At 63.6% G+C, this 57,671-nt stretch carries 51 protein-coding genes (2 of these 51 running past the window's edge); 26 read left to right on the forward strand and 25 right to left on the reverse strand.

The features are described 5' to 3' along the window. The 4 genes from ACZ89F_RS28520 to ACZ89F_RS28535 all read left to right on the forward strand — a co-directional run. On the forward strand, positions 1-37 hold the end of the coding sequence (locus tag ACZ89F_RS28520) for a pyridoxal phosphate-dependent aminotransferase (RefSeq protein ID WP_476095326.1). Its footprint begins 1,163 nt before the window's first position; the window shows 37 of its 1,200 coding nt (coding positions 1,164-1,200); its start codon lies off the left edge, out of view; it ends in the stop codon at positions 35-37. Between the two features lie 73 nt (positions 38-110). Next, a complete protein-coding gene (locus ACZ89F_RS28525; protein ID WP_109666189.1) occupies positions 111-908 on the forward strand; it encodes an ABC transporter substrate-binding protein in 798 nt (265 codons plus the stop codon). A 152-nt stretch (positions 909-1,060) separates the two neighbouring features. Next, positions 1,061-1,735: an amino acid ABC transporter permease gene (locus ACZ89F_RS28530; protein ID WP_023811481.1), complete on the forward strand. Its 675-nt coding sequence runs from the start codon at positions 1,061-1,063 to the stop codon at positions 1,733-1,735. Between the two features lie 45 nt (positions 1,736-1,780). Further along, positions 1,781-3,055, forward strand: a complete 1,275-nt coding sequence (locus ACZ89F_RS28535) for a cysteine desulfurase-like protein (RefSeq protein WP_476095327.1) — start codon at positions 1,781-1,783, stop codon at positions 3,053-3,055. A gap of 32 nt (positions 3,056-3,087) precedes the next feature. Here ACZ89F_RS28535 and ACZ89F_RS28540 read toward each other — a convergent pair whose 3' ends face one another. From ACZ89F_RS28540 to ACZ89F_RS28560, 5 genes are all read right to left on the reverse strand, one after another. Beyond that, positions 3,088-3,918 (reverse strand): dipeptide ABC transporter ATP-binding protein, encoded by an 831-nt coding sequence (locus ACZ89F_RS28540; protein WP_476095328.1) that lies wholly within the window; start codon positions 3,916-3,918, stop codon positions 3,088-3,090. Further along, positions 3,915-4,772 (reverse strand): ABC transporter ATP-binding protein, encoded by an 858-nt coding sequence (locus ACZ89F_RS28545; protein ID WP_476097416.1) that lies wholly within the window; start codon positions 4,770-4,772, stop codon positions 3,915-3,917. The genes ACZ89F_RS28540 and ACZ89F_RS28545 overlap by 4 nt, the downstream gene beginning before the upstream one ends. A 2-nt stretch (positions 4,773-4,774) precedes the next feature. After that, positions 4,775-5,629 carry an ABC transporter permease subunit gene (locus tag ACZ89F_RS28550; protein WP_244482870.1) on the reverse strand — a complete coding sequence of 285 codons (855 nt, stop codon included), beginning with the start codon at positions 5,627-5,629 and terminating at the stop codon, positions 4,775-4,777. 70 nt (positions 5,630-5,699) lie between these two features. Further along, on the reverse strand, positions 5,700-6,707 hold the full coding sequence (locus ACZ89F_RS28555; protein ID WP_476095330.1) for an ABC transporter permease subunit: 1,008 nt from the start codon (positions 6,705-6,707) through the stop codon (positions 5,700-5,702). A gap of 50 nt (positions 6,708-6,757) precedes the next feature. After that, positions 6,758-8,350 (reverse strand): ABC transporter substrate-binding protein, encoded by a 1,593-nt coding sequence (locus ACZ89F_RS28560; RefSeq protein WP_476095332.1) that lies wholly within the window; start codon positions 8,348-8,350, stop codon positions 6,758-6,760. Between the two features lie 457 nt (positions 8,351-8,807). Between ACZ89F_RS28560 and ACZ89F_RS28565 the strand changes: the two genes are divergently transcribed. Both ACZ89F_RS28565 and ACZ89F_RS28570 read left to right on the forward strand, forming a co-directional pair. After that, positions 8,808-10,796, forward strand: a complete 1,989-nt coding sequence (locus ACZ89F_RS28565; RefSeq protein ID WP_476095334.1) for a long-chain-fatty-acid--CoA ligase — start codon at positions 8,808-8,810, stop codon at positions 10,794-10,796. Next, positions 10,793-11,521 (forward strand): class I SAM-dependent methyltransferase, encoded by a 729-nt coding sequence (locus ACZ89F_RS28570; RefSeq protein WP_476095336.1) that lies wholly within the window; start codon positions 10,793-10,795, stop codon positions 11,519-11,521. The genes ACZ89F_RS28565 and ACZ89F_RS28570 overlap by 4 nt, the downstream gene beginning before the upstream one ends. A 26-nt stretch (positions 11,522-11,547) precedes the next feature. On the opposite strand, the gene ACZ89F_RS28575 is transcribed toward ACZ89F_RS28570, so the two are convergent. Further along, on the reverse strand, positions 11,548-12,270 hold the full coding sequence (locus ACZ89F_RS28575) for an HAD family hydrolase (RefSeq protein WP_476095337.1): 723 nt from the start codon (positions 12,268-12,270) through the stop codon (positions 11,548-11,550). Between the two features lie 5 nt (positions 12,271-12,275). Continuing rightward, a complete protein-coding gene (gene pgi / locus ACZ89F_RS28580) occupies positions 12,276-13,925 on the reverse strand; it encodes a glucose-6-phosphate isomerase (RefSeq protein ID WP_476095339.1) in 1,650 nt (549 codons plus the stop codon). A 294-nt stretch (positions 13,926-14,219) separates the two neighbouring features. Here pgi and pdxR point away from each other — a divergent pair, with 294 nt between their 5' ends. Both pdxR and ACZ89F_RS28590 read left to right on the forward strand, forming a co-directional pair. Then, a complete protein-coding gene (gene pdxR / locus ACZ89F_RS28585) occupies positions 14,220-15,713 on the forward strand; it encodes a MocR-like pyridoxine biosynthesis transcription factor PdxR (protein ID WP_476095341.1) in 1,494 nt (497 codons plus the stop codon). A 192-nt stretch (positions 15,714-15,905) separates the two neighbouring features. Beyond that, positions 15,906-17,492 carry a trimethylamine methyltransferase family protein gene (locus ACZ89F_RS28590; protein WP_476095343.1) on the forward strand — a complete coding sequence of 529 codons (1,587 nt, stop codon included), beginning with the start codon at positions 15,906-15,908 and terminating at the stop codon, positions 17,490-17,492. A 19-nt stretch (positions 17,493-17,511) separates the two neighbouring features. On the opposite strand, the gene ACZ89F_RS28595 is transcribed toward ACZ89F_RS28590, so the two are convergent. The 4 genes from ACZ89F_RS28595 to ACZ89F_RS28610 all read right to left on the reverse strand — a co-directional run bounded on the left by ACZ89F_RS28595 (position 17,512) and on the right by ACZ89F_RS28610 (position 22,277). After that, positions 17,512-17,910, reverse strand: coding sequence for a hypothetical protein (locus ACZ89F_RS28595; RefSeq protein ID WP_476095345.1), 399 nt, complete (start codon positions 17,908-17,910; stop codon positions 17,512-17,514). Positions 17,911-18,078: 168 nt separating this feature from the next. Beyond that, on the reverse strand, positions 18,079-19,470 hold the full coding sequence (chrA, locus tag ACZ89F_RS28600) for a chromate efflux transporter (protein ID WP_476095347.1): 1,392 nt from the start codon (positions 19,468-19,470) through the stop codon (positions 18,079-18,081). Next, positions 19,467-20,285: a chromate resistance protein ChrB domain-containing protein gene (locus ACZ89F_RS28605; RefSeq protein ID WP_476095349.1), complete on the reverse strand. Its 819-nt coding sequence runs from the start codon at positions 20,283-20,285 to the stop codon at positions 19,467-19,469. Before ACZ89F_RS28605 ends, chrA begins: the two co-directional genes overlap by 4 nt. Positions 20,286-20,471: 186 nt before the next feature. Then, positions 20,472-22,277, reverse strand: coding sequence for an IlvD/Edd family dehydratase (locus ACZ89F_RS28610; protein ID WP_476095350.1), 1,806 nt, complete (start codon positions 22,275-22,277; stop codon positions 20,472-20,474). A 146-nt stretch (positions 22,278-22,423) separates the two neighbouring features. Between ACZ89F_RS28610 and ACZ89F_RS28615 the strand changes: the two genes are divergently transcribed. Continuing rightward, on the forward strand, positions 22,424-22,873 hold the full coding sequence (locus tag ACZ89F_RS28615) for an SRPBCC family protein (protein WP_476095352.1): 450 nt from the start codon (positions 22,424-22,426) through the stop codon (positions 22,871-22,873). Positions 22,874-22,888: 15 nt separating this feature from the next. Here the strand turns inward: ACZ89F_RS28615 and ACZ89F_RS28620 are convergent, their stop codons facing one another. After that, positions 22,889-24,070, reverse strand: a complete 1,182-nt coding sequence (locus ACZ89F_RS28620) for an Mrp/NBP35 family ATP-binding protein (protein ID WP_476095354.1) — start codon at positions 24,068-24,070, stop codon at positions 22,889-22,891. Between the two features lie 251 nt (positions 24,071-24,321). Between ACZ89F_RS28620 and ACZ89F_RS28625 the strand changes: the two genes are divergently transcribed. Next, positions 24,322-24,699 (forward strand): VOC family protein, encoded by a 378-nt coding sequence (locus ACZ89F_RS28625; protein ID WP_476095356.1) that lies wholly within the window; start codon positions 24,322-24,324, stop codon positions 24,697-24,699. An 11-nt stretch (positions 24,700-24,710) separates the two neighbouring features. Here ACZ89F_RS28625 and ACZ89F_RS28630 read toward each other — a convergent pair whose 3' ends face one another. Together ACZ89F_RS28630 and ACZ89F_RS28635 are read right to left on the reverse strand one after the other, a co-directional pair. Then, positions 24,711-25,715: an inorganic phosphate transporter gene (locus ACZ89F_RS28630; protein ID WP_476095357.1), complete on the reverse strand. Its 1,005-nt coding sequence runs from the start codon at positions 25,713-25,715 to the stop codon at positions 24,711-24,713. Between the two features lie 3 nt (positions 25,716-25,718). After that, complete coding sequence (locus tag ACZ89F_RS28635) at positions 25,719-26,360, reverse strand: DUF47 family protein (RefSeq protein WP_476095359.1); 642 nt, start codon at positions 26,358-26,360, stop codon at positions 25,719-25,721. A gap of 151 nt (positions 26,361-26,511) precedes the next feature. Between ACZ89F_RS28635 and ACZ89F_RS28640 the strand changes: the two genes are divergently transcribed. The 10 genes from ACZ89F_RS28640 (at position 26,512) to ACZ89F_RS28685 (ending at position 36,969) form a co-directional block, all read left to right on the forward strand. Further along, positions 26,512-27,411 carry a LysR family transcriptional regulator gene (locus tag ACZ89F_RS28640; protein WP_476095361.1) on the forward strand — a complete coding sequence of 300 codons (900 nt, stop codon included), beginning with the start codon at positions 26,512-26,514 and terminating at the stop codon, positions 27,409-27,411. A gap of 134 nt (positions 27,412-27,545) precedes the next feature. Further along, positions 27,546-28,025, forward strand: coding sequence for a formate dehydrogenase subunit gamma (locus ACZ89F_RS28645; protein ID WP_476095363.1), 480 nt, complete (start codon positions 27,546-27,548; stop codon positions 28,023-28,025). Next, entirely contained in the window at positions 28,022-29,578 is a 1,557-nt protein-coding gene (locus tag ACZ89F_RS28650) for a formate dehydrogenase beta subunit (RefSeq protein ID WP_476095365.1), read from the forward strand. The genes ACZ89F_RS28645 and ACZ89F_RS28650 overlap by 4 nt, the downstream gene beginning before the upstream one ends. Positions 29,579-29,588: 10 nt before the next feature. Next, positions 29,589-32,501, forward strand: a complete 2,913-nt coding sequence (gene fdhF, locus ACZ89F_RS28655; protein ID WP_476095367.1) for a formate dehydrogenase subunit alpha — start codon at positions 29,589-29,591, stop codon at positions 32,499-32,501. A 280-nt stretch (positions 32,502-32,781) separates the two neighbouring features. Next, positions 32,782-33,612 carry a formate dehydrogenase accessory sulfurtransferase FdhD gene (gene fdhD / locus ACZ89F_RS28660; RefSeq protein WP_476095369.1) on the forward strand — a complete coding sequence of 277 codons (831 nt, stop codon included), beginning with the start codon at positions 32,782-32,784 and terminating at the stop codon, positions 33,610-33,612. Further along, positions 33,602-33,913, forward strand: a complete 312-nt coding sequence (locus tag ACZ89F_RS28665; RefSeq protein ID WP_476095370.1) for a formate dehydrogenase subunit delta — start codon at positions 33,602-33,604, stop codon at positions 33,911-33,913. Before fdhD ends, ACZ89F_RS28665 begins: the two co-directional genes overlap by 11 nt. Positions 33,914-34,025: 112 nt before the next feature. After that, positions 34,026-35,579, forward strand: coding sequence for an alpha/beta fold hydrolase (locus tag ACZ89F_RS28670; RefSeq protein ID WP_476095372.1), 1,554 nt, complete (start codon positions 34,026-34,028; stop codon positions 35,577-35,579). Between the two features lie 108 nt (positions 35,580-35,687). Then, positions 35,688-36,167: a carboxymuconolactone decarboxylase family protein gene (locus ACZ89F_RS28675; protein WP_476095374.1), complete on the forward strand. Its 480-nt coding sequence runs from the start codon at positions 35,688-35,690 to the stop codon at positions 36,165-36,167. An 83-nt stretch (positions 36,168-36,250) separates the two neighbouring features. Continuing rightward, complete coding sequence (locus ACZ89F_RS28680; RefSeq protein WP_476095376.1) at positions 36,251-36,613, forward strand: nuclear transport factor 2 family protein; 363 nt, start codon at positions 36,251-36,253, stop codon at positions 36,611-36,613. A gap of 41 nt (positions 36,614-36,654) precedes the next feature. Continuing rightward, complete coding sequence (locus tag ACZ89F_RS28685; RefSeq protein WP_476095378.1) at positions 36,655-36,969, forward strand: hypothetical protein; 315 nt, start codon at positions 36,655-36,657, stop codon at positions 36,967-36,969. Positions 36,970-37,106: 137 nt separating this feature from the next. Here the strand turns inward: ACZ89F_RS28685 and ACZ89F_RS28690 are convergent, their stop codons facing one another. From ACZ89F_RS28690 to ACZ89F_RS28715, 6 genes are all read right to left on the reverse strand, one after another. After that, positions 37,107-38,534, reverse strand: coding sequence for a gamma-aminobutyraldehyde dehydrogenase (locus ACZ89F_RS28690; protein WP_476095380.1), 1,428 nt, complete (start codon positions 38,532-38,534; stop codon positions 37,107-37,109). A gap of 105 nt (positions 38,535-38,639) precedes the next feature. Further along, entirely contained in the window at positions 38,640-39,455 is an 816-nt protein-coding gene (locus tag ACZ89F_RS28695; RefSeq protein WP_476095382.1) for an ABC transporter permease, read from the reverse strand. After that, positions 39,445-40,395: an ABC transporter permease gene (locus tag ACZ89F_RS28700; protein WP_476097417.1), complete on the reverse strand. Its 951-nt coding sequence runs from the start codon at positions 40,393-40,395 to the stop codon at positions 39,445-39,447. Before ACZ89F_RS28700 ends, ACZ89F_RS28695 begins: the two co-directional genes overlap by 11 nt. Before the next feature lie 14 nt (positions 40,396-40,409). Further along, entirely contained in the window at positions 40,410-41,420 is a 1,011-nt protein-coding gene (locus ACZ89F_RS28705) for an ABC transporter ATP-binding protein (protein WP_476095384.1), read from the reverse strand. Positions 41,421-41,588: 168 nt separating this feature from the next. Next, positions 41,589-42,743 (reverse strand): ABC transporter substrate-binding protein, encoded by a 1,155-nt coding sequence (locus ACZ89F_RS28710; protein ID WP_476095386.1) that lies wholly within the window; start codon positions 42,741-42,743, stop codon positions 41,589-41,591. 219 nt (positions 42,744-42,962) lie between these two features. After that, a complete protein-coding gene (locus tag ACZ89F_RS28715; protein ID WP_476097418.1) occupies positions 42,963-43,874 on the reverse strand; it encodes a LysR family transcriptional regulator in 912 nt (303 codons plus the stop codon). Between the two features lie 88 nt (positions 43,875-43,962). Between ACZ89F_RS28715 and ACZ89F_RS28720 the strand changes: the two genes are divergently transcribed. Then, a complete protein-coding gene (locus ACZ89F_RS28720) occupies positions 43,963-44,412 on the forward strand; it encodes an RrF2 family transcriptional regulator (protein ID WP_476095387.1) in 450 nt (149 codons plus the stop codon). Next, a complete protein-coding gene (locus ACZ89F_RS28725) occupies positions 44,402-45,301 on the forward strand; it encodes an NAD(P)/FAD-dependent oxidoreductase (RefSeq protein WP_476095389.1) in 900 nt (299 codons plus the stop codon). The genes ACZ89F_RS28720 and ACZ89F_RS28725 overlap by 11 nt, the downstream gene beginning before the upstream one ends. Here the strand turns inward: ACZ89F_RS28725 and ACZ89F_RS28730 are convergent. Beyond that, complete coding sequence (locus tag ACZ89F_RS28730) at positions 45,298-46,074, reverse strand: DeoR/GlpR family DNA-binding transcription regulator (RefSeq protein WP_476095391.1); 777 nt, start codon at positions 46,072-46,074, stop codon at positions 45,298-45,300. The genes ACZ89F_RS28725 and ACZ89F_RS28730 overlap by 4 nt on opposite strands. Positions 46,075-46,487: 413 nt before the next feature. Here ACZ89F_RS28730 and ACZ89F_RS28735 point away from each other — a divergent pair, with 413 nt between their 5' ends. Together ACZ89F_RS28735 and ACZ89F_RS28740 are read left to right on the forward strand one after the other, a co-directional pair. After that, positions 46,488-47,375 (forward strand): phosphotransferase, encoded by an 888-nt coding sequence (locus tag ACZ89F_RS28735; RefSeq protein ID WP_476095393.1) that lies wholly within the window; start codon positions 46,488-46,490, stop codon positions 47,373-47,375. Continuing rightward, positions 47,372-49,813 (forward strand): GcvT family protein, encoded by a 2,442-nt coding sequence (locus tag ACZ89F_RS28740; protein ID WP_476095395.1) that lies wholly within the window; start codon positions 47,372-47,374, stop codon positions 49,811-49,813. The genes ACZ89F_RS28735 and ACZ89F_RS28740 overlap by 4 nt, the downstream gene beginning before the upstream one ends. Here ACZ89F_RS28740 and ACZ89F_RS28745 read toward each other — a convergent pair. After that, on the reverse strand, positions 49,810-50,442 hold the full coding sequence (locus ACZ89F_RS28745; protein WP_476095397.1) for a class I SAM-dependent DNA methyltransferase: 633 nt from the start codon (positions 50,440-50,442) through the stop codon (positions 49,810-49,812). The genes ACZ89F_RS28740 and ACZ89F_RS28745 overlap by 4 nt on opposite strands. Before the next feature lie 103 nt (positions 50,443-50,545). Here ACZ89F_RS28745 and ACZ89F_RS28750 point away from each other — a divergent pair, with 103 nt between their 5' ends. Further along, entirely contained in the window at positions 50,546-51,448 is a 903-nt protein-coding gene (locus tag ACZ89F_RS28750) for a phosphotransferase (RefSeq protein ID WP_476095398.1), read from the forward strand. A 7-nt stretch (positions 51,449-51,455) separates the two neighbouring features. Here the strand turns inward: ACZ89F_RS28750 and ACZ89F_RS28755 are convergent, their stop codons facing one another. Together ACZ89F_RS28755 and ACZ89F_RS28760 are read right to left on the reverse strand one after the other, a co-directional pair. Next, positions 51,456-52,379, reverse strand: a complete 924-nt coding sequence (locus ACZ89F_RS28755) for a DMT family transporter (RefSeq protein ID WP_476095400.1) — start codon at positions 52,377-52,379, stop codon at positions 51,456-51,458. Positions 52,380-52,486: 107 nt separating this feature from the next. Continuing rightward, complete coding sequence (locus ACZ89F_RS28760) at positions 52,487-53,767, reverse strand: amidohydrolase family protein (protein ID WP_476095402.1); 1,281 nt, start codon at positions 53,765-53,767, stop codon at positions 52,487-52,489. Positions 53,768-53,936: 169 nt separating this feature from the next. Between ACZ89F_RS28760 and ACZ89F_RS28765 the strand changes: the two genes are divergently transcribed. Then, complete coding sequence (locus ACZ89F_RS28765; RefSeq protein WP_476095404.1) at positions 53,937-55,691, forward strand: ABC transporter ATP-binding protein; 1,755 nt, start codon at positions 53,937-53,939, stop codon at positions 55,689-55,691. A 158-nt stretch (positions 55,692-55,849) separates the two neighbouring features. Here ACZ89F_RS28765 and ilvD read toward each other — a convergent pair whose 3' ends face one another. Further along, positions 55,850-57,671: the 3' portion of a dihydroxy-acid dehydratase gene (ilvD, locus tag ACZ89F_RS28770; protein WP_476095406.1), read on the reverse strand. Its footprint extends 23 nt past the window's final position; 1,822 of the gene's 1,845 nt are visible here — the last part of the coding sequence; the start codon falls outside the window, past its right edge; its stop codon occupies positions 55,850-55,852.

Here is a 57,671-nt window from a genome sequence, read left to right on the forward strand (position 1 = left end):
GACCGCGCTCGACCGCATGGTCGCTGCCATGAATTGACGCCCTGCCTGAAACGGGACGGCAAAAAACCGTGCGGGAGCAACCCGCCCGATCAACAACAGAGGGAACACAAATGAGCTTCACTCGCCGCAAACTGCTTCTTCTTGCCGCCGCCATCGGCATCGCCGCCGGCCCCGCCACCGCCTATGCCGCCGATGTGCTCAATGTCGGCGCCTACCCGACCAATCCGCCCTTCGAATACAAGAACGAGAGCGGCACTTTCGAAGGCTTTGAAGTCGACATCGTCAACGAAGCCGCAAAGCGCATCGGCATGACCACCGACATCGCCGATCTCGGCTTCCAGGCGCTGTTCGCCGCCACCACGTCGAAGCGCATCGACGTCGCCATCTCGTCGATCACCATCACGGCGGAGCGGCTGAAGTCGCAGTCGTTCACCCAGCCCTACTACGATTCCGACATGGGCATCGCCACCAAGACCGACAGCCCGATCAAGGCCGAGGCCGACCTCAAGGGCAAGATCGTCGGCGTGCTGTCCGGCTCGACCGGCGAAACCTGGGTCAAGGCGCATCAGGAAGCCGACGGCTTCAGCGACGTGAAGGGTTATGACACGCAGCAGAACCTGCTGCTCGACCTCAGCGCCGGCCGTGTCGATGCCGCCGTCAGCGACATTCCGGGCATGGAATATTCCTTCACCAAGATGAAGGATCTGGTCGTCAAGGAGCGCATCAAGACCGGCGAACAGTACGGCCTGATGATGACCAAGGACCACCCGCTGCTCGGCAAGCTGAACGACGCGCTGAGCGCGATGAAGAAGGACGGCACGCTGGCTGCGATCCACAAGAAGTGGTTCGGCAGCGACGCGCCTGCCGACTCTTCGACCATGAAGGAAATGCCGCTGCCGAAGGCCTGAGCTGAAAGCTGCGCTGACATCGTGCCGGCTTTCCAGGCCGGCACGATTCATTTCATGCTCCAGCGCCGGCTTCCGCGCAGACCGTCTCGCCGTTGGCGAGGTCGATTGGTTTTAACCTGAGCATCCTTGCTCTCGGGTTCGGGAACGCTCCCATGTCGCTGCTGGATACCTTCTTCAATCCCGATGTCATCATGTCCAGCCTGCCGGCGCTGCTGCGCGGCTTCCTGAACACGCTGCTGCTCGGCATTTTGAGCATCGGCATCGGCATCCCAATCGGCCTGGGGATCAGCCTAGTGCGGCTCTATGCGCCGAAGCCGCTGCGGTGGCTGGCGGTTGGCTACACCGACATCTTCCGCGCCCTGCCGGTGCTGGTCGTGCTGATCCTGATCTACTATGCGCTGCCGTTCCTCGGCATACGCCTGTCGTCCTGGGCGTCGGCGGTGACTGCCTTCGCCTTCATCATGTCAGCCTATTCGGCCGAAGTGTTCCGCTCCGGTATCGAAAGCATTCCGCGTGGCCAGTTCGAGGCGTCGCAAGCACTTGGCCTGCCGTTCCTGCTGACCTTGCGCAAGGTGGTGCTGCCGCAGGCGATCCGCGTGGTCATCCCGCCGATGACCAGCAACTGCGTCTCGATGTTCAAGGACACCTCGCTCGCCTCCACCGTGGCGCTGCCGGAACTCTTGAAGGAAGCGACCAACGCGCAGTCGCTCTATGCCAACCCCTCGCCGCTGATCGGCGCGGCGCTTGTCTATCTCATCTTCCTCTGGCCGATGGTCCGCCTCGTCAGCCTGCTTGAAGAGCGCTTCAAGACCGAAAAGAAGCGCTGACCTCGCCACCTGATCCCCGCCCAAGTCCTTCGCAGGAGCCTGCCCGTGAACAAGCATCAAACCAACAATGCGAACGCAAGCGCGTTCCCCGTCGACACCATCCGCGCCATGTTTCCCGCCTTGCAGCGGGCTGGCGACTTCATCTTCCTGGACAATGCCGCCGGCGCGCAGATCCCGCAGAGCGTGCTCGACGCGGTGACCAACCATCTGGTTTCGCACAATGTGCAGCGTGGCGGCCGCTATGGCCGCAGCGTCACTGTCGACCAGTCGGTTGGCGATGCTCGGACAAGCGTGGCGCTGCTGATCAACGCCTACAGCCCGGCGGAAATCTGCTTCGGCATGAACGCCACATCGTTCATCCGCCTGGTCAGCCTCGGCATCGGACAGATGCTGCAAGAGCGCGACGAGATCGTCATCACCGACATGGACCATGATGCCAACATCGCGACATGGCTGGCGCTGGAGTCCGCCGGCGCCAAGTTCAAATGGTGGCGGATGCGCGAGGACGGCAATCTGCATGTCGACGATCTGCGCCCGCTGGTTTCCGATCGCACCCGCCTCGTCGCCTGCACGGTGACGGCGCATTCGATCGGCTCGATCGTCGATGTCGCTTCAGTGGCCAGGATTGCGCACGCCACCGGTGCCGAAGTCTTCCTCGACTGCGTGCATTACGGACCGCATGGGCTGATCGACGTGCAGGCCTGGGACTGCGACTACCTCGTCTGCTCCGGCTACAAGAACTTCTCGCCGCATATGGGCTTCCTGTGGGGTCGTTTCGAAACGCTGAAGCGGCTGCCGACCTTCCGCGAGGATTTCATCCCCGACGAACCGCCCTACAAGGTCGAGGCCGGCACCTTCATCTACGAGAACGTCTCGGGCATGGATGCCGCCGTGCAGTATCTGGAGCTGATCGGCCGCAATCTTGCACCCTCCAACAACCGCTCGCGGCGCGACAACATCGTCGCCGGCATGAGCGCCATCCGCGACTATGAGCTGCTGCTGGCGCGCGAGATGCTCGCTGTGCTCAAGGACTGCGGTGCGACCATCTATGGTGTTGCCGACGAGAACCGGATCACGGAACGCGTGCCGACCTTCTGCTTCAACATCGGCACACTGTCGCCGCAGCGGATCGTCGAGGAAATGGCCGAGATGCAGATCGGCATCCGCGACGGCCACATGTACGCGCCGCGGCTGATGAAGCGCCTCAACCTGTCGATGGACAGCGGCGCCATCCGCGCCTCGCTGGTCCACTACAACACGGTCGAGGAAGTTCGTCGCTTCGGCGAGGCGTTGCGCGCCATCATCGCCAAGCTGTCTTGAATCGACGCTTCGCACAGGATGACGAAGAGACGTTAGGCCGCCTTCTTCTTCGCAAGCCTTGCCTTGATCGAGGCGACGTCGGCACGCGGCGTCGCGGCGAACAGCGTCCTGGTGTAGCTGTGCTTGGGGTCGGCGAAGACCTCGTCGCGCGAGCCGTATTCGACCGCTTCGCCGAAATACATCACCATCACATCGTCGGCGATGTAACGCACCACGGACAGATCGTGGCTGATGAAGACATAGGTCAGCTGGAACTCGTCCTGCAGGTCGGAAAGCAGGTTGAGCACCTGCGCCTGCACCGACAGGTCGAGCGCCGAGACCGGCTCGTCCAGCACCAGCAGGCTCGGGTTGAGCATCAGCGCGCGGGCAATGGCAATGCGCTGGCGCTGGCCGCCCGAGAACATATGCGGATAGCGGTTGTAGTGCTCATGGCCGAGGCCGACCTTCTTCAGCATCTTCATCGCCAGGTCGCGCCGCTCGGCCGCCGACTTGTCGGTGTTGATCAAAAGCGGCTCGCCCAGCACGTCGCCGATCTTCTGGCGCGGATTGAGCGATCCATAGGGATTCTGGAAGACGATCTGCACCTTGCGGCGCATCTCTTTCGTCAAGGGATTCCTGGCGATGTCGACCTTGTTGCCGTCAATGAACAGGTCGCCCGCCGTCGCCGGATCGATCAGCGTGATGATGCGGGCAAGCGTTGACTTGCCGCAGCCGCTTTCGCCGACGATGGCCAGCGTCTTGCCCTTGTCCACCTTGAAGGAGACGCCCTTGACCGCATGCACCGTGCGCGGTCCGGTGAACAGGCCGCCGCCGATGTGGTAGTCGCGCACGATGTTCTTGCCTTCGAGAACCGTGGTGCTCATGGGGCGGCTCCCGCGGCCGAAGGGGCCGGCTCGAACATCATATCGGACACGGTCGGCAGCCGGTCGCCGACGGCGTTTTCCGGCAGCGCCGACAGAAGCGCGCGCGTGTAGTTGCTCTTCGGCGATTCAAACAGCGACAGCACGTCGGCCTCTTCCATCTTGCGGCCCTTGTACTGGACGATGACGCGGTCGGCGGTCTCGGCCACCACGCCCATATTGTGGGTGATCATGATCAGGCCCATGCCGTATTTGGCCTGCAGTGAGACCAGCAGATCGAGGATCTGCTTCTGGATGGTGACGTCGAGCGCGGTCGTCGGCTCGTCGGCGATCAGCAGTTTCGGATTGCAGGCGATGGCGATGGCGATCATGACGCGCTGGCACTGGCCGCCGGACATCTGGTGCGGGAAGGAACTCAGCCGTTCTTCCGGATCGGCGATGCCTACCAGCTTCATCAGTTCGATAGCCCGCGCGCGGCGCTGGGCGCGATCCATGCCCATATGGAAGCGCAGCACCTCCTCGATCTGGAAGCCGACGTTGAAGCACGGATTGAGGCTGGCGACCGGCTCCTGGAAGATCATCGAGATGTCCTTGCCGACGATCTTGCGGCGTTCGGACGGGCTGAGCTCCAGGAGATCGATGCCGTCAAAGGCCATGCGGTCTGCCTTGACCGTCGCCGTGTTGGGCAACAGGCCCATCACCGCCAGCATCGACACCGACTTGCCGGAGCCGGACTCGCCGACGATCGCCAGCACTTCGCGCGGCTCGATCGAGAGGTCGATGCCTTGCACGGCCATGAACGGTCCGGCCGCGGTGTCGAAGGAAACGGTGAGGTTCTTGATCTCGAGCAGAGGCATGCTCACGACCTCTTCAGCTTGGGGTCGAGCGCGTCGCGCAGGCCGTCGCCGATCAGGTTGATGGCGAAGACGGTGATCAGGATAGCGAGGCCCGGGAAGGTCACCACCCACCAGGCGCGCAGGATGAACTCGCGCGCCTCGGCCAGCATGGTGCCCCATTCGGGCGTCGGCGGCTGCGCGCCCATGCCGAGGAAGCCAAGGGCCGCCGCCTCGAGAATGGCGTTGGAGAAGGACAGCGTCGCCTGCACGATCAACGGCGCGATGCAGTTGGGCAGGATGGTGACCAGCATCAGCCTGAGATGGCTGGCGCCGGCGACCTTGGCCGAGACGACATATTCGCGGGTCTTCTCGGCCATGACGGCGGCGCGGGTGAGCCGGGCGAAATGCGGCTGCAGCACGAAGGCGATGGCGATCATGGCGTTGACGAGGCCGGGGCCGAGAACCGCGACCAGCACCAGAGCCAGCAGCAGCGACGGGAAGGCCAGGATGATGTCCATGATGCGCATGATCAGCGTGTCGACCCAGCCGCGGCAGTAGCCGGCAAGCAGGCCGAGGATGACGCCGGAGATCAGCGCGGTGGTGACAACGACGAAGCCGATGGCGAGCGAGAAACGCGAGCCGTAGATCAGCCGCGACAGCATATCGCGGCCGACGGCGTCGGTGCCGAGCAGGAACTGCGCGTTGCCGCCCTCCTGCCAGGCCGGTGGCGTCAGGAAGAAGTCGCGGAACTGATCGTCGGGCGAATGCGGCGCCAGCAGCGGCGCGAAGATGGCGATCAGGATCAGCAGCGCAAAGACGAAGAGCCCGATCACCGCGCCCTTGTTGACGGAGAAGTAGTGCCAGAACTCGCCGAACATCTGTAGCCTTGCGTCCTGCTGCTTGACGACGGTGGCGGCTTCGACGGTGGCTGGGCCTTCATTGCTCATGTCAGTTGGCCCGGATGCGTGGGTTGATGACGGCGTAGAGCACGTCGACGATCAGGTTCACCGACATGACGATCAGCGCGATCAAAAGCAACCCGCCCTGCACGGTGAAATAGTCGCGCTTGGAAATGGCGTCGATCATCCATTTGCCGATACCGGGCCAGGAGAAAATGCTCTCGGTCAGGATGGCGCCGGTCAGCAGCGTGCCGACCTGCAGGCCGATGGTGGTGACGACCGGGATCAGCGCGTTGCGGAAAGCATGCAGGCCGACGACGCGGAACGGGGTCAGGCCCTTGGCGCGCGCGGTGCGCACATAATCCTCGCCAAGCACTTCGAGCATGGCAGACCGCGTCTGCCTGGCGATAACGGCGAGCGGGATGGTGCCAAGCACGATGGTTGGAAGAACAAGGTGCGACAGCGCCGAGCGGAAGGCGCCCTTCTGGCCCGAGATCAGGGAATCGATGGTCATGAAGCCGGTCACCGGCTTGAAGAAATAGAGAAGGTCGATGCGGCCGGAAACCGGCGTCCAGTGCAGCGTGCCGGAAAACACGATGATCAGCAGCAGACCCCACCAGAAGATCGGCATGGAATATCCTGCCAGCGCCGTGCCCATGGTCAGCTGATCGAACCAGGAGCCGCGGCGGATGGCGGCGAATATGCCGGCGGCGACACCCAGCAGGACGGCAAAGATCATGGCGCAGATGGCGAGCTCGACCGTTGCCGGGAAGCGCACCAGGAAATCCTTGAGCACCGGCGTCTTGGTGGAAAACGAGGTGCCGAAATCACCGCTGAGGATGTTGGTCAGATAGGTCAAATATTGTTGCCATATCGGCAGGTCGAAACCGAACTGGTGCATCAGCGCCGTGTGACGTTCGGGCGACAGGCCGCGTTCGCCCGCAAGCACCAGCACGGGATCACCGGGCAGGATGCGCACGAAGCCAAAGGCGAGGATGGTTATCCCGATGAAGGTCGGGATGATGAGGGCGAGCTTGCCGAGGATATAACGCAGCATGGCGGGCGAGTGGGGGCGTCACCACATGGCGACGCCCCCGTTTCGCAACCTTATTCGGCGATATCGACGCCGTCGAAGCGATGGATACCGAGCGGATCCATCGCAAAGCCGGTGACGGTCTTCTGCATCGGCATGAACACCTTGGAGTGAGCGAGCGTCGCCCAGGGTGCCTGTTCCTTGAAGATGACCTGTGCCTGTTCATAGAGCTTGGTGCGCTCGGCCTGATCCGAAACGGTCTTGGCCTTGTTGATGAGCGCGTCGAAGTCCTTGTTGCACCATTCCGCGCGGTTGTTCGAACCGACGGAAGCGCAGCTCAGGAGCACGCCGAGGAAGTTGTCCGGATCGCCATTGTCGCCGGTCCAGCCGACGATGACGGCGCCGTCGTGATCGACCGCGGAAGCGCGCTTGAGGTATTCACCCCAATCGTAGCTGACGATGTTGACGGTGACGCCGACCTTGGCGAAGTCCGACTGGATCAGTTCGGCGGTGCGGCGCGCATTCGGCATATACGGGCGCGACACCGGCATGGCCCAGACGTTCATCTTGAGGTCCTTGACGCCGGCTTCTTCAAGCAGCTTCTTGGATGCATCCGGATCGTACGGATCGTCCTTCACTTCCTTGTTGTACGACCACATTGTCGGCGGGATCGGGTTGATCGCCACCTGGCCGGCACCCTGGAAGACGGCGTCGATGATGGCCTTCTTGTTGATGGCCATGTTGAGCGCCTTGCGGACGCGCACATCGTCGAACGGCTTCTGCTGGGTGTTGTACATCAGCGCGCCGACATTGAGGCCTTCCTGCTCGTCGACCTTCAGGCTGGCTTCAGCCTGCAGGCCGGCGATGTCGGCCGGTGCCGGGTATGACATGATGTTGCATTCGCCAGCCTTGAGCTTTTGCGCGCGCACCGCCGGATCGGTGGTGATGGCGAAGACCAGATCGTCGATCTTCTGCTTGCCGCCCCAATAGTCCGGGTTGGCCTTGTAGCGGATGGCCGCGTCGGTCTGGTAGTCGACGAAGATGAACGGGCCGGTGCCGATCGGCTTCTGGTTGAACAGTTCAGGTGTCTTGTCCGCCTGCAGCTTGTCGGCATATTCCTTGGAGACGACCGAGGCGAAGTCCATGCCCAGCGTCGGAATGAAAGTGATTGCCGGCTCCTTGAGGGTGAACTTCACCGTCAGGTCATCGACCTTCTCGACCTTGGTGATGTTGTCGCCGAACTGGTCATTGTAATACTGGTAGGCAATGCCCGGGATGTACTGGAACCACGGGCCGGCCTTGTCGACCTGGCGCTCGAACGAGAACACCACGTCGTCGGCGTTGAAGTCGCGCGTCGGGGTGAAATAGTCGGTGGCGGCGAACTTGACGCCCTTGCGCAGCTTGAAGACATATTCCTTGCCATCGTCGGAGATCGTCCAGCTTTCGGCCAGGCCCGGCGAGGTCGTTGTCTTGCCGTGATCGAATTCGACAAGGCGGTTGAAGACGGTGCGCGACGACGCGTCGAACGTCTGGCCGGCGGTATACGGCGCCGGGTCGAAACCCTCCGGCGAAGCTTCCGCGCAGTAGACCAGAGTTTTCGCGTTGGCCACGCCGCCCAGGACGCTTGCAGCCAGCAACGCGGCTGCAAAAGTCAGTTTCTTCTTCATTGAGCACTCCCTGATGTTCTTCCAAGCCCCTCTATCAGGCTCGCGAAGCGCGCATATAAGCACCGTTTTTCCGGCTTTGGAACACCCCGTTTGCTTACCCCGCGGGAAGCAGGAAAAAAATCCGCGATTTTGCTAAATGGCAGAAAAAATTAGCAGTTTTTTCCATTCACAAGATTATTAACGACCGCATTTTTTTATTGATCGCCGATCTGACGATATCGATGCAGCGCGCGCTTTCCGGGCGGCCGAGGGTGCGGCGGGGCACCGGTTGGAAGTGTCGGGCGCAGGAGAGATTTTCGACGGCAAATCTTTCGCCGCCTTGCCGCAAGGGCAAGACTTGCACGGTCACCAATGGAAGCAATACATAGATGATATAGCGGCAGCAGCGGAGGACGTCTCTGTCAATTCAGGGGCGAGCGCAACGCGGATGAACAAGAATTGTCGAGGGAGGTAACGGGTGGCAAAAGCATCAAAGACGACGGCGCCGGTGAAAGCGGGGGCCAAGGCGGCTCCAAAGGCAGTCGGTGCGGCCAAGCCGAAAGCGCCAGTTGCCAAAACCGCCGCGGCCAAGCCGAAGGCGGCCAGCGTGCCAGCAAAGGCAAGCGCAAAGCCGGCGGCCAAAGCCCCGGCCAAGCCCGTGACCGGAAAGACGGCCACCGCAAAGGCAGCCGCTGTCAAGCCGGCAGCGAAGACTGCAACGGCGAAGGCACCACCGGAAGCGAAGCCCGCCTCAGCCAAGGGGTTGCCGAAAGCGCTTACGGCTCTCGCCGCCGGGCTGCCGGAAAAGCCGTGGCTCAAGAGCTATCCGAAAAACGTGCCGGCCGAAATTGGTCCCTTGCCCTACAGCTCGATCGGCGATTTCCTGGTTGGCGCCTGCAAGCAATTTTCCGCGCAGCCGGCCTTTACCTGCATGGACAAGTCCATCAGCTACACCGATGTCGAGCGGCTGTCGGCGGCCTTCGGCGCCTACCTGCAATCGAAGGGCCTTCAGAAAGGCGCGCGCGTCGCGCTGATGATGCCGAACGTGCTGCAATATCCGGTGGCAATGATGGCCGTCTTGCGCGCCGGCTTTGTCGTGGTGAACATCAATCCGCTTTACACGCCGCGCGAGCTCGAACATCAGCTGAAGGACTCCGGTGCGCAAGCCATCGTCATCCTGGAGAACTTTGCCAACACCTTGCAGGCGGTGATCGCTAGGACGGCGGTCAAGCATGTGGTGGTTGCCGCGATGGGCGACATGCTCGGCGGCCTGAAAGGCACCATCGTCAATTTCGTCGTGCGCCGCGTGAAGAAGATGGTGCCGGCCTGGTCGCTGCCCGGCCATATCAAGTTCAACGCCGCCGTGAAGGCCGGCGCCGGCGAGACCTTCACGCCGGCCAAGGTGGCAGCCGACGATGTCGCCTTCCTGCAATATACGGGCGGCACCACGGGCGTCTCGAAGGGTGCCACGCTGCTGCACCGCAACGTGCTCGCCAATGTCGTGCAGAACGCGCAGTGGATGGAGGACGCCTATACGCTCAAGCCGAAACCGGCACACCCCAACTTCATCTGCGCGCTGCCGCTCTATCATATCTTCGCGCTGACGGTGAACGCGCTGATGGGCATGCAGCAGGGTGCCCGCAATGTGCTCATTCCCAACCCGCGCGACATTCCCGGCTTCGTCAAGGAACTGCAGAAATATCCGGTGCACATCTTTCCGGGCCTCAACACGCTGTTCAACGCGCTGCTCAACAATGAGGATTTCCGCAAGCTCGACTTCAAGCCGCTGGTGCTGACGCTGGGTGGCGGCATGGCGGTGCAGAAGGGCGTCGCCGAACGCTGGAAGGCGCTGACCGGCTGTCCGGTCACCGAAGGCTACGGCCTCTCGGAAACCTCGCCGGTGGCCACCGCCAACAAGTTCACCGCCGGCGACTTCACCGGCACGATCGGCCTGCCGCTGCCCTCGACCGAGATTGCCATCCGCGACGATGACGGCAACAACCTGCCGCTCGGCGAGGTCGGCGAAATCTGCATCCGGGGACCGCAAGTGATGGCGGGCTACTGGAACCGGCCGGATGAGACCGCCAAGGTGATGACCGAGGACGGCTACTTCAAATCCGGCGACATGGGCTTCATGGACGAGCGCGGCTACACAAAGATCGTCGACCGCAAGAAGGACATGATCCTGGTCTCGGGCTTCAACGTCTATCCGAACGAGCTCGAGGAAGTCGTGGCGATGCATCCGGGCGTGCTCGAAGTGGCGGCGATCGGCGTGCCGGACGAGCATTCGGGTGAGGTGCCGAAACTGTTCGTGGTCAAGAAGGATCCAGCGCTGACGGCCGAGGCGCTCACCGCCTTTTGCCGCGAGAACCTGACCGGCTACAAGCGGCCCAAATACATCGAATTCCGCACCGAGCTGCCGAAGACACCGGTCGGCAAGATCCTGCGGCGAGCGCTGCGCGAATGACGGCAGCCGACGGCCCGCAGGCCGTGGACGCACTTTGCCGTCCTGACCCGACAGTGTTCATCAGGGCGAACATGCGCATCGCCCCGGTGCCGTCGCTTCCCGAGATCCGGCTTCATACGCCGCATCCGGCCAGTGGCCTGAGGCGGCTTACCGATCCGCACCAAAGTTCCAACGCCGATGACGACATGGTCGAGGCGGACAACGATGGACCTCAGCCGCAGCCACCTTACTGGGCCTATGTCTGGGCCGGCGGCGCGGTGCTGGCGCGCCACATACTGGATCACCCGCAGACGGTGGCCGGTCGCCGCGTGCTGGACCTCGGCGCCGGTTCCGGCCTTGTCGGCATTGCCGCCGCCATGGCTGGGGCGCGCGACGTCATCGCGGCCGAGATCGACCGCAACGGCGTTGCCGCTCTCGCTCTCAACGCGGCGGCCAACGGCGTCGCCATCACCGTGATCGCAGACGATATCACCAGGGGTTCTCCACCCGCGGTCGACCTCGTGCTTGCCGGCGATGTGTTCTACGGACAGGACGTCGCCGACCGCGTCATGCCTTTTCTCGAACGCTGCCTGAATGCCGGCATCGAGGTCCTGGTCGGCGATCCTGGCCGCGCCTATCTGCCACGATCGCGGCTGCGCCTGCTCGCCGAATACAAGGTGCCGGATTTCGGCCAGGCGAAAGACAGCGCGCTGCAGCCGAGCGGTGTCTTTCGCTTCGAGGGCTGAAAAGGCGGCCGCGTCCACCGACGGGATCAGATCGTCTCCTTGACCCGCGCCGAGAGAAAGTCCGGCAGATCGGCAACGGAATCCAGCACAACGTCGGCAATGCCGGACAGCGATTCGCGGGTGCCGGTGCCGGAGAGCACGCCAACCGCCAGCCCGCAGCCACCGGCACGCGCCATTTCGAGGTCGTGCCTGTTGTCGCCCACCATGGCGACCTCTGCCGGCCTGAGGCCGGTGAGATCACAAAAGGCCAGGATCGTGTCGGGCGCCGGCTTCGGATTGGCCACCGCGTCGTAGCCATAGGCCGCGTCGAACAATTGGGCGACGCCGAGCGTGATCAGCGTCTTTTCCGCGCCGCTGGTGGAATCGTTGGTGGCGACGCCAAGCCGGTAGGCCTTCCTGTGCAACGCTGTCAGCGTGTCGACGATTCCCGGCAGCGCCACGGCCATAGCCGAGCCCTGCATCGAGGTGATCTCGTTGAAGCGGGCAACCTGAAGCATCTGATCCTCGTCGGACAGGCGCGGAAACCACAATTCGACGACATCGAGATTGGTGCCGGACGCAAAGATGGAATCCGGCTTGAAACGCTTGTTGGCGAAATCGAATCCGGCGGCCGCCAGCAGCCTGTCGGCTTTCCAGCGATCGCCTTCCGACGCATCCATGGCCATGAAATCGGCAACGCCAAGCCAGGTGGCGTTGAAGTCGACAAGTGTCCCGTCCTTGTCGAACAATATTCCCTTGATGTCTGCCAAGCTTTTCACTCCGAGCCACGCAAATGGTGGATGAATCCCACAAGGCCAGCGGTCGATGCATCCCGGTTGGCGGCGCTTTCCTTGCCCTCCACGACAGGCAAAAGGCCGGTGGCCAATTCCTTGCCGAGCTCGACGCCCCACTGGTCGAAGGAGTTGATGTTGAACAGCGTGCCCTCGACGAAGACGCGGTGCTCGTAGAGCGCGATCAGCCGGCCGAAGGTGCGCGGGTCGAGTTTGCGGTAGAGGATGGTCACCGAGGGCCGGTTGCCGGAGAAGACGCGATGCGGGGCTATCTTGTCGACCTCGGCCGGCTTCATGCCCTTGGCCAGCATCTGCGCGCGCGCCTCCTCCAGCGCGCGGCCCTTCATCAGCGCTTCCGACTGCGCCAGGCAGTTGGCGAGCAGCAGATCGTGCTGGTGCTTGAGATCGGGCTCGTGGCCAACGGCCGCGGCGAGGAACTCGACCGGAATGAAATCGGTGCCCTGGTGCAGCAGCTGGAAGAAGGCATGCTGGCCATTGGTGCCGGGCTCGCCCCAGACCAGCGGCCCGGTCGGCGTCGCCGCCGCCGTGCCTTCGAGGGTGACGCTCTTGCCGTTCGATTCCATGTCGAGCTGCTGCAGATAGGCCGGCAGCCTCGACAGGCGCTGGTCATAAGGGATGACGGCGCGCGCCGGGTAGCCGCAGATCACGCGATGCCACCAGCCGACCAGCCCCAACAGCGCCGGCAGGTTCTCCTGGACGGGCGCGGTGCGGAAATGCTCGTCCATCTCGTGCGCGCCATCGAGGAAAGCGCGAAAATTCCTTGGGCCGACAGCGATCATCACCGGCAGGCCGATCGCGCCCCAGAGCGAATAGCGGCCTCCGACCCAGTCCCAGAAGCCGAAGACGCGATCCGGCGCGATGCCGAACTTGGCCACAAGGTCGAGCGCGGTCGAAACGGCGGCGAAATGCTGGCCGACCGCTTCCTTGCCGAGCGCCTTCTGCACCCATTTGCGGGCGGTTTCGGCGTTGGTCATCGTCTCGACGGTGGTGAAGGTCTTGGAGGCGATGATGAAAAGCGTGGTTTCGGCGGACAGCCCCTTCAGCGTGTCGTGGATATGAGCGCCGTCGATGTTGGAGACGTAATGTGCGCGCGGCCCGTCATGATAGGGTGCGAGCGCCAGCGTCGCCATGGCCGGGCCGAGATCGGAGCCGCCGATGCCGATGTTGACGATGTCGGTGATCTTCTTGCCGGTGGCGCCGGCCGCCTTACCCGAACGCACGGCATCGGCAAAGGCGCCCATGGCGTCGAGCACGGCGATGACATCCGCCTTGACGTCCTGGCCGTCGACGGTGACGCCCTTGCCGGTCAGGTTGCGCAGCGCCGTGTGCAGCACGGCGCGGTCCTCGGTGACGTTGATCTTCTTGCCGGCGAACATGGAGGCGCGGCGGCCTTCGAGATCGGCCGCCTTGGCGAGCTTTTCCAGCAAGTCCATGGTGAGCGCGTCGACCGCGCATTTCGACCAGTCAAGCAGCAGGTCGCCGTCGGTGGCGGAGAAGGTCTCGAAGCGCTTGGGGTCGGCGGCGAAAGCCTGGCGCATGCTGGCGGGCGCCTCGGCGCGATGATCGCGCAACGCGGCGAGCTGCTTTTGAAAGGACGATTGATCCACTGCCAAACTCCGAGACCTCGAGCCATCATTACGGACCGGATGTTTCCGGCGCGTGTCGTCGCGACAATCTATTGAGCCGAATTCCACTCGTTTCAATGCGCAGCGATGACGCACGGAGTCATCGCCGGGATGACGCGCCGCGTCACCCCGCATACCGCAGCGCAGCATCAAAATGGCGTGAAGGATCACTGGCATAAATCCCAACGATCAGAAAAATTGATTGGCGCAACCCCTTGTGCCACGGTTACGTTCGGCTGGTCCAGCCAAGCGAAAAAAGCTGGCCATCGAGGAACATCTTCCATGCCACAGCGAAACGACACGGCGATCTGGTCCGGCCTGTTCCGGATTTCGGCGGAATCTGGCCAGACCCTGCAGGCGCAGATTCGCCAAGCCATCGTGGCCGCCATTCTCGACCGCCAGATCGCCGCTTCGATGCCGCTTCCTTCGTGCCGGATCCTGGCCGAAAAACTCGGCGTGGCGCGCGGAACCGTGGTGCTGGCATTCCAGCAGCTCGTCGACCAGGGTTTCCTGGTGGCACGCGAGCGGCGTGGCCATTTCGTCAATCCCGATGTGCTGGCGACGCCGGCCAAGCCGCACCAGAAGGCGCCCGACCAGGCCAACGAGATCGACTGGAAGGCACGCCGCAAGATCGCCGCCAGCGACATGCCGCCGCCGGCCAAGCACGAGAACTGGATCAAGTCGTCCTACCCCTTCGTCTACGGCCAGTTCGATCCGGCGCTGTTCCCGACCGCCGAGTGGCGCGAGTGCAACCGCATGGCGCTTGCCGTGCTCGAGATCCGCAACTGGGCGTCCGACATGGTCGACCGCGACGATCCGCTGCTGATCGAGCAGATCCAGGCGCGGCTCTTGCCCCGGCGCGGCATCTTCGCCAATCCCGACGAGATCATCGTCACACTCGGCGCCCAGAATGCGCTCTATATGCTGGCGACGCTGCTGATGGCCAAGGGCTCGAAAGTAGCTATGGAGGACCCCGGCTACCCTGACGCACGCTCGATCTTCCGCCTTGCGGGGGCCGAGATACAGCCGGTGCCGGTCGACCAGTCCGGCATCGTAACCTCTTCTATTGCCAATGATTCCGGTTTCGTCTTCGTCACGCCCAGCCACCATTGCCCGACCATGGTGCCGCTGTCGGCGGAACGGCGGCAGGATCTTCTGGCGCGGGCCAACCGCTACAACCAGATCATCATCGAGGACGGCTATGACAGCCAGCTTCTCGACGAAGCGCCGCAGCAGGCGTTGAAGAGCCTCGATCGTTCCGGCCGCGTCGTCTATGTCGGCTCGATGTCGAAGACGCTGGCTCCGGGCCTGCGGCTTGGCTACATCGTCGCTTCGGCTGGCCTGATCTCCGAACTCAGGGCGCTGCGCCGCTTCATGCTGCGTCATCCGCCGGCCAACAACCAGCGCGCCGTAGCACTCTTCCTGTCGCTTGGCCACCACGAGGCACTGGTGCGGCGGTTGTCGTCAGCCTTCGACGAGCGGCGCAAGCGGCTGGTCCATGCGATTTCCGCTTTCCTGCCGGAATGGCGTTCGACCGATTCGGCCGGCGGCACGTCGCTGTGGCTCGAGGGACCGCGCGGCACCGATGCGCGCGGGCTGGCCGAGGCCGCAGCCTCGCGCAGTGTCATCATCGAACCGGGCGACCGTTTCTTCGATCGCACTGAAAAACCTTCGCGTTTCATGCGGCTGGGCATCTCGTCGATCGCGCTGCAGCACATCGAGCCAGGCATCCGCGAACTGGCCACCGCCGCCGGACGCAGGCCCGCGGCCGCCTGATCCGTCGCCTTCCCCCTTGGACGGAGCCGCGCAGGCGTGGCTCCGTCCTTTAGCCCTCTGGCATATGCAACCGGACCGGCTGGCTCATAGGCTGTGCCAATGCCGGCGGCATAGTCGGGGGCATAAGGGGAAGAAGCAGCCGATGGTGGACCAACCGCCGCGCCCTGCTTCTCAGAAAGGTGGAGTGTCTCCATGTCAGTTCTTGAAAAGCAGGAAGCGGCGGCGGATCAGCGTTCGCGCCGCTCCGGCGGGCGCGAAGCGCGCCGCGCCATGCGGGCAGCGCCGTTGGCCGACGACATCAAGCCGGTGCGTGCCGGCCTCGAAGGCGGCAGCTACGGACCGCTGACCCGGAACGACCAGGAACGCATCCACGAAGCGGTGCTGACGCTCCTGGAAACGGTTGGTTTCGCCAATGCCATTCCCTCCTGCATAGAAGCCCTGACCGAGGCCGGCGCCAGCTATGGCGACGATGGCCGCATCCGCTTCCCCCGCGCGCTCGTGCTCGACACGATCAAGAAAGCGGCACGGCATTTCACCCTGCACGGCCAGGACCCCAAGCACGACATGCTGATCAAGGGCAAGCGCGTGCATTACGGCACGGCGGGCGCCGCCGTGCATCTGGTCGATGTCGAAAAGCGCGAATACCGCGAATCGCTGCTGCAGGACATCTATGACGCCGCCCGCCTCGTGGATGGGCTCGACAACATCCATTTCTTCCAGCGACCGATGGTGCCGCGCGATATTCCCGATCCGCTCGAAATGGACTTCAACACGCTCTATGCGTGCGTGATGGGCACGTCCAAACATGTCGGCACCTCATTCACGGTACGCGAGAACGTGCAGCCGGCGCTCGAAATGCTCTATGCCATTGCCGGCGGCGAGGAGAATTTCCGCGCCCGGCCGTTCGTGTCGAATTCCAACTGCTTCGTCGTGCCGCCGATGAAGTTCGCCGAGGACGCCTGCGGCGTGCTCGAGGCCTGCGTCGAGGGCGGCATCCCGATTCTTCTGCTTTCGGCCGGCCAGGCGGGTGCGACGGCACCAGCGGCGATTGCCGGTGCCGTGGTGCAAGCAGTGGCCGAAGTGCTGGCCGGTCTGGTCTATGTCAACGCCATCAAGCCGGGCCATCCGGCGATCTTCGGCACCTGGCCGTTCGTTTCGGATCTGCGCACCGGCGCCATGTCCGGCGGTTCGGCCGAGCAGGCAGTGCTGACCGCGGCCTGCGCGCAGATGGCGCAATTCTACGACCTGCCGGGCGGTTCGGCCGCGGGCATGACGGATTCGAAACTGCCCGACATCCAGTCCGGCTATGAAAAGGGCATCACCGATGTGATGGCCGGCCTTGCCGGGCTCAACCTGGTCTACGAATCGGCCGGCATGCATGCCTCGCTGCTCGGCTTCTGCCTGGAAAGCCTGATCATCGACAATGACATGATCGGCCACTGCCTGCGCTGCGTGCGCGGCATCGAGGTGACGGACGAGGCGCTGTCGATCGACACCATCGCCGATGTCTGCCTGAAGGGACCTGGCCACTATCTCGGCAATGAGCAGACGCTGCGGCTGATGCAGACCGAGTATTTCTATCCCGCCGTCGGCGATCGCTTTTCGCCCAAGGAATGGAACGAAAAGGGCCGGCCCGACATCTTGCAGCGGGCCATCATCGAGAAGAAACGCGTGCTTGCCGAGCGCTTTCCGCGCCATGTGCCGAAGCTGATCGACGACAGATTGCGCGCCCGCTTTGGCGATATGATCAAGCTGCCGCGCGGCAGCATGGGTGGATAAGGAACGCTCGCCGGAGCAGCTATTCGGCGCCCAGCCCGTAGCGCTCGACGACCTCGGCACTGATCAGCTTGGCGTGCAGTGTCATCAGCACGATTTGCGCATCGAGGCTGTCTCCGGCGTCCACCGCCGCCTCGATCCGGCGTTCCGCCTCGAGCCTCGCTTCCGTTCCGTTGGCCTGCTCGAACGTTTCCGGTCCGGCAATGCAATAGCTGCACAGCCGCGCCACTTCAGGATAGGCTTGCGGCGGCGGCTCATCGGGCCAGTGATCCTTCATCAGATTGACGATGGTGAGTTTCACGCCCTCCGGCACCAGGGCGGGATGAAGGTCCGCACCACGCAATGCGGCGTCGAGCTGCCTGAGATCGCCCGAGCGGCCGAATAGTCCGAGGAAGCCGAGGGAAGAGCGTCGTCCCGCCATGATGTTCCGATCCGTTTCCAACCACTTAGGTGGTTCGCAAGCGGAATACAAAGGAAGGCGGACATCTAAAGCGCGTCGCGTTTGAGCGGATTCAGGCGACGCGCTTTAGGGCTTTGTTTTTATGCATGTCGTTCTCCCAAAACCGAGGTCACTTTTGGGCGACATGCACTAGCCACCCGCCGCCAACAGCAAGACCCCGGCAAGGGCGGATGCGGCAAGCGTCGGCAGCATGCCGATTTTCAGCCTCAGGATGGCGATCATGGCGGCGCCGGAAAGCAGCGCCGCGCGCCAGTCGATCGACGAAAGGACCGGCACATTCATGCCGAGACCCGTCGCATGCACCTCACGGAAAATGACATGCAAGGCAAACCACAAAGCGAGATTCATGATAACGCCGACAATTGCGGCGGTGATCGCACCCAGTGCGGCCGACAAGGCCTTGTTGCCGCGCAGGGCCTCGATGTAGGGCGCGCCGAGGAATATCCAGAAGAAGCAGGGCGTGAAGGTCACCCACAGAGTGAGCAACGCCCCCAGCGATCCGGCTAGCAACGGATCCAGCGATCCGGCGTGGCGGAATGCGGCGATGAAGCCGACAAACTGCAGCACCAGGATGAGCGGACCTGGTGTCGTTTCGGCAAGCCCAAGACCATCGACCATTTCGCCAGGCGCCAGCCAGCCGAAGGACTGGACGGCCGCCTGTGCGACATAGGCGAGGACCGCATAGGCGCCACCGAAAGTGACGACCGCCATGAGACTGAAGAACCGGCCTATCTCGGTCCAGACGCTTGCGGAGCCGGTGAACCACCAGATCGCAAGAACAGGCCCGAGCCAGAGTGGCAGCCAGATCGCCACGGTGCGCGGTGCATGCCATTTCGTCGGTTTGACATGAGCGAGCTCGCCACGTTCGAACATGAGGTCGACCGCTCCCTTGAAGTCTGCAACATCGTCCTTGCCATGTGCCGAGCCGGAGAACAGGCCGGGAGCAACGCGGTTCCCCAGCCATCCGGTCAGGCCGGCGAGCAGGACGATGAGCGGGAACGGCACATTCAACGCATAGATGGCGATGAAAGCCGCGACCGCGATCGATACCATGACTGGGTTTTTCAGGGCGCGCCGTCCGATCCGGATCACCGCCTCGATGACAATGGCAAGCACCGCCGCCTTCACCCCGAAAAACAGCGCCGAGACGAGGGGCATGTCGCCATAGAGGACGTAGAGACTGCTCAAGGCGAGCATGACGAGCGCGCCCGGTATGACGAACAGGATGCCCGCGACAAGGCCGCCGATCGTCCTGTGCAGCAGCCAGCCGATGTAGATGGCGAGTTGCTGGGCTTCCGGACCAGGCAGCAGCATGCAGTAGTTCAGCGCGTGCAGGAAACGCTGCTCGCCGATCCAGCGCCGCTCCTCGACCAGTTCCTTGTGCATCAAGGCGATCTGCCCGGCCGGCCCGCCGAAGCTGAGCAGTCCGATTTTCGCCCAGACCTTCGTGGCCTCGGCGAAGGTCGGTGCAGCCGGCGCCTCGACGGTCGCCGCCTTGTTGTCCGGGACAAGAATGGTCATGACGGCTTACCTGCACCGGGCCAGTTGTGCGTTTCTTCGGTGGCGTCGCGGCACCAGCGGAAGAACGCATCGTAGAGCAGCATGCCTGCTTCCAGTTGTTCCAGATCGTCGCGGAACATACGCGAGAGACCAAGCGAGGCAGCCAGAAAGCCGGCCGCCTGCGGCACGAGATCGAGGCTTGCGGTGTCGGCCGCGCGCACGATTGCGGCAAGGCGATCGAGCGCCTCGGATTCCAGCCCGAACTCCTCGATCATCGTGTCGAAGGTGCAGCGTTCGCCACGATGGCTCCAGAACACATTGTCGATGTCGAACGGCACGGCCTGAAAGCGGTCGGCAACAGCCAATACTTCAGCGGGTTCGACAAACAGGAACACCGCGTCGGGGTCGAGGAAACGCCGGATCAGCCAGGGGCAAGCGATGCGGTCGACTTTCGGGCGCGATCGCGTCACCCAGACGGTGGCGCCCTTTTCATTGCGTGGCGGCATCTTGGCGGTGTGGATCAAAAGCCCCCCGGCATCGCGCCAGGCCTCAAACCCGCCTTCAAGGGATTCGGCGGCAATCCCCTCATGGCGCAGCCATGCGGCGACGCCTTGCGAGAGCTTTTGCCCCCTCTGGCAGACGATGGCCACCGGCTTGCCGGCGAATGCGGCGGCCCAGGTCGAAACGGTTTTGAAATCGCGCCGGCAGGAGGCCGGCAACAAGCGTGGATCGGCGTCGAAATCGTCATCGATGCGGACATCGATGATGACAGGCGCACCCGGCAGGCCGATCAGACGGGACAGCTGCGATACAGTGATAGCGGTTGTTGACGGCATGGCGTCCACCTCCTGGAAGAGAAGCTTGGACGCGAACGTTGGGCTGACGCCTCACGGGGTCGTCGCGATGCACCCCTTGTCATGATGGTGGATACATCGCGCGGGCTTGTCAAGGATGGTGACGGGCTCGACTTATTGGTCGGGACTGGCGACCTGATTGATCAAGCCGCCAGTTGTCGATGCGTGTCAGTGATTGTCCCTGGGGACACCGCTGGTGTGCGCGACATCCTGGTATTTCACCGCCGGCTTCAGCACCATTCCCTCCGAGAACTGCGCGACCATGCCGCGCTGGATCTCCTGCCAGGGCGTCTGGTGCTTGGGATAGTGATAGCCGCCATTGTTCTGCAGTTCGGCACGACGCCGGGTGATCTCGTCGTCGGTGACGAGGATATCGGCCGTGCCCTTGCGCAGGTCGATGCGGACACGGTCGCCGGTCTTGAGCAGCGCCAGGCCGCCGCCGATGGCGGCTTCCGGCGAGGCGTTGAGGATCGACGGCGAACCCGACGTGCCCGACTGGCGGCCGTCACCGATGCAGGCAAGCGCGTGGATGCCCTTCTTGATGAGGTAGGCCGGCGGCTGCATGTTGACGACCTCGGCACCGCCGGGATAGCCGACCGGACCAGCGCCGCGCATGAACAGGATGGTGTGTTCGTCGATGCCTTGCGCCGGATCGTCGATGCGGGCGTGGTAATCCTCCGGCCCGTCGAAAACCATGGCGTTGCCTTCAAAAGCCTCGGGATCCTTGGGGTTGGACAGATAGCGCTCGCGGAATTCGGGCGAGATGCCGCTGGTCTTCATGATCGCCGAATCGAACAGATTGCCTTTGAGGTTGATGAAACCGGCATTGGCCTTCAGCGGCTCGGCAACAGAGCGGATGACGTCGGGGTTTTCGTTGGCGACGCCCTCGCAGTTGTCGCCGATCGACTTGCCGTTGACGGTGCGTGCGCCGGGATGCGGCAACAGCCCGCCCTTCATCAGTTCGGCCACGACCGCCGGCACGCCGCCGGCATGATGGTAGTCCTCGCCGAGATATTCGCCCGTCGGCTGCAAATTGACCAGCAGCGGCACATTGAGGCCGACCGTCTGCCAGTCGTCATTGTCGAGCCTGACTCCAAGGTGGCGGGCGATGGCGTTGAGATGGATCGGCGCGTTGGTCGAGCCGCCAATGGCCGAATTGACGACGATGGCGTTCTCGAAAGCCTCTCTCGTCATGATGTCGGACGGCTTCAGATCCTCATGCACCATCTCGACAATGCGTTTTCCGGTCTCATAGGAAATCTGGCCGCGCTCGCGGTAGGGCGCGGGAATGGCTGCCGAGCCCGGCAATTGCATGCCGAGCGCCTCGGCCAGCGAGTTCATGGTGGTGGCGGTGCCCATGGTGTTGCAATAGCCGGTGGACGGAGCCGACGAGGCGACGATGTCCATGAACTCGTCATAGCCGATCTCGCCGGCCGACAGGCGCTGGCGCGATTCCCAGACGATGGTGCCGGAGCCGGTGCGCTTGCCCTTGTGCCAGCCATTGAGCATCGGGCCGACCGACAGGGCGATGGCCGGGATGTTGACCGTGGCCGCAGCCATCAGCAGGGCCGGCGTAGTCTTGTCGCAACCGATGGTGAGCACCACGCCGTCGAGCGGATAGCCGTAGAGCACCTCGACCAGGCTGAGATAGGCAAGGTTGCGGTCGAGTGCTGCGGTCGGGCGCTTGCCGGTCTCCTGGATCGGATGGCAGGGGAACTCGAACGGAATGCCGCCCATAGAGACGATGCCTTCGCGCACGCGTTTGGCCAGTTCGATATGGTGGCGGTTGCAAGGCGACAGATCGGAGCCGGTCTGGGCGATGCCGATCAGCGGCTTGCCGGACATCAGTTCGGCGCGCGTCAGGCCGTAATTCAGGTAGCGCTCGAGATAGAGCGCGGTCATGCCCGGATTGTCGGGATTGTCGAACCACTCCTGCGAGCGAAACATTTTCTTCCTGGTGGGGGCGCCTGCCATCGTGGTCTCCGTATTTGTAAGACAAATCGATATGGCAACGCGCGTAAGCAGGCAAGAGGGCGTGCGGTCGCAACCGGACTTTGGTGTGATAGACACGCACCCAGCTGTGCGTTAGGGCTTCAGGCAGTCTTGTCCGGGAGGTTTTCATGGCTTTGGTGATCGAAGGCGAGGAACGCATTGCCGCGCCCCTGCAGAAAGTGTGGGAAGCGCTGAACGATCCCGAAGTCTTGAAGGCGACCATTCCCGGTTGCCAGAGCCTGGAGATGAAGTCGCCGACCGAAATGGCGGCGACCGTGGTGGTGAAGATCGGGCCGATCAAGGCGACGTTCAACGGCGAAGTGACGCTGAAGAACCTGAAGCCGCCGCACTCCTACACCATCCAGGGCGAAGGCAAGGGCGGCATTGCCGGTTTCGCCAAGGGCGGCGCCGACGTGACGCTGACGGCGGATGGACCGGATACCACGGTGTTGAAATACGCGGCCAAGGCCGATGTCGGCGGCAAGATCGCCCAGCTCGGCAGCCGGCTGATCGAATCGACGTCGAAGAAACTGGCCGGACAGTTTTTTTCCAGCTTCAGCGAGAAGGTGGGCGGTTAAGCCTTCAGGCGGACATCACTCGAAGACGATACTCGGCACGGCGGCTGCCGCGGCACCGCGTTCTTCATTAACCCGGTCCCAGACCTTCGAAGCGATGGCGCGGTAGATTTTTGCTTCGGGGCCGTCGGGCTTCGAGACGACGACCGGCGTGCCGGCATCCGAGCTTTCGCGAATGCCCATTTCGAGCGGCACTTCGCCGAGGAAGGTGACGCCAAGACGCTCAGCCTCGCGGCGGGCGCCGCCATGACCGAAGATATCGTAGCGCTTACCGGTGTCGGGGGCGATGAAATAGCTCATGTTCTCGACGATGCCGAGCAGCGGCACGTCGACCTTCTTGAACATGTTGAGGCCTTTTCGCGCGTCGATCAGGGCCAGGTCCTGTGGCGTCGAGACGATGACGGCGCCGGCCAGCGGCACCTGCTGGGCCATGGTCAGCTGCGCGTCGCCGGTGCCGGGCGGCATGTCGACGACGAGCACGTCGAGCCGACCCCACTCGACCTCGCGCAGCATCTGCGTCAGCGCCGACATCACCATCGGGCCGCGCCAGATCATCGGCGTTTCCTCGTCGACGAGGAAGCCCATCGACATCACCTTCAGGCCGTAATTCTCCATCGGCTTCAGGATCTTGCCATCGACGGTCTGCGGCCGGCCGTGGATGTTGAGCAGCCTGGGCATGGACGGGCCGTAGATGTCGGCATCAAGCACGCCGACGCGCAAGCCGTTGGCGGCCAGGCCAAGCGCGATGTTGACGGCGGTGGTCGACTTGCCGACGCCACCCTTGCCGGAGGCGACCGCGATGATCGCCTCGATGCCGGGCACGCCACGCTTTCCCGAGCTTTGCGAAGCCGGAGCATGTGGAGCGGCGCGCGGCGCGGCGGCTGCGGGAGGAGCCGGTGGCGCCGGCCTGGGTGCGGGGCGCGTCGGAACCGGCGCTTCCATGCCGCCGCCCTTCTTTTCGGCCGTCAGCGCGACGACGGCGCCGGCGACACCGGGGATCGCCTTGACGACACGCTCGGCGGCGGCACGCAGCGGTTCCATTTCCTGGGCACGGGCGGCGGGAACGGTAATCGAGAAGAACACTTTCCCGTCGGCGATGAAAATCTCCGAAACCATGCCGAGATCGACGATGTTGCCGGTGAAATCCGGCCCGTTGACCGTCTTCAGACGCTCGGTGACGATTTCCTTGGTGACGGACATGGCAGTTTTTCCTTACGCAGCTTGCGCCTGAGATAATGCAGTTTCCGAACAGAACCAAGCCGTGGAGCAATGGCTGCCTTGGCGTGCCCCGAAAAACGACGGGGCCTGTCGGATTCCATCAGCATCAAACGTCTTCCAGATGATCGAGTGCCGGTGCGGCCACCAATCAGGCCAGCCGGCAGTCGTCAAACAGTCGAGGAGACCTATTTCAACGACCAGCACCGGACCGACAATCGGAGAAGGAGGCGATTATGCTCGCAAACAGCAACGCAACGGCCAACCTGGCGGTAAAGGACCTGGCAAAGGCCAAGGCTTTCTATGAGGGAACACTTGGCCTGAAACAGGTGCACGATGAGGGCGGCGAACTGATCGTGTACAAAAGCGGCGATACCACCCTCAACGTCTATCATTCCCAATTTGCCGGAACCAACAAAGCAACGGCGGTGACATGGATGGTTGGCGACGAGATCGGCAACATCGTCAAGGCGCTGAAGTCGAAGGGCGTCGCCTTCGAGCACTATGAGATGCCTGGCCTGACGCTGGAGGGCGACGTCCATGTCGGTTACGGCATGAAGGTCGCATGGTTCAAGGATCCTGACGGCAACATCCTGAACCTTGTGGACAGGTAGATCTCTTCACCTCACCTCGCCAGGCCAACCGCGAGGTAGGTGAGCGCCGAAATCAGAGCGGTGGCCGGCAAGGTGACGATCCAGGCAATGACGATGTTGCCGGCAATGCCCCAACGCACCGCCGAGACGCGGCGGGCGGCGCCGACGCCGATGATGGCGCCGGTGATGGTGTGCGTGGTCGACACGGGAACGCCGAGCCAGGTCGCGGCAAACAGGGTGATCGCCCCACCGGTCTCGGCACAAAAACCCTGCATCGGGTTCAGCCGGGTGATCTTCGAGCCCATGGTGTGGACGATGCGCCAGCCGCCGAACAGGGTGCCGAGCGCCAGCGCCGATTGGCAGGTGAGGACGACCCAGAGCGGCACATAGAAAGTCCCGCCGAGCATGCCTTGCGAATAAAGCAGCACGGCAATGATGCCCATGGTCTTCTGGGCGTCGTTGCCGCCGTGCCCGAGCGAATAGAGCGAGGCGGAAAAGAACTGCATGACGCGGAAGGTGCTGTCGACGGCGAACGGCGTCTGGCGCACGAAGAGCCAGGAAACGGCAAGGATCAGGACAAGTGCCAGGATAAACCCGGTCGCCGGCGATACGACGATTGCGGCGACCGTCTTGCCGAGTCCCGTCCAGACGATGGCACCGAACCCAGCCTTTGCAACGCCGGCGCCGACCAGCCCGCCGATCAGCGCATGCGAGCTGCTCGATGGGATGCCGGCGATCCAGGTGACGATGTTCCAGACGATGGCGCCGACGAGCGCCGAGAAAATCACCGCCGGGGTGACGATGCTGACGTCGACGATGCCTTTGCCCACGGTCTCGGCAACGTGGAGGCCAAAGAACATGAAGGCGATGAAATTGAAGAAAGCCGCCCACAGAACCGCATATTGCGGCCTCAGCACGCGGGTGGAGACGATGGTGGCGATGGAGTTGGCCGCGTCGTGCAGGCCGTTGAGAAAATCGAAGAACAGCGCGACGGCGACGAGACCGACCAGCACGGGAAAGGCAATGGTGGCTTCCATCACCTAAACATTCTCAATGACGATGCCGCTGATCTCGTTGGCGACGTCCTCGAAGCGGTCGACCACCTTTTCCAGCTGGCCGTAGATCTCGCTGCCGATCATGTAGGCCATCGGATCACTGCGGCCGTGCTTCCTGAAGAGATCCTTCAGCCCTTGCTCGTGCAGATCGTCGGCCCGGCTTTCGACGCGCATCACCTCTTCGGCGATGGCGTTGAGGCGCACCGTGTGCGTGCCGACCTTGGCGAGCAGCGGGATCGCCTCGGCGACCAGCTTGGCAGCGGCGACGATGACGCCGCCCATTTCCTGCATCAGCGGGTCGAATTCCTTCTTTTCGAACAGCTTCACCGTCTTGACCGTCTTGTGCATCATGTCGATGGCATCATCCATCGACTGGATCAGGTCCTTGATGTCGCCGCGATCGAAAGGCGTGATGAAGGAGCGCCGCACCGCCAGCAGGACTTCCGCGGTGATATGGTCGGCCTCGTCTTCGAGATCGATGATTTTCTGGCACCAGCGGTCGATGTCCCTGCCTTGGAGAAGCTGCTCCAGCGCCTCGGCGCCGCCGACCACGGTGCGGGAATGTCGTTCGAACAGCTCGAAGAAGCGATCTTCGCGCGGCAGAAGCTTGCGGAACCAGCCCAGCATGGTCGACCTCCCAGTTTCATCCACATAGCGCCGCATTCAGCCGCGGGGAACAGGTAGCCGGCTTAAAGATGTGGATGCAGGCCAATTGCGCATGACGCTTGCGGTGAAACGCAATTTCCCCGACCTTGCGCCGAACGACCGGAAAGATCGCATGATCGACAAGCTGGAATTCTTCATCGCATTGGCCAGGGAAGAGCATTTCGGCCGGGCAGCGGAGCTATGCGGCGTCACCCAACCGACGCTTTCGGCAGGGATCAAGCAGCTGGAGGGCCAGCTTGGCGTCATGCTGGTTCTGCGCGGCTCACGCTTCCAGGGGCTGACGCCGGAGGGAAAACAGGTGCTGATATGGGCGCGGCGCATCGTCGGCGACACCCGCTCCATGCGCGAAGAGATGCGGGCAGCGCGCCACGGACTTTCCGGCCGCATCCGCATCGCCGCCATTCCGACCGCATTGGCCATGGTGGCACGGCTGACGACACCGTTTCGGGCAAAACACCCGGGCGTCACCTTCTCGGTGCTGTCGCGCACGTCGATCGAGGTGCTGTCGCTGCTCGGCAATTTCGACATCGACGCCGGTATCACCTATCTCGACAACGAGCCGCTGGGACGGGTGACCAGCGTGCCGCTCTATGACGAGCGCTATCAACTGATCACCGCGATGGGAAATCCCTATTCCGACCTCGACAAAGTGACATGGGCGGAGCTCTCAAGCCTGCCGCTGTGCCTGTTGACGCCGGATATGCAGAACCGCCGCATCATCGACCAGCATCTGGCCGAAGCCGGCGTGCAGGTTCGGCCGACGCTGGAATCCAATTCCATGATCGTGCTGTTTTCGCACATCCGCACTGGCAAATGGTCCTCGATCATGCCGCTCAACCTTGCGGAAACATTCGGCTTTTCCGAACCCATCCGGGCCATTCCGATCGTCGAACCCGACGCCAGCCATACAGTCGGCCTGGTGGCGACACCGCGCGAACCGCACACGCCGCTGGTTTCGGCGCTGCTGGACGAGGCGATGGCGCTGGCGGACGATTTCCACGCCCACCGCTAGGCTAACAATGCTGATTGCCGGAGCTCGATAGAGAATTTCTATCGAGCAACGAAACAGCTTTATTGATTCAGAGGGTTTCCTCTGATTTTGTAAAGACTTAGCGGTAAAAAGCTATCGACCAGGGAGGGCGCTGCATGCCAATGCAGCCTGCAAGTACCGAGATCACGTCGCGCACGGTCGCGATCATCCAGGAGCTGAAAGGCCTAGAAGGCCCACTGCTGCCGATCCTTCACGGCATCCAGGAAGAGTTCGGCCATGTGCCGCACGACGCGCTGCCGGTCATCGCCGAGGCGTTGAACATTTCCAGGGCCGAGGTGCACGGCGTCGTCACCTTCTACCATGATTACCGCAGCCATCCGGCGGGCCGGCATGTGCTGAAGCTCTGCCAGGCGGAATCCTGCCAGTCGATGGGTTCGGACGCCGTCGCCGCCAAACTGAAGCAGTTGTTGGGCATCGGCTTCCATGAGACGACCCGCGACGGTTCGGTGACGCTGGAGCCGGTCTATTGTCTTGGCCTGTGCGCCTGTTCGCCCGCCGCAATGCTCGATGGCCAGGTGATCGGGCGGCTCGATGATGAAAAGCTCGACGAGATTGTTGCCGAGGTGCGCTCATGATCCCGCGTATCTACATTCCCGGCGATTCCGGTGCACTGGCGCTTGGCGCAGAAAAAGTCGCCAAGGCGATCGCAAGTGAACTCGCCGAGCGCGGCATCGAGGCCAAGATCGTGCGCAACGGTTCGCGCGGCGCCTATTTTCTCGAACCGATGGTCGAAGTTGCGACAGCGAATGGCCGCGTCGCCTATGGGCCAGTCAAGCCGTCCGACGTCAAAAGCCTGTTCGACAGCGGCTTCCTCACCGGCGGCCACCACAAGCGCTGGCTGGGCGCGCCGGACAAGATCCCCTTCCTGGCCAAGCAGACGCGGCTGACCTTCGCGCGCTGCGGCGTCACGGATCCGCTGTCGCTGGAATCCTACAAGAAACATGGCGGGTTAAACGGCCTGACGACTGCGCTGGGACTGACGCCTGCCGCCATTGTCGCCCAGGTGACCGAATCCGGACTGCGCGGGCGCGGCGGCGCGGGTTTCCCGACCGGCATCAAGTGGAAGACGGTGCTCGATACCGTTGGCGACCGCAAATACATCGTCTGCAATGCCGACGAAGGCGATTCAGGCACCTTCGCCGACCGCATGATCATGGAGGGCGACCCCTTCGTGCTGATCGAAGGCATGACGATCGCCGGTATAGCCACCGGCGCGACCAAGGGCTTCGTCTATGTCCGCTCGGAATATCCGCATGCGGTGGCGGTGATGAATAAAGCCGTCGAGGTCGCCCGCAAGGCCGGCGTCCTTGGCGCCAGCGTGCTGGGCTCACCCAACGCTTTCGACATGGAGATCCGGGTCGGCGCAGGCGCCTATGTCTGCGGCGAGGAGACGGCGCTGCTCGACTCCCTCGAAGGCAAGCGCGGCATGGTCCGGGCAAAGCCGCCGCTGCCGGCGCACAAGGGGTTGTTCGGCAAGCCGACGGTGATCAACAACGTCATCTCACTGGCCTCGGTGCCTGTCATCATGGACAAGGGTGCGGCCTTCTACAAGGATTTCGGCATGGGCCGCTCGCGCGGCACGATCCCGATCCAGATCGCCGGCAACGTCAAATACGCAGGGCTGTTCGAAGCCGCTTTCGGCATGACGCTGGGCGAGATCGTCGACGAGATCGGCGGCGGCACGGCGACCGGCCGGCCGGTGAAGGCGGTGCAGGTCGGCGGCCCGCTCGGTGCTTATTTCCCGCGCGCGCTGTTCGACACGCCATTCGATTATGAAGCCTTCGCAGCCAAGGACGGGCTGATCGGCCATGCCGGCATCGTGGTGTTCGACGACACCGCCGACATGCTGAAACAGGCGCGCTTCGCCATGGAGTTCTGCGCCATCGAAAGTTGCGGCAAGTGCACGCCCTGCCGCATCGGCTCGACGCGCGGTGTCGAGACCATCGACAGAATAGCCGCGGGCATCGAGCCGGAGAAGAACCTCGCTCTGGTCACCGATCTCTGCAACACGATGAAATTCGGCTCGCTCTGTGCGCTGGGCGGCTTCACGCCCTACCCTGTCATGAGTTCGATCACCCATTTCCCCGACGACTTCAAGCCTGCGCCCGTGCGCGTGGCTGCCGAATAGGAGCTGGCAGATGAACATCAAGGCCGACTTCCCATCCCTCGTCGAAGAGATTGACTACGGAACCCCGCAATCGAAGGCGCAGAAGCAGGTCACGCTGAACGTCGACGGGCGCAGCATCACCGTCCCGGAAGGCACTTCGATCATGCGTGCCGCGATGGAAGGCGGGGTCGAGATTCCGAAGCTTTGCGCCACCGACATGCTGGACTCCTTCGGTTCGTGCCGTGTCTGCCTTGTCGAGATCGAAGGGCGCGGCGGCACGCCGGCGTCCTGCACGACACCTGTCGGCGAAGGCATGGTTGTGCGCACGCAGTCCGGCCGGCTCGACGCCATTCGCCGCGGCGTCATGGAACTCTACGTTTCTGACCATCCGACCGGCTGGAACGAAAAGGCCGGAACCGGCGCCAGTGAGTTCGACGCGGTGGCGAAGTCGATCGGCCTGACCGAGAACCGCTACGGCATCGAGGGTCGCAACCACGTCAAGCCGGAAGGTGGCGTGGCGCCCGGGCATGGCTCGCTGGCGGTCGACTACATCGCCCGCGACGAATCCAACCCCTATTTCACCTATGATGCCTCGCAATGCATCGTCTGCTCGCGCTGCGTGCGGGCCTGCGAAGAGGTCCAGGGCACCTTCGCGCTGACCATCGAGGGCCGTGGCTTCGAATCCCGGGTTTCGGCGGGAATGCACGAGGCGTTCATCGATTCGGAATGCGTGTCCTGCGGCGCCTGCGTGCAGGCCTGTCCGACCGATGCGCTGCGCGAGAAAACGGTCCTTGCGAAGGGCCTGCCGGAACGCTCGGCCGTCACCACCTGCGCTTATTGCGGCGTCGGCTGCTCGTTCAAGGCCGAAGTGAAGGGCGACGAGGTCATTCGCATGATGCCCTACAAGGAGGGCAAGGCCAACCATGGCCATTCCTGCGTGAAGGGCCGTTTCGCCTATGGCTACGCCACCCACAAGGACCGCATCCTGTCGCCGATGATCCGCGAGAAGATCACCGATCCCTGGCGCGAGGTGACCTGGGAAGAGGCTATCGCCCACACAGCCAAGGAATTCCGCCGTATCCAGTACCAGTACGGGCGAACCGCGATCGGCGGCATTACCTCGTCGCGCTGCACCAATGAGGAAACCTACCTCGTCCAGAAGATGGTGCGGCAGGGTTTTCGCAACAACAATGTCGACACCTGCGCGCGCGTCTGCCACTCGCCGACGGGCTACGGGCTTGGCCAGACCTATGGCACCTCGGCCGGCACGCAGGATTTCGATTCCGTCGACTACACCGACGTCGCCGTCGTCATCGGTGCCAACCCCGCCTCGGCCCATCCGGTGTTCGCCTCGCGGCTGAAGAAGCGGCTGCGCCAGGGCGCCAAGCTGATCGTGCTCGATCCGCGTCGCACCGAGATGGTCAAGTCGGCACATGTCGAAGCGGATTATCACCTGCCCCTGAAGCCAGGCACCAATGTGGCTGTGCTGACGGCGCTGGCGCATGTGATCGTCACCGAAGGGCTTTTCAACGAAGCCTTCATCCGCGAACGCTGCGACTGGACGGAGTTCCAGGATTGGGCATCGTTCGTCGCCCTGCCGGAAAACAGCCCCGAAACCGTCGGCAAATTGTCCGGCGTCGATCCCGAGCTGATCCGCGGCGCGGCCCGCCTCTACGCCACCGGCGGCAACGGCGCGATCTATTACGGCCTGGGCGTGACGGAACACAGCCAGGGTTCGACCACGGTGATGGCGATCGCCAATCTCGCCATGGCCACCGGCAATATCGGCCGGCCCGGCGTCGGCGTGAACCCGCTGCGCGGCCAGAACAATGTGCAGGGCTCGTGCGACATGGGCTCCTTCCCGCATGAGCTGCCCGGCTATCGCCACATCTCCGGCGAGGCCGTGCGCGACATCTATGAGACCCTGTGGGGCGTGAAGCTGGACGACGAACCCGGCCTGCGCATCCCCAACATGCTGGACGCCGCCGTCGACGGCAGCTTCAAGGGCATCTACATCCAGGGCGAGGACATTCTTCAGTCCGATCCCGACACCAAGCATGTCGCCGCCGGCCTGGCCGCGATGGAATGCGTCGTCGTGCACGACCTCTTCCTCAACGAGACGGCGAACTACGCGCATGTCTTCCTGCCAGGCTCGACCTTCCTGGAGAAAGACGGCACCTTCACCAACGCAGAGCGCCGCATTAACATGGTGCGCAAGGTTCTGGAGCCGAAGGCGCGCTACGCCGATTGGGAGGCGACACAGGAGCTCGCCCGCGCGATCGGGCTGGACTGGAACTATCAGCATCCTTCCGAGATCATGGACGAGATCGCGATGACGACGCCGAGCTTCGCCGGCGTCTCATTCGAACTGCTCGACCGTGTCGGATCCGTGCAATGGCCCTGCAACGAGAAGGCGCCGCTCGGCACCCCGATCATGCATATCGATGCGTTCGTGCGCGGCAAGGGCAAGTTCATCCGCACCGAATATGTGGCGACCGACGAGAGGACCGGGCCGCGTTTCCCGCTGCTGCTCACCACCGGCCGCATCCTGTCGCAGTACAATGTCGGCGCGCAGACCAGGCGTACCGAAAACGTCATGTGGCACTCGGAGGACCGGCTGGAGATTCACCCGCACGATGCCGAGAACCGCGGACTGCGCGACGGCGACTGGGTCCGGCTGACCAGCCGCTCGGGCGAGACGACGCTGCGCGCGATGATCACCGACCGGGTGTCGCCAGGCGTCGTCTACACGACGTTCCATCATCCGGACACGCAGGCCAACGTCATCACGACCGACTTCTCCGACTGGGCGACCAACTGCCCGGAATACAAGGTGACGGCGGTGCAGGTCGGCGCCTCCAACGGGCCGTCCGAATGGCAGCGCGACTATAACGAGCAGGCCGAGCAGAGCCGTCGCATCGCGAAGCTGGAAGCGGCGGAGTAGCTGTGTCGAGGCATTCGACAGCAAGAGCTTCAATCTCGACGGCTGGTCGACCCCCACTCCGTCGAGCTTCGCTCGACACCTCTCCCCCGATCGACGGGGGAGAGGAAAGGCGTGAGCCTTTGCCGGGAGGCACCCTTCCTCTCCCTCCGGAGGGGGGAGAGGTGGCGCTGCGCAGCAGCGACGGAGTGGGGGATGGCCTGGGAGAGCAACCGCCAATTGAAGCAAGAAACCTTCGACGCTTCCTAAGTGAAATAACCAGCAAACCAGACGGTGGCGGCTTGTGACACGCTCCCGCCAGCCTCTCAGCCAAATTTCCCGCTTGGCGCGTCGCGCCAGCGGCACCGCGGCGGCCGACCGCATGGTGCCGGAAGAGACGCCGGTGGCGTTCTCCTTTGCCGGCACGACGCATGCGGTGATGATGGCAAGCCCGGCCGATTTCGAGGATTTCGCGCTCGGCTTCTCGCTGACCGAGGGCATCATCGCCTTGCCCGAGGAGATCGAAGCCATCGAGGTCGAGGACCATGGCGCCGGCATCGACATCCAGATCCGGCTGAAGGACCGGGCCAACACGCGCTTTGAAGCACGGCGTAGACGGCTGGCCGGCCCGGTCGGCTGTGGGCTCTGCGGTATCGAATCGATCGAGGAAGCGATGCGCTCGGTCGACGCAGTCGGTGCGTCAAAGCTTACGCTTGATGCCGATGACATCGTCCGCTCGGTCAAGCTCCTGTCGAAGGTGCAGCCGCTGCACACCGAGACCGGAGCCGTGCACGCCGCCGGCTTCTATGTGCCCGGCAAGGGCATCGTCATGGCGCGCGAGGATGTCGGCCGACACAACGCGCTGGACAAGCTGGCCGGCGCTTTGGCCAAGGCCGGCATCGACGGCATGTCAGGCGCCGTCGTCGTCACATCGCGCGTTTCGGTCGAAATGGTGCAGAAGACGGCGGCGATCGGCTCGGCCTTCATCATCGCCGTCTCGGCGCCGACCGCACTTGCCATCCGCACGGCGCAAGAGGCTGGCATGACGCTGGTGGCGCTGGTTCGCGGCGACGATTTTGATATTTTCACCCACTCCGACCGGGTGGTTTGCGGAGTTGCCAAGCATGTCGCATGACGAAGAACACATCATGAGCACCAGCGAGAAGCTGGTGCGCATGGCAAACCAGATCGCCGACTTCTTTCATTCCAAGCCGCGCGAGGAAGGCATTGCCGGCGTCGCCGAGCACATCAACAAGTTCTGGGAGCCGAGGATGCGGCGGCAGTTCTTCGAGATGCTGGACGGCGGCACCGAAAACTTCAACGAGTTGGTGGTGGCCGCCGCCGCCAGGATCAGGCGGCCAATCACCCCGGCTGCGGCCGACCTCAAACTCGGACTCGAGCCCTCCCCTGCCGACGTCGCCGCCTCGCAAGAATAGCCGTCGAGCCGCGCCGGTCTATATTCGCTGTCGCTAAAGTTTAAGCTGCCGCAATCGGCGCTGTTCTGCTATGGTCGACGATCAGAAATCGTCAGGCCGGGCGGAAAACCTCGTGAGGCCGATCGAGACCCGATACGCCCGTAGCGGCGATGTACGGATCGCCTATCAGGTGGTCGGGCAGGGTTCGTTCGATCTTGTCTTCGTGCCGGGCTTCATTTCCAATCTTGACCTGCACTGGGAAGACGAAGGCTACAGCCGCCTCCTGAAGCGGCTTTCGGCGTTCTCGCGGCTGATCCTGTTCGACAAGCGCGGCACCGGTCTTTCCGACCGTGTCGACGCCCACCACCTGCCCAGTCTCGAAACCCGGATGGACGATGTGCGCGCGGTGATGGACGCAGCCGGCAGCGGCCGTGCGGCCCTGCTCGGCGCTTCGGAAGGCGCGCCGATGGCGATGCTGTTCGCCGCCACCTATCCGGAGCGGACGCGAGCGCTGACACTCTATGGCGGCTATGCGCATTTCCACAAATGGGTGATGTCGCCCGAACGCCTCGACGCCTTCATCGAGACGGCGGAAACGTCATGGGGCACGGGTGCTACCTTGCCCAACTTCGCGCCGGGCCGGGTCGACGACGCGCATTTCACCCAGTGGTGGGCGCGCTTCGAGCGCTTGTCGGCGAGCCCGACCGCCGCGGCGGCACTGGCGCGGATGAACGCGGAAATCGACGTGCGTGGCGTGCTGGCTGCAATCAGCGCGCCAACGCTGCTGATGCATCGCCGCAACGATGTGCGGGTCGATCCTGACGCCAGCCGCTTCCTGGCCCGGAAGATTCCCAATTCGCGACTGGTCGAGATCCCCGGACGCGACCACCCGATCTGGACCGGCGATGTCGACCGGGTGGCCGATCTGATCGAGGAATTCCTGACAGGAGAGCGCGCCATGGCGGAAGCGGAGCGCGTGCTGGCGGCACTTTTGGTGACACGCATCTACGACACGGCGCGGCTTGGCGACCGCATGTGGAGCGAACGCGGCCAGCGCTTCCAGGAAACCTGGCGGCAGCTGGTCGGACGCCATGGCGGGCGTTGCGTGGATACACATGGCGAAGTGATGATTTCGCGTTTCGACGGACCAGGGCGTGCTTTGCGCTGCGCGGCGGCGCTGCGCGAGGCGGCGCAGGAAATCGGCGTGGCGAGCGCGCAGGGAGCGCATGTCGGCGAGATCGAATTGCGCGGACCACCCGCGGGATTGACGGGCCGCGTGACGATGCAGCTCGCCACGCATGCAGGACGCGGCGACATACTGGCTTCGCGGCTGGTGGCCGACCTTGCCGCCGGCTCAGGACTGCATTTCGCGGATGCGGGCCGCATCAGCATCGACGAGCTGGACGAGCCGCTGGCGCTTGTCCTCGCGATGTCCGAACAGCATCTGGAACCGGCCTGCCGTCCGAGAGCCAAGACGACCGGGCCGGCTTGCCTGACATCGCGCGAGAGCGAGGTGGTGAGCCTGATTGCCGACGGCAAGAGCAATGCCGCGATCGCCGCCGAATTGCGGCTGAGCGAACACACGGTCAAGCGTCACGTCGCCAACATACTGCTCAAGCTCGACCTGCCGTCGCGGGCGGCGGCGGCGGCCTTCTCGGCCAGGCACCCTGGCCCGGACGGGCCATGAGAGCCATGGCGCTTTCGGGCGAAGCGGCCAAGGGCGGGTAAGCGCTATCAATTCTCCATGCAGGCCAGGCGGATGTCGCCGGGAAAGGCGCTGCGAACGGAGGAGGAAATGCTGAAGTCAAACCGGACACTCAAGTCGCTGATGATAGCGGCAGGCATTGGAGCGCTGTTCGCCATCGCTCCCGCCAAGGCCGAGGATGCATCCGCCACGGCGGCCTACAAGGACATCGAAGCGACGCTCGGCTCTGTGCCGGATATGTTCAGGACACTGCCGGATGTCGCCATCGCCGGTGCCTGGGCCGAGATCAAGGGGGTACAACTCAACCCCAAGACCGCGCTCGACGGCAAGACCAAGGAGTTGATGGGGCTTGCGGTCGCCTCGCAGATCCCCTGCCAGTACTGCATCTATTTCCATACCGAGGCCGCCAAGCTCAACGGTGCGAGCGATGAGGAGATCAAGGAGACGATCGCGATGGCGGCGATCGTGCGCCACTGGTCGACGATTCTCAACGGCAACCAGGTCGACCTCGCGACCTTCAAGAAGCAGACCGACGATGTGTTCGCGGCCGTCAAGGCGAAGTCGCAGTGAAGAAATCCCTGCCCGGCGATGAGCGCCGGGCAGCAGTTCGACCATCAACCGCCCGGTCGGAAGACGGGCCAATGGAGGATAAAATGCTGACCAAGACCCAAACAGTGGATGGCGCGGCGATCAAGAAGGCCATCGAAACCCGTGACGGCAAGATGCTGTCGAGCTTCTATGCCGACGACGCGCTGGTGCGGGTGATCGACCGGAACAACCCGCCGAGCAAACCACGCGAGATTCGCGGGCGCGCGGCGATCACAACGTTCTGGGACGACATCTGCAGCCGGGCGATGACCCACAAGGTCGACACCACCATCGCCGACGGCAACAGCCTCGCCTTTACCCAGGCCTGCGCCTATCCGGACGGCACCAAGGTGTTTGCCGCCGCGATGCTCGAACTCAAGAACGGGCAGATCGCGCGACAGACCGTCGTGCAGGCCTGGGACGAATAGATCAACCGCGGGCTCAACCGCAATCTCGGAGGAGAACCAACATGTTCAGCGCCAGATGGCAGATCGATGCCAAGTTCGGGCACAAACAGACCGTGCTTGAACTGCTCAAGAAATGGGAACGCGAGATCGGCTCGCAAGTCGGCATCGACGAGCTGGAATTCCAGATCATGACCGGTTCGATCGGCGCGCGGGAGGCGACGGTCGAGTCCCATCACCAGGTCGAAAGCCTGGCCCAGCTGGAGGCGTTCTTCGCCAAGATCGGCAAGATCGACGCGCATGCCAAATGGGGCAAGGAGATGGAGCCCTATGTCGTGTCGGGCACCAGCCTGTGGAACATCTATCGCATCGTCGAGTAGCGACTCTTCTCCCCCGTCTTGGACGAGAAGATGCCGGCAGGCAGATGAGGGGCGGAGCCAGCTTCGCAAGGGAAGCGCTGCCTCTCATCCGACCCTTCGGGCCACCTTCTCCCTGTGAACGGCGAGAAGGGAAGGCGCTAACTGTGAGCCACCATCACATGCCGCACGGCGGTGTAGTCTTCCAGCGCGTAGAGCGACATGTCCTTGCCGTAGCCGGACTGCTTCAACCCGCCATGCGGCATCTCGTTGGTCAGCATGAAATGCGTGTTGATCCAGGTGCAGCCATATTGCAGGCGGGCAGCCGTCGCCATGGCGCGCGAAACGTCCTTGGTCCACACGGATGACGCCAGGCCGTAGTCGCTGTCGTTGGCCCAGTTGACCGCCTCGTCGACCTCGGAAAAACGGGTGACCGAGACGACCGGCCCGAACACTTCGCGGCGCACGATCTCGTCTTCCTGCAGCGCGCCGGCAACCACGGTCGGCTGGTAATAGAAGCCGGAGCCTTCGCCCGGCTTGCCGCCGGTGGTGATCTCGATGTGTTTCAATTCCGAGGCGCGCTCGACGAAGCTGGAGACGCGGTCGCGCTGGCGGCGCGAGATCAGCGGACCGATCTCGTTTTCAGTGTCGTCGGGACGGTTGTACTTGATGGTCGAGACGGCCGACGAGAGATCGGCGACGAGCTTGTCGTAGATATTCTTGCCGGCGTAGATGCGGCAGGCGGCGGTGCAGTCCTGGCCGGCATTGTAATAGCCGAAGGCGCGCAGGCCGTTGACCACGGCGCCGAGGTCGGCGTCGTCGAAGACGATGACGGGCGCCTTGCCGCCGAGTTCGAGATGCGTGCGCTTGACCGACTTGGCGGCCGCCTGCAGCACCTTCTTGCCGGTGGCGACATCGCCGGTGATCGAAATCATGTTGACCTTGGGATGGTTGATCAGCGTGTTGCCGACGCTGTCGCCGCGGCCGAGCACGACATTGACCACGCCCTCGGGCAGGATTTCCGCAAGGATCTTGGCAAGCTTCAGAGCCGTCAGCGGTGTCTGCTCGGACGGCTTGAAGACCACTGTGTTGCCGCCGGCGATGGCCGGCGCCAACTTCCAGGCCATCATCATCAGCGGATAGTTCCACGGCGCGATGGAAGCGACAATGCCGATGGCATCGCGGCGGACCATCGAAGTGTGGCCGGGAATGTATTCGCCGGCGACGACGCCCGGCATCGAACGGACGGCGCCGGCGAAGAAGCGGTAGCAGTCGACGATCGCCGGGATTTCGTCGTTGAGCACGGCGTTGATCGGCTTGCCGCAGTTGAGCGCCTCGAGCGTGGCGAACTCTTGTGCCGCCGCCTCGATGCGGTCGGCGATCTTCAGCAAATAGCCCGAGCGCTGCGCCGGCGTGGTGCGCGACCACAGGACGAACGCTTGTTCGGCAGCAGTGACCGCCGCCTCGATCTGTGCCTGGCTGGCTTCAGGCAGGTTGAGGATGGTCGCCCCGGTCTTTGGATTGAGGATCGGCTCCTCGGTCTCGGTGCCCTTCTCGAATTTCGAGCCGATCAGCATTTGAGTGTCCATAAGGTTTCTCCCTTAACAGGAGCGAATAGGGAGTAGCGAATAGCGAGTAGGGTTTGACCGTCGATCTTCCCTATCCGCTATTCGCTACTCCCTTTTCGCTGTTTTTCATTTCCCGCTTCCAGCGATCTGGTCGCCGTCGCGGGTGAGGTAATAGGCGGCAAGGATCGGCAGCAGCGTCACCAGCACCACGACCATGGCGACGACATTGGTGACCGGGCGCTGGCGCGGACGGATCAGCTCTTCCAGCATCCAGATCGGCAGCGTCTGCTGCTGGCCGGCGGTGAAGGTGGTGACGATCACCTCGTCGAAGGACAGCGCGAAGGCCAGCATGCCGCCGGCAAGCAGTGCTGTGGCGATGTTGGGCAGCACCACATGGCGGAAGGTCTGAAAACCGTCGGCGCCGAGATCCATCGATGCCTCGATCATCGAACCGGAGGTGCGGCGGAAACGGGCGACGGCGTTGTTGTAGACCACCACCACGCAGAAGGTGGCGTGGCCAAGCACGATCGTCCAGAACGAGAACGGGATATCGGCAAGCGAAAAGGCCGAGCGCAGCGCGATGCCGGTGATGATGCCGGGCAGCGCGATCGGCAGGATGACCAGCAGCGAGATGGTTTCGCGGCCGAAGAATTTGGTCCGCGACACCGCCGCCGAACAGAGCGTGCCGAGGATGAGCGCGATCGCCGTCGAGATGGCCGCGACCCTGACCGAAAGCGACAGCGCCTGCCAGACATCCGGCCGGTTCCAGGTCACGGCGAACCATTGCGTCGTCAGTCCGGGCGGCGGCCAGACAAAACTCTTCTCCTCGGTGGTGAAGGCATAGACGAAGATCAGGAGGATCGGCAGATGCAGGAACATCAGCCCGCAGGCGGCGGCGATCTTCAGGCCGAGCGGAGCCGACTGGGAACCATCAGAGCGCATCAAAGGCCCCCATGCGCTTGGCGCCCCAGAGGTAGAAGCCCATGATAACGATCGGCACCACGGTGAAGGCGGCGGCGAGCGGAATGTTGCCGGCGGTGCCTTGCTGCGAATAGACCGCCTGGCCTATGAACAGCCGCGAGGTGCCGATGATCTGCGGGATGATGTAGTCGCCGAGCGTCAGCGAGAAGGTGAAGATCGAACCGGCCACGATGCCCGGCAGCGCCAGCGGGAACAGCACGTTGCGGAAGGTCTGGCCGGGCGAAGCCCCCAAATCGGACGAGGCCTCGACCAGATTGCCGGGCACGCGCTCGAGCGCCGCCTGCACCGGCAGGATCATGAATGGCAGCCAGACATAGACGAAGACGATGAAGGTGCCGGTGAACGACACCGACAGCGAATTGCCGCCGACGATCGGCAGCGACAGCCATGCGTCGAGCACCCACAAAAGATGCAGCTTGGCGAGCAGCCAGGTGAGGATGCCTTCCTTGGCCAGGATCAGCTTCCAGGCGTAGATCTTGACCAGGTAGCTCGACCACAGCGGCAGCATGATGCCGAGGTAGAACAGCGCCTTCCAGCGGCCGCGCGCATAACGCGCCGCGTAGTAGGCGATGGGGAAAGCGATGACGACCGAGGCCAGCGTGACCATAGCCGCCATCGTCACCGTGCGCAGGATGATGTCGAGATTGGCGGCCTGGAACAGGTCGCCATAGGTCTTCAACGTGAACTCGCGGTTGATGAGGCCGGAAAACTCGTCGATGGAGAAAAAGCTCTGCGCCAGCAGCGCGAACAGCGAGCCGATATAGACGATGCCGAGCCACAGCACCGGCGGCAGCAGCATGATCAACAGCAGGACCTTCGGCTTGCGCCAGAAAAGGTCCGACAGCGCGCCGCGCAGACCGCCGCTGCCCGGCAGGATGGCGGGCGCCGTTGCACGCACCATGGCGGCGTCGAGGCTCATGCCGGCTCGTCCATCAGATGCAGGTGCTCGCGGTTGAAGGTGAGCACGACGGCCTCGCCTTCCCCAGGCAAGGCCGTGCCCGCCGGCACGATGGCGTGCAGCCGCAGCCCGTCGGCGTCGAGCGCCAGCTTCGTCGTGGCGCCGAGATAATTGGTCGAGACGAGGCGGGCGGACACGCCTTCGCCACTTGTGACCCCGCTGGCCGCGCGGCCGACGCGAATGGATTCAGGGCGAAGACTCCCCCAGCGATGCTGGCCGGAATAGCGCTGGACGAAATCCGGCGGCAGCACGTTGGAGGAGCCTACGAAATCGGCAACGAAGCGGGTCTTCGGCCGCTGGTAGATATCCTCGGGCGTGCCGATCTGCATGATCTTGCCGTCGTTGAAGACGGCGACGCGGTCGGCCATCGACAGCGCTTCGCCCTGGTCGTGGGTGACGAAGACGAAGGTGATGCCGAGCGCCTTCTGCAGCGACTTCAGCTCCTCCTGCATGTTCTCGCGCAATTTGAGGTCGAGCGCGCCGAGCGGCTCGTCGAGCAACAGCACCTTTGGCTGGTTGACCAGCGCGCGGGCTAGTGCCACGCGCTGGCGCTGGCCGCCGGAAAGCTGGCCGGGGCGGCGAGCGCCATAGCCGGGCAGCCGCACCATCGACAGCGCCTCCTCCGCCGCCTTGTGCCGCTGAGCCTTGTCGACGCCCTTGACCATCAGCCCATAGGCGACGTTGTCGAGCACGTTCAGATGCGGGAACAGCGCATAGTCCTGGAACACGGTGTTGACGTTGCGGCGATAGGGCGGAACGCCCTCGGCGCGTTCGCCGAAGATCGAGATCGAGCCCGATGTCGGCTGCTCGAAGCCGGCGATGAGGCGCAGGCAAGTGGTCTTGCCGGAACCGGACGGCCCGAGCATGGCGAAGAATTCGCCCGGCGCGATCTCGAGATCGACCGCGTCGACCGCGCGCACGCTGCCGAAATGGCGCGAGGCTTTCTGGAAAGAGACGGCGGAGGTCATGAGCTGTCAGTCTGTTGCCGGGTTGATGTGTTGATATCGCGTGACGTCCGCCCCCCTTGTGGGGAGGTTGCGGCGAAGCCGCGGGTGGGGTGCCTCGAAAAATGCCGAGAAGACCCCCACCCCGACGCTATGCGTCGGCCCTCCCCACAAGGGGGAGGGTAAGGGCGCTCACCGCCCGCCGATGACGCCGATATAGTCCGACACCCAGCGGTAGTAGGGCACGCACTGGTCATTCTGGGTGGTGCATTTCGACACCGGTGTCTTCCAGAACTTGATCTTGTCGAAATTCTCGTAGCCGTTGGTCTTGCAACCCTCGTCGGTCAAAAGCTCATTGCCCTTGCAGGCGGCGGGCACGACGGGCAGAGAACCGAACCAGGCCGAGACATCGCCCTGCACCTTGGGCGACAGCGAATGTTCCATCCACATATAGGCGCAGTTGGGATTGGCCGAGTCGGCCTCCATCATGGTGGTGTCGGCCCAACCGGTCGCGCCTTCCTCCGGGATGGTGGACGCGATCGGCTTCTTGGCGGCGACCAGCGTGTTGACCTGATACGGCCACGAGCCGGAAGCGACGACGCCTTCGTTCTGGAAATCGTCGACCTGGATAGCGGCGTCATGCCAGTAGCGGCCGACCAGCGTGCGCTGGACGCGCAGCAATTCGAGCGCCGCCTTGTACTGGTCCTCGTTCAGTTCATAGGGATCCTTGATGCCGAGTTCCGGCTTGTGGAACATCAGATAGTTGGCGGCATCAGCGATATGGATCGGCCCGTCATAGGCCTGGACGCGGCCCTTGTTGGACTTGCCGTCCGGCAGTTTCATTTCCTCGAAGACGATATTCCAGCTCTTGGGAGCCTCCTTGAACACCTCGGTGTTGTACATCAGGACGTTGGGACCCCACTGGTAGGGAACGCCGTAATGGGCGCCACCGACGGTGAACCACGGCGCGTCCTTGAGGCGCTCGTCGACCGTCTTCCAGCTCGGGATGAGATCGGTGTTGATCGGCTGCACGCGCTTGCCGGCAACGAGGCGCAGCGAAGCATCTCCTGAAGCGGTGACGAGGTCGAAACCACCCTCGTTCATCAGCGAGACCATCTCGTCGGAGGTGTTGGCCGTCTTGACGTTGACCTTGCAGCCGGTCTCCTTCTCGAAGGAGGTCACCCAGTCATAGCCCTTGTCGGTTTCGCCGCGCTCGATGTAGCCCGGCCAGGCAACGATGTTGACTTGGCCTTCGCCCTTGCCAAGTTCCTTGACCTGGGCGACGGCCTGACCGGAAAAGGTCAGCGCGACCGTCAGCGCAGTGCATGACTTCAGGAATGAATTCATTGTCGATCTCCCATTTAGGCGCCTGACCCCGAAAGCCGGTTTCGGTCTTCGCTAGCGTCACGCGCGGACTGAAAACTGTCAGTTCGTCCGTTGGGCTTGATGCTGCTCTGATGGCGGCTTTGGTCCCTGGACCGAAAGGTGCTTGGAAAATTCCGGTTTCGCAAATTCATTTATCAGAAAGGCGATATCGGTTTTTCCGATAGGTCGGCAGCCGATCTCTCAGGGACGCTGACGGACCGTCCGCTGCGACTGGGCAAGGCCGATGAAATCGCGCGCCGCCTGCGGCAGGCCGGAGCCACGCCGCCAGACCATGCCTACCTGGACCACCGGCAAGGAGCCGGAAATATCGCGCGATTCGATGCGGTCGCCTTCCAGTGACCAGGGCCGGTAGACGAGATCGGGCAACAGCGCCACGCCGGCGCCGGTCGCGACCAGACTGCGCACGGCCTCCACGGAACGGGTGCGGAAAGCGACATGCGGCCTGGCGCCGATCGCCGTCAGCAGTTTGCCCGTGTTTTCCTCGATCTCGTCGACGGTCAGCATGATCAGCGTTTCGGAGGCAATGTCGCCAATGCTGATGATGTCGGCGCTGGCGAGCGGATGGCCGAGCGGCAGCCACAGCCGGTAGGCCGAGACTTCGAGGATTTCCGACTGCAACGCGGTGCGGTCGCGCAAATTGGAGGTGACCATAACGGCAATGTCGAGCTTGCCGCCGATCAAGAGATGTTCGAGGTAATCGCCATTGTCCTCGATGGCCGAGACCTCGACACCGGGATAGGCGCGGCGGTAGCGGGCGAGCAGATCCGACAGCACATAACCGGCGACCAGCGAGGTGACGCCGAGCTGCAGCCGACCGCCCGCCACCGCCTGCTCGCCGGAGAAAGAGCGGCGCGCGTCGGAGACATCAGCGAGGATCTTGGTCGCGTGACGCAGGAACTGGTGACCCTTGTGGGTGATGTTCAGGCCGCGCGGATGGCGTTCGAACAGTTCGACGCCGAGATCGCTTTCAAGTTCCTTGATCGCTTCGGTGACCGACGATTGCGAGATCGAGAGATTCTGCGCCGCGCCCGAGACTGTGCCTTGCTCGGCCACGGCGATGAAGAACTGCAACTGGCGGATGGTGAAGGCCATGGCCGGACTAAACACGGCGGAGACGATGCTGGGAAGTGGCGACCGTCGAACACTTGACGGCTTTGGCAATCGTAACTAACTAAGTTACATGAAACGCAACAGCAGACTGTCCTCGACCCTGCACATTCTCGTTCACATGGCCGAGAAGCCCGAACAGGCGCTGACCTCCGAGCAGCTTGCCACCTTCATCCACACCAATCCGGTGGTGGTCCGCCGCACCATCGCAGGCTTGCGCGATGCCGGCATCGTCACCTCGTCGCGCGGGCATGGCGGCGGCTGGCTGCTCGGGCGGGCGCCCAAAAAAATATCCCTGGCCGAGATCAGCGTCGCCCTTGGCGAGACGCTGCTGCCGTTCAGCACCGAGCCGGAAAGCCCCGGCTGCCTCGTCGAGCAAGCGGTGATCGCCGTGCTCGACGATTTTCGCGTCGCCGCCGAAAGGCTGCTGGCGGAAAAGCTCAACCGCATCACGCTGGCCGACCTGACCGCCGATTTCCGCCGCCGTTTTGATCTCATTGGAGTCTCCAGCCATGCAGTATGATCTTGCCGTCGTCGGCGGCAGCTTTGCCGGCCTGTCCGCCGCCATCCAGGTGGCGCGGGCAGGACGCAAGGTGCTGGTGATCGACGCCGGCCAGCCGCGCAACCGCTTTGCCGAGCATTCGCACGGCTTCCTCGGTCAGGACGGGCGCGCGCCTGGCGCAATCCTCAACGACGCAAGGCAACAGTTGCTGGCCTATCCGACAGCCAGGGTTGTCGACGGGCGTGCGGACAAGGCCGTTGCCGCCGGCAGCGGCGATTTCGAAATCACCACCGATGGCGGCGAGACATTCGGCGCCGCACGGCTGGTACTGGCCACCGGGGTGCGCGACATCCTGCCGGAGGTGGCCGGACTTGCCGAGCTCTGGGGAAAGAGTGTGCTGCATTGCCCCTATTGCCACGGCTACGAAGTTTCCGGCGGGCCGCTCGGCGTGCTCGCTACCGGTCCGATGTCCCTGCACCAGGCACAGCTGATCGCCGATTGGGGCGGTGTCACGCTGTTCGGCAATGGCCTGTTCGAACCCGACATTGAGCAGATGCGCGCCCTGGAGAGCAGAAAGGTGCGGTTTGAGCCCACCACCGTCGCCGAACTAAGGGAAGACGGCTCCGGCGGATTGATCGTCCACCTCGACGACGGCAGAAGGGCCGGCGTCAGGGCGATGTTCACGGCACCGCGCAACACCATGGCCAGCCCGCTTGCCGAACAGCTTGGCTGCGGCTTCACGGAAGGCCTTCTCGGTCCGGTGATATCAGTCGATGACAGGCAGCAGACGACCGTGCCCGGCGTCTACGCCGCCGGCGACGCGGCACGTTCGATGCACAACATCGCCTTTGCCGTATCGGCTGGCACCTTCGCGGGTGTATGCGCCCACCAGTCGCTGGTTTTTGGCTAGAACCCGGCTTCCTCGCCAGCGATGCTGAGCCGCGCGCCGGCCTGCGCCAGGGCGGCTTCTATGTCGCGCGGCGGCGAGCGGTCGGTGGCGAGTTCGGAAAAGCTGTCGAAGCCGCAAACCTGGACCAGACCCAAGCGGCCGAACTTCGAGTGATCGGTGATGACGAGCGAACGCTGGCCGCGCGACAGCACCATGCGGGCGAACTCGGCCTCCTCCAGATCATAGTCCATGACACCCATCACCGCATCGATGGCACCGGTGGAGATGATGGCGTGGCTGACCGAGAAGCGGCTGACGAAGTCGATCGCCGAGGCGCCGAAGGCAGCGCCGGAATCGCTGCGCAGCTCGCCGCCGGCCATGTAGACCTTGTTGCCGTTGATAGTGGCCAGCGTGCGGGCAATGTCCGACGAGTTGGTGACGACCGTCAGGCGTCGGTGGCCGAGCAGTTCACGGGCAAGGAACGAGGTCGTCGTGCCGGTGTCGAGCATGATTGATTCCCCGTCGCGGATGGTGGCGGCGACCATACGGGCAATGACACGCTTGGCGTCGGCGTTCTCCCGCATGCGCCGCTCGAACGGCGCTTCGCCGATCATCGACGGCAGGCCGATGGCGCCATGCATCTTGAGGACGGAGCCGTCACCGGTGAGCGGCTTGACATCGCGGCGCACGGTCTCGAGCGACACGCCCAGCCGGTCGGCCAGACTGGCGATGGTGACGGTGCCCTCTTCCTGCAGCAGCCGCAGGATCTCGCCATGCCGTTTTGAATGGACCATTTGGGTTTTCCCGGACTTAGCCCTTTGCCCGCTTTTAAGCTAATTCGAGAGGTTTTAAAGGAATTGCACATGCTTTCGGGCAAAATACCCAAAAAAAGTCACAGCTTTTTGTTGACAAGCGAGCAACCCTGGCGTGAAATTGAAACCGTGACAAAGAGTTCGGAGCAGCCACGGGAGGGTGATGGCAGAGCCGCAACTCACTGACCAGGCAGTTTTGACCATGTCTGGTGCAAGGAATTTTCAGATCCGCGGGGGCGGATGCCGGGGGTCGAAAACCTGGCCAAGGGGCTCGTCGGTGCGGTGCGGGATACCGATCCTGGCATCCCGCACCGACGAGATTTTGCGTTTCTCCTCGCTGTCGTTGCGCTGTCCATGGCGCCCTTGTCGAAGCTCAGCAAACCAGGGATGATTCCGTGATTGCCGAAGACCGCATCCGCGCCCTGTCTTGCTGGACCGGCAACATCGAGATTGCGCCGCTGCCGGGCGGTCTCAGCAATGCCAATTATGTGGTCAAGGACGCTGCCGGCAAACATGTCGTGCGCTTCGGCAGGGACTATCCGTTCCACCATGTCTTTCGCGAGCGCGAGGTGATGACGGCGCGGGCGGCGCATGCCGCCGGTTTCGCGCCATCCGTGCTCCATGCCGAACCGGGCATCCTGGTCACGGAGTTTCTCGGCGCCAAGACCTATCTCGCCGAGGACGTGCGCGCCAATCTCGGCCGCGTCGCGGCCCTGATGCGCGCCTTCCACCGGGAGATGCCCAATCACGTCTCTGGCGCCGGCTTCATGTTCTGGGTGTTCCATGTCATTCGCGACTATGCGCGCACGCTTGAAGAAGGCGGCAGTCGCAAACGCAGCGACTTGCCGCGCCTGCTGACGCTGGCCGACGAACTGGAGCGCGCACAGAAATTGCTGCCGATCGTCTTCGGCCACAATGATCTGCTGCCGGCCAACATACTCGACGACGGCAACAGGCTGTGGCTGATCGACTTCGAATATGCCGGCTTCAACACGGCGATGTTCGACCTCGCAGGGGTCGCCTCGAATGCCGGCATGAGCGACGAGGAATCCTTCGCCTTCCTGACCGCCTATTTCATGAAGGAACCGGACGAGGCGATCCGCCGTTCGCACGCGGCCATGCAATGCGCCTCGCTGCTGCGCGAGGCGATGTGGAGCATGGTGTCCGAGCTCTATCTCGACGCACCCGGCATCGACTACGTCGCCTACACCGAGGAAAACCTGACGCGCCTCGAAGGCGCGCTGGAAAACTACAGAACGAAGTACGGGATACAGAAATCATGACATTGCCGAGCCAGGCCGCGGTCGTCGTCATCGGCGGCGGCATCATCGGCTGTTCGACGGCCTATCATCTGGCACGCGACCACAAGGCCGATGTGGTGCTGCTTGAGCAGGGCAAGCTGACCTCGGGCTCGACCTGGCATGCCGCCGGCCTTGTCGGGCAGCTGCGCTCTTCGGCCTCGATCACCCGCGTGCTGAAATACTCCGTCGACCTCTACAAGGGACTGGAGGCAGAGACCGGCCTCGCCACCGGCTGGAAGATGACCGGGTGCCTCCGGCTCGCCACCAATGCCGACCGCTGGACCGAATACAAAAGACTGGCGACGACAGCGAAAAGCTTCGGCATGGACATGCAATTGCTGTCGCCGGCGCAGGTCAAGGAAATGTGGCCGCTCATGGAAACCGGCGATCTCGTCGGCGCCTCCTGGCTGCCGACCGACGGGCAAGCGAGCCCCTCCGACATCACGCAGTCATTGGCCAAGGGCGCGCGCATGCATGGCGCCAAACTGTTCGAGGATGTCCGCGTCACCGGCTTCGAGATGACGGACGGCCGCATCACGGTGGTCAAGACCAGCAAGGGCGACATCGCTTGCGACAAAGTGGTCAACTGCGCCGGCCAATGGGCGCGGCAGGTGGGGGCAATGGCCGGCATCAACGTGCCGCTGCAACCGGTGAAGCACCAGTACATCATCACCGAGAAGATCGACGGACTGGCGACTGACGCGCCGACCATCCGCGACCCGGACCGGCGCACTTATTTCAAGGAGGAGGTCGGCGGGCTGGTGATGGGCGGCTACGAGCCGAACCCGCAGGCCTGGACGACCGGGGATGTACCTGATGATTGGGAGTTCCGGCTGTTCGACGACGACTACGACCATTTCGAGCAGCATATGAGCCAAGCGATCGCGCGCGTGCCGGCGCTGGAAACCGTCGGCGTCAAGCAGATGATCAACGGGCCGGAGAGCTTCACGCCGGACGGCAATTTCATCCTCGGCACAGCGCCCGAATGCGCCAACATGTTCGTCGGCGCCGGCTTCAACGCCTTCGGCATCGCCTCGGGTGGCGGCGCCGGCTGGGTACTGGCGCAGTGGGTGGTCGACGGCGAAGCGCCACTCGACCTGTGGGTGGTCGATATCAGGCGCTTTTCCAACCTGCACCGCGACCGGCAATGGGTCTGCGACCGCACGCTGGAAGCCTATGGCAAGCACTATACGATCGGCTTCCCGCATGAGGAGTATGCCAGCGGGCGGCCTCGCATCGTCTCGCCACTGTACGAACGGCTGAAACAGCAGCGCGCCGTGTTCGGTTCCAAGCTCGGCTGGGAGCGGCCGAACTGGTTCGCGCCGCAAGGCGTCGAGCCGCAGGACATCTATTCGATGGGCCGGCAGAACTGGTTCGCGGCGGTCGGCGACGAACACCGGCACGTGCGCGAAAAGGTCGGCATCTTCGATCAATCCTCCTTCGCCAAATACGAGTTGAGCGGGCCCGACGTGCTGAAGGCGCTGGACTGGATTTGCGCCAACGACGTCGGCAAGCCGGTCGGCCGGTTGACCTATACGCAGCTTCTCAACACGCGCGGCGGCATCGAGGCCGATCTGACGGTGGCGCGGCTGGCCGAGGAGACATTCTACATCGTCACTGGCACAGGCTTCCGCACGCATGATTCCTCGTGGATCGGCGACCATATCGGCGAGGGGCTCAATGCCACGCTTGTCGACGTCACCGAGGATTTTGGAACGCTGTCGCTGATGGGTCCTCGGGCGCGCGACGTGCTTTCGGCCGTGACCGAATCCGACGTGTCGAACGCCGCATTCCCGTTCGGCCATGTGCGTGAGATTGCCATCGCCGGCCACACAATTCGGGCGCTGCGCGTCACCTATGTCGGCGAGCTCGGCTGGGAACTGCATGTGCCGATCGCGGCCACCGGCGAAGTCTTCGACGCGCTGATGGCGGCGGGCAAGGAGCATGATATCCGCCCAGTCGGCTACCGGGCGCTGGAATCGCTGCGGCTGGAAAAGGGCTATCGCGCCTGGAGCTCCGACATCACGCCCAACGACACACCGCAGGAAGCCGGGCTCGGCTGGGCGGTCAAGCTGCGCAAGAACACGGATTTCATTGGACGGCGCGCGCTCGAGACGGCCAGCGGCACGTCGCTGAGGAAACGCTTTGCCGGCTTCACGGTCGACGATCCCGAAATCGTGCTGCTCGGCCGCGAAACCATCCTGCGCAATGGCGAGCCCGTCGGTTATCTCACCAGCGGCGGTTATGGCTACACGCTGGGCAAGAACATCGGCTACGGCTATGTGCGCAACGCCGACGGGGTGAGCGACGACTTTCTCGCCTCGGGCGACTATGAACTGGTGGTCGCGATGGAGCGGACGCCGGCCAAGATTCATCTCGAGCCGATGTACGACCCGGCAGCGGTGAGAGTGAAAGCCTAGTTCACGCGCAGGGCAAGACCGCGGCTGGGTACGGTGTCGGCCTCGCCCGGCATCGAGACGTAAGGACGCGTTTCCTCGACGCGGGTGACGAGACCTTGCGCCTCGAGCCCGGCGATGCGCGCGGCAAAGCCCTGATCCCACAGCGTGTTCTTGACCGTCAGCACGATCACCCCGCCTGGCCGGCAGATGCGGATCAGCTCGTCCAGCCCTTCGACACCGACATGACCGGAGGTGAAGACTCCAGCCGAGATCACTCCGGCATAGGCATCATCGGCAAAGGGCAGATGATCGCCCAGCGCCAGGCAATGCAGCGCCGAATAGACGCCCTTGCGTGCCGCCTGGGCCAGCATGCCTTCAGAAATGTCGAGCGCCTCGACCTGGGGATAGCCGGCAATATTCAACCATTCACCGATCAGCCCGGTGCCGGCCCCGGCATCGAGCAGCGGTGCGGCGCCGCGCGGCAGATGGCGAGCCAGCAGGGCAAGACAGATCGTTGGGTGGCGATAGCCGGCGGCCGACATATCGGCGTCATAGGTCTGCGACCAGCGGTCGTAGAGTGCCGCCACCTCTTCCGGTCGCTTTGCGGCATAGGCAGCGCCAAGCGCGCCATGATGTTTGCTGTCCGCCACTTTTGTCCTATCCGCCAATCTGTGAACCCTCAATCGGATGATAGCCAAAGCACGAAAATTGTGGAACCGTCGCTGCGACAAATAACAGCGTGGGGGCGCAGGCATGGTGACAGACGAGGCGCGTGCGGCACTGGACGCCATTCCCGGGCTGGGCGGCTACAGCGGGCCGCTGGAACGGCTCGGGGGGCTCACCAATCTGGTTTTCAAGGCTGGGGAATTCTGCCTGCGCATTCCCGGCAAGGGCACCGAGGAGTACATCAACCGCACCAACGAGGCGGTGGCCGCGCGCGAAGCGGCAAAGGCGGGGGTCAGTCCCGAGGTGCTGCATGTCGACCCCGGCACCGGGGTCATGGTGACGCGCTTCATCGCCAGCGCCGAGACGATGTCGCCGGAAAAATTCAAGGCCCGATCTGGTAGCCCGGCACGGGCCGGCGCGGCCTTCCGCAAGCTGCACAATTCAGGCGCGGTGTTTCCTTTCCGCTTCGAACTGTTTGCGATGATCGACGACTACCTCAAGGTGCTGTCGACCAGGGATGTCGCCCTGCCCGCCGGCTATCACGACGTCGTGCGCGAGGCGGAAAGCGTGCGGTCGGCGCTGGCCGCCCATCCGCTGCCGCTGGTTGCCTGCCATTGCGATCCGCTGTGCGAGAACTTCCTCGACACCGGCGAGCGGATGTGGATCGTCGACTGGGAATATTCGGGCATGAACGATCCGCTCTGGGACCTTGGCGACCTCTCCGTGGAAGGCAAATTCGACGCAGCGCAGGACGAAGAGATGATACGCGCCTATTTCGGCGGCGAGGCCAGGCCGGCGCAGCGCGGCCGCATCGTCATCTATAAGGCGATGTGTGACCTGTTGTGGACGCTGTGGGGGCTGATCCAGCTCGCCAACAACAATCCGGTCGACGATTTCCGCGCCTATGCCGATGGCCGTTTCGCTCGCTGCAAGGCGCTGATGGAGACGTCGGAGTTTTCACGGCATCTGGCGGCTATACGCCGGGGCTGAGCCTGGACTAATTCACGCCCTTCGGCACGTTCTCCGGCGGCACTGTAGTCTCGACCACTTTCTGGCGGTGGAAGATGAACAGGCCGGCCAGGACGACAATGCCCGAGCCGATCAGGATGCGCGGGCCTGGCACGTCGCCGAAGAACACCAGCCCGAAGACCACCGCCCACAACAGCAGCGTGTAGTGCAGCGGCGCCAGCGTCGAGGCCGGCGCCAGCTTGAGCGCCCTGGTGATCATCAGATGCGCGCCGCAGGAGACGATGCCGAGCAGCAGCATGGCGCCAAAGTCGAGCGCCGACGGGGTCTGCCAGGCGCCGATGGTCAGCACACCGCCGACCAGCAGCGTCCCGATGGTCTGCCATGTCACCAGATTGGTGTCGCTGGTGCCGCGCAGCCGGCGGTTGAGGATGATGGCGAAGGCGAAGGCGATGCTGCCCACCAGCGCAAAGCCCGATGACAGCGAGAACGCCGCCGAGGACGGCTTCAGCATGATCAGCACGCCGCAGAAGCCGAGCAGGATCGCCATCCAGCGGCGCCAGCCGACCTTTTCGCCAAGCAAGACATGCGAGAGTGCGGCGACATAGATCGGCCCGGCCATGTAGAAACTCATCACATCGGCAAGCGGCAGATGGATGACGGCGGCATAGAAAAGCGCGGTGTCGAGCGTCGTCATGACAACGCGTAGCAGTTGCAGCTCAAGGCGCTCCATACGAAACAGCTTGGCCGTGCCCTGATGAGCGATCATCGGGCCAAGCACGAAGAAGGCCCCGATGGAGCGGATCAGCACCACCTGGCCCACGGAGAAGCTGGCGACCAGCCACTTGCCCATGGCGTCGTTCAGCGCAAACAGGAAGTCACCGGCCAGCATCAGCAGAATGCCGGCCAAAAGCACGTTCCTGATCGTCGAATTCTGCGCCACGGGCTGCGTCATGCCGGTCCCGATTCCTCCCCACGTAAGCCGCGTCGTAGACGCAAGCCGCGGCTTTGACGAGGAGAATTCGGGCAATGGGTAAGACCAGCGCCGGGAATCGGCTGTGTCTAGGCGGATATGTGCCGCCGGTTCACCATTCCCGGCCTTCCACCGATGGACAGCCTGGTCTCCTGCTTCGTCCGCTCCGCCACCACCTTGCCCCTGGCGATGACACACAGGCGTTCGGCGCGCAGGCGCAAGGCCTCGATCGGATTGCCGGCGTCGAGGACGACAAGGCTGGCGCGCTTGCCGACCGCCAGGCCGAGATGATCGAGACCCATGATCGCGGCATTGACGTTGGTGACCATGTCGAAGCAGCGCGCCATGTCGGCCGGGCTCGACATTTGCGCCACATGCAGGCCCATGAAGGCGACGTCGAGCATGTCGGCGGTGCCCAGCGAATACCAGGGATCGAGCACGCAATCCTGGCCCCAGCCGACGCGAATGCCAAGCGCCTGCATTTCCTTGACCCGGGTCATACCCCGGCGCTTCGGGAAGGTGTCATGGCGGCCCTGCAACATGATGTTGATCAACGGGTTGGGGATGGCCGAGACACCGGCTTCGGCGATCAGCGGCAGCAGCTTCGAGACATAGTAATTGTCCATCGAATGCATCGAGGTGAGGTGCGATCCGACCACCTTGCCGTGCAGGCCAAGGCGCTGCGTCTCATAGGCAAGCTGTTCGATATGACGCGACAGCGGGTCATCGGTCTCGTCGCAATGCAGGTCGACCATCAGGCCGCGCTTGGCCGCGATCTCGCACAGCTCCGTTACCGAGCGCGTGCCGTCGACCATGGTGCGCTCGAAATGCGGGATGCCGCCGACAATGTCGACGCCCATGTCGAGCGCGCGGATGGTGTTTTCCCGTGCCGATGGAGAGCGATAAAACCCGTCCTGCGGGAAAGCGACCAGTTGCAGATCGATGTAGGGGGCGACCATCTTCTTGACCTCGAGCAGCGCCTCGACCGCCAGCAGGCGGTCGTCGCAGACATCGACATGGGTGCGGATGGCGAGCAGGCCCATCGACACCGCCCAGTCGCAATAGGCGAGCGCGCGGTCGCGCACCGCCTCATGCGTCAAAAGCGGCTTCAATTCGCCCCACAGCGAAATGCCTTCGAGCAGCGTGCCCGACGCGTTGATGCGCGGAATGCCGTAGGAGAGCGTCGCATCCATGTGGAAATGCGGATCGACGAAGGGCGCCGAGACCAGATCGCCACGGGCGTCAACCTCGGTCCGCGCGGAACCCTGCAGAGTGGGCTCGATCGCCGCGATCGTCTCACCGCTGATGCCGATGTCGGCAATCTTGCCATCAGGCAGTGTGCCGCCGCGAACGATAAGGTCGAAATCCATCTGTCGTCATCCCGTCAAAAGAATCATCTGATGTGGCCGCGGCTGAAAATCGCATCCCGTCGATGCCGCTTGCAACAGCGGTTTGTCCGCGGCGGCCGCGGATGGTTCCATCCGGCCGCAACTCCCTCTATAAGCCGCCTTCGTTGTCCCGGTTTCAAGGATCCGCCGTTTGTTTCGTTTCTTCCGCTCGACGGAAAACCAGCGCCTCGTTGCGAGGCTGCTTCGGGAATCCTTCCGCCAACACATGTTTGGATACGGCGCCGCCATACTGTCGATGCTGGTGGTGGCCGGCACGACGGCTGCCAGCGCCTGGATCCTGCGCGAAATCACCAATGAATTCGTGATCGATAAAAGGATCGAACGCGTCAACATGATTGCCGTGGCGGTCGCCGTGATCTTCATCGTCAAGGGCATCGCCAATTTCGTCCAGGCCTACTTCATGAGCCGGGTTGGCAACGCCATCATCGCCGAGCGGCAGCGCAAGATCTACGATCGCGTCCTGGCGCAGGGCATCGAGTTCTATCATTCGACCTCGTCATCCGATCTGATCACCCGCATGACCAACAATGCCCAGGCGGCGCGCAACGTGCTCGACCTCATCGTCACCTCCTATGTGCGGGATCTGGTGACCTTGATTGCCCTGGTGCTGGTCATGATCGTGCAGGAGCCGGCGCTCTCCCTGATTTGCTTCATCGTCGGCCCCTTGGCCATCTACGGGGTCAACCGCATCCTGAAGCGTGTTCGCAAGTTCGCCGCAATGGAGTTCCGCTCGGTCGGCCAGATCGTGCAGGTGATGCAGGAAACCGCAATCGGCGTGCGCGTGATCAAATCCTTCAACCTCGAAGGCGTGATGCGCAAGCGCATGTTCAAGGCCGTATCGGACGTCGAGGACCGGGCCAACAACATCGCCACGCTTGAAGCGATCACCAGTCCGGTGATGGAGACGCTGGCCGGGCTGGCAATCGCGGGCGCCGTGCTGGTCAGCGGCCTTCTGGTGCTGCAGGGCGGCCAGACACCGGGCGGCATCATGGCTTTCATCGCGGCGCTGCTGCTGGCCTACGAACCGGCGAAGCGCCTCGCGCGCGTGCGCATCTCATTGGAGAGCGGCATCGTCGGCGTACGCATGATGTTCCAGCTGGCCGACGAGCCTCTGACGCTGGCAGAGAAGCCGGATGCAAAGCCGCTTCTGGCCGGACCGGGCGAGATCCGGTTCGACGCCGTCAGCTTCGCCTACCAGAATGGCCCGCCGGTGCTGGACCGGTTCGACCTGACCCTTGCGCCCGGCAAGATGACGGCGCTGGTCGGGCCTTCCGGCGGCGGCAAGTCGACTGTTCTGAACCTGATCATGCGCATGTACGACCCGCAGAGCGGCAAGGTGCTGTTCGATGGTCAGGACATTTCCCATGCGACGCTGGCGTCGCTGCGGGAAGAGATCGCCTATGTCAGCCAGGACACGTTCCTGTTTGCCGGCACGATCATGCACAATATCCGGCTTGGGCGCGAGGGCGCGACCGACGAAGAGGTGATCGCCGCCGCCAAGGCGGCCAATGCGCATGATTTCATCCGCGCGCAGGCGAAAGGCTACGACACCGAAGTGGGCGAAAACGGCGCGCTGCTGTCCGGCGGCCAGCGCCAACGCATTTCGATCGCACGCGCCATGCTGCGCAATGCCGAAATCCTGCTTTTGGACGAAGCGACCAGCGCGCTCGACGCCGAATCGGAAGCGCTGTTCCGCGACGCGCTGCAGCAATTGACGGAAGGGCGCACGACGATCGTCATCGCGCATCGTCTTTCGACCGTGCACCAGGCCGACACGATCGTGGTGCTCGAAGCCGGCAGAGTGGTGGAAAGCGGCCCGCACAAGACCTTGCTCAAGCAAGGCGGGCTCTACCAGAGGCTTTATGAGTATCAGCTTATGCCGTGAGGGTGTTCCGGATGTTGGCGCCAGGCCCCCTCATCCGGCCATTCGGGCCACCTTCTCCCCGAGGGGAGAAGAGATCGTCAACGCCGGCGCCTGCCTCTTCTCCCCGGCGGGGAGAAGGTGGCCGCGTAGCGGCCGGATGAGGGGGCCTGGGCGCGACCCTACTCCGGCACGAACCTGACCGCGCCCTTGGCCGCGCTGGTCGCCATCGCGGCATAGGCGCGCAAGGCGGTCGTCACCTTGCGCTTGCGCTTTTCCTCGGGCTTCCAGGCCAGGGCGCCCTTGGCCTCCATCGCCGCCCGGCGCGCAGCGAGTTCCGCATCATTGACAGCAAGGCGGATGCTGCGGTTCGGGATGTCGATTTCGATCGTGTCGCCCTCCTGCACCAATCCGATCAGCCCGCCTTCGGCGGCTTCCGGCGACGCATGGCCGATCGACAGGCCCGACGTGCCGCCGGAGAAACGGCCGTCGGTGACCAGCGCACAGGCCTTGCCGAGGCCTTTCGACTTCAGATAGCTGGTCGGGTAGAGCATTTCCTGCATGCCGGGGCCGCCGCGCGGCCCCTCATAGCGGATGACGACGACATCGCCGGCCTTGATCTCGTTCGACAGGATCGCCTTGACGCTGGAATCCTGGCTTTCGAAGACGCGGGCCGGGCCGGTGAACTTCAGGATCGATTCATCGACGCCGGCCGTCTTCACGATGCAGCCGTCGAGCGCCAGATTGCCTTTCAGCACGGCGAGGCCGCCATCCTTGGAGAAAGGATGTTCGGCCGAGCGGATAACGCCTTTCTCGCGATCGAGATCGAGCTCGTCCCAGCGGCGGTCCTGGCTGAAGGCGACCTGCGTCGGCACGCCGCCAGGGGCGGCAAGGAAGAAATCCCGCACACTCTGGCTGGTCGAGCGCGAAATGTCCCAATGGTCGAGCGCGTCACCCAGCGTTCGCGTGTGCACGGTCGGCAAATCGCGGTTGATCAGGCCGGCATTGTCGAGCTGGCCAAGGATCGCCATGATGCCGCCGGCGCGGTGAACGTCTTCCATGTGGACATCGGACTTGGCGGGGGCAACCTTGCACAGCACCGGCACCTTGCGCGACAGCGCGTCGATGTCATCCTGATCGAAATCGATTTCGCCCTCATGGGCGGCGGCCAGGATATGCAGCACGGTGTTGGTCGAACCGCCCATGGCGATGTCGAGTGTCATGGCGTTCTCGAAGGCGCCCTTCGAGGCGATGTTGCGCGGCAGCGCCGTCTCGTCATCCTGCTCGTAATAGCGCTGGGCGAGATCGACGATCAGGTGGCCGGCCTCGACGAACAGCCGCTTGCGGTCGGCATGGGTGGCCAGCGTCGAGCCGTTGCCGGGCAGCGAAAGCCCCAGCGCCTCTGTCAAACAATTCATCGAATTGGCGGTGAACATGCCCGAGCAGGAGCCGCAGGTCGGGCAGGCCGAACGCTCGATGACCTTGACGTCCTCGTCGGAGATCTTGTCGTCGGCGGCCGCCACCATGGCATCGACCAGGTCAAGCGCCTGCGTCTTGCCGGCGAGCACCACCTTGCCGGCTTCCATCGGCCCGCCGGAAACGAAGACAGTGGGGATGTTGAGGCGCAAGCTGGCCATCAGCATGCCTGGTGTGATCTTGTCGCAATTGGAGATGCAGACCATGGCGTCGGCGCAGTGGGCGTTGACCATGTATTCGACGGAATCGGCGATCAGCTCGCGCGACGGCAGCGAATAGAGCATGCCGTCATGACCCATGGCGATGCCGTCATCGACGGCGATGGTGTTGAATTCCTTGGCAACGCCGCCGGCCTTTTCGATCTCACGCGCGACCAGCTGGCCGAGGTCCTTCAGGTGGACATGGCCCGGCACGAACTGGGTGAAGGAATTGACCACCGCGATAATCGGCTTGCCGAAATCGCTGTCCTTCATGCCGGTGGCGCGCCAGAGGCCGCGAGCGCCGGCCATGTTACGGCCATGAGTGGTG

The sequence above is a fragment of the Mesorhizobium sp. USDA 3734 genome, assembly GCF_056279665.1.

Excerpts from the sequence above, each read along its gene's own strand:
- ACZ89F_RS28665 (WP_476095370.1), top strand. The coding sequence starts at position 33,602 with ATGTCGCATGACGAAGAACACATCATGAGCACCAGCGAGAAGCTGGTG.
- ACZ89F_RS28525 (WP_109666189.1), top strand. The coding sequence starts at position 111 with ATGAGCTTCACTCGCCGCAAACTGCTTCTTCTTGCCGCCGCCATCGGC.
- ACZ89F_RS28635 (WP_476095359.1), bottom strand. The coding sequence starts at position 26,360 with ATGCTGGGCTGGTTCCGCAAGCTTCTGCCGCGCGAAGATCGCTTCTTC.
- ACZ89F_RS28560 (WP_476095332.1), bottom strand. The coding sequence starts at position 8,350 with ATGAAGAAGAAACTGACTTTTGCAGCCGCGTTGCTGGCTGCAAGCGTC.
- ACZ89F_RS28590 (WP_476095343.1), top strand. The coding sequence starts at position 15,906 with ATGTCAGTTCTTGAAAAGCAGGAAGCGGCGGCGGATCAGCGTTCGCGC.
- ACZ89F_RS28705 (WP_476095384.1), bottom strand. The coding sequence starts at position 41,420 with ATGACCTCCGCCGTCTCTTTCCAGAAAGCCTCGCGCCATTTCGGCAGC.
- ACZ89F_RS28725 (WP_476095389.1), top strand. The coding sequence starts at position 44,402 with ATGCAGTATGATCTTGCCGTCGTCGGCGGCAGCTTTGCCGGCCTGTCC.
- fdhF (WP_476095367.1), top strand. The coding sequence starts at position 29,589 with ATGAACATCAAGGCCGACTTCCCATCCCTCGTCGAAGAGATTGACTAC.
- ACZ89F_RS28685 (WP_476095378.1), top strand. The coding sequence starts at position 36,655 with ATGTTCAGCGCCAGATGGCAGATCGATGCCAAGTTCGGGCACAAACAG.
- ACZ89F_RS28530 (WP_023811481.1), top strand. The coding sequence starts at position 1,061 with ATGTCGCTGCTGGATACCTTCTTCAATCCCGATGTCATCATGTCCAGC.
- ACZ89F_RS28695 (WP_476095382.1), bottom strand. The coding sequence starts at position 39,455 with ATGCGCTCTGATGGTTCCCAGTCGGCTCCGCTCGGCCTGAAGATCGCC.
- ACZ89F_RS28625 (WP_476095356.1), top strand. The coding sequence starts at position 24,322 with ATGCTCGCAAACAGCAACGCAACGGCCAACCTGGCGGTAAAGGACCTG.
- ACZ89F_RS28730 (WP_476095391.1), bottom strand. The coding sequence starts at position 46,074 with ATGGTCCATTCAAAACGGCATGGCGAGATCCTGCGGCTGCTGCAGGAA.
- ACZ89F_RS28690 (WP_476095380.1), bottom strand. The coding sequence starts at position 38,534 with ATGGACACTCAAATGCTGATCGGCTCGAAATTCGAGAAGGGCACCGAG.
- ACZ89F_RS28740 (WP_476095395.1), top strand. The coding sequence starts at position 47,372 with ATGACATTGCCGAGCCAGGCCGCGGTCGTCGTCATCGGCGGCGGCATC.
- ACZ89F_RS28715 (WP_476097418.1), bottom strand. The coding sequence starts at position 43,874 with ATGGCCTTCACCATCCGCCAGTTGCAGTTCTTCATCGCCGTGGCCGAG.
- ACZ89F_RS28545 (WP_476097416.1), bottom strand. The coding sequence starts at position 4,772 with ATGCCTCTGCTCGAGATCAAGAACCTCACCGTTTCCTTCGACACCGCG.
- ACZ89F_RS28550 (WP_244482870.1), bottom strand. The coding sequence starts at position 5,629 with ATGTTCGGCGAGTTCTGGCACTACTTCTCCGTCAACAAGGGCGCGGTG.
- ACZ89F_RS28645 (WP_476095363.1), top strand. The coding sequence starts at position 27,546 with ATGCCAATGCAGCCTGCAAGTACCGAGATCACGTCGCGCACGGTCGCG.
- ACZ89F_RS28605 (WP_476095349.1), bottom strand. The coding sequence starts at position 20,285 with ATGCCGTCAACAACCGCTATCACTGTATCGCAGCTGTCCCGTCTGATC.
- ACZ89F_RS28620 (WP_476095354.1), bottom strand. The coding sequence starts at position 24,070 with ATGTCCGTCACCAAGGAAATCGTCACCGAGCGTCTGAAGACGGTCAAC.
- ACZ89F_RS28630 (WP_476095357.1), bottom strand. The coding sequence starts at position 25,715 with ATGGAAGCCACCATTGCCTTTCCCGTGCTGGTCGGTCTCGTCGCCGTC.
- ACZ89F_RS28540 (WP_476095328.1), bottom strand. The coding sequence starts at position 3,918 with ATGAGCACCACGGTTCTCGAAGGCAAGAACATCGTGCGCGACTACCAC.
- ACZ89F_RS28710 (WP_476095386.1), bottom strand. The coding sequence starts at position 42,743 with ATGAATTCATTCCTGAAGTCATGCACTGCGCTGACGGTCGCGCTGACC.
- ACZ89F_RS28680 (WP_476095376.1), top strand. The coding sequence starts at position 36,251 with ATGCTGACCAAGACCCAAACAGTGGATGGCGCGGCGATCAAGAAGGCC.
- ACZ89F_RS28555 (WP_476095330.1), bottom strand. The coding sequence starts at position 6,707 with ATGCTGCGTTATATCCTCGGCAAGCTCGCCCTCATCATCCCGACCTTC.
- ACZ89F_RS28650 (WP_476095365.1), top strand. The coding sequence starts at position 28,022 with ATGATCCCGCGTATCTACATTCCCGGCGATTCCGGTGCACTGGCGCTT.
- ACZ89F_RS28755 (WP_476095400.1), bottom strand. The coding sequence starts at position 52,379 with ATGACGCAGCCCGTGGCGCAGAATTCGACGATCAGGAACGTGCTTTTG.
- ACZ89F_RS28720 (WP_476095387.1), top strand. The coding sequence starts at position 43,963 with ATGAAACGCAACAGCAGACTGTCCTCGACCCTGCACATTCTCGTTCAC.
- ACZ89F_RS28615 (WP_476095352.1), top strand. The coding sequence starts at position 22,424 with ATGGCTTTGGTGATCGAAGGCGAGGAACGCATTGCCGCGCCCCTGCAG.
- ACZ89F_RS28760 (WP_476095402.1), bottom strand. The coding sequence starts at position 53,767 with ATGGATTTCGACCTTATCGTTCGCGGCGGCACACTGCCTGATGGCAAG.
- ACZ89F_RS28595 (WP_476095345.1), bottom strand. The coding sequence starts at position 17,910 with ATGGCGGGACGACGCTCTTCCCTCGGCTTCCTCGGACTATTCGGCCGC.
- ACZ89F_RS28640 (WP_476095361.1), top strand. The coding sequence starts at position 26,512 with ATGATCGACAAGCTGGAATTCTTCATCGCATTGGCCAGGGAAGAGCAT.
- ACZ89F_RS28700 (WP_476097417.1), bottom strand. The coding sequence starts at position 40,395 with ATGGTGCGTGCAACGGCGCCCGCCATCCTGCCGGGCAGCGGCGGTCTG.
- ACZ89F_RS28570 (WP_476095336.1), top strand. The coding sequence starts at position 10,793 with ATGACGGCAGCCGACGGCCCGCAGGCCGTGGACGCACTTTGCCGTCCT.
- ACZ89F_RS28750 (WP_476095398.1), top strand. The coding sequence starts at position 50,546 with ATGGTGACAGACGAGGCGCGTGCGGCACTGGACGCCATTCCCGGGCTG.
- ACZ89F_RS28610 (WP_476095350.1), bottom strand. The coding sequence starts at position 22,277 with ATGGCAGGCGCCCCCACCAGGAAGAAAATGTTTCGCTCGCAGGAGTGG.
- chrA (WP_476095347.1), bottom strand. The coding sequence starts at position 19,470 with ATGACCATTCTTGTCCCGGACAACAAGGCGGCGACCGTCGAGGCGCCG.
- pdxR (WP_476095341.1), top strand. The coding sequence starts at position 14,220 with ATGCCACAGCGAAACGACACGGCGATCTGGTCCGGCCTGTTCCGGATT.
- ACZ89F_RS28675 (WP_476095374.1), top strand. The coding sequence starts at position 35,688 with ATGCTGAAGTCAAACCGGACACTCAAGTCGCTGATGATAGCGGCAGGC.